At 58.6% G+C, this 56848-nt stretch carries 53 protein-coding genes and 2 pseudogenes (1 of these 55 cut by a window edge); 25 read left to right on the forward strand and 30 right to left on the reverse strand.

Features of this window, described 5'->3' with window-relative positions; translation table 11 throughout:
- Window positions 1-138 precede the first annotated feature (138 nt).
- Window positions 139-1359 carry an aspartate aminotransferase family protein gene (locus EJA72_RS20015; RefSeq protein WP_157713103.1) on the reverse strand — a complete coding sequence of 407 codons (1221 nt, stop codon included), beginning with the start codon at window positions 1357-1359 and terminating at the stop codon, window positions 139-141.
- Between the two features lie 288 nt (window positions 1360-1647).
- On the opposite strand from EJA72_RS20015, the gene EJA72_RS20020 reads away from it, so the two are divergent.
- On the forward strand, window positions 1648-6366 hold the full coding sequence (locus EJA72_RS20020; RefSeq protein WP_157713104.1) for a dermonecrotic toxin domain-containing protein: 4719 nt from the start codon (window positions 1648-1650) through the stop codon (window positions 6364-6366).
- 8 nt (window positions 6367-6374) lie between these two features.
- On the opposite strand, the gene argR is transcribed toward EJA72_RS20020, so the two are convergent.
- The 7 genes from argR to acs all read right to left on the reverse strand — a co-directional run bounded on the left by argR (window position 6375) and on the right by acs (window position 14412).
- Entirely contained in the window at window positions 6375-7355 is a 981-nt protein-coding gene (gene argR / locus EJA72_RS20025; RefSeq protein ID WP_157713105.1) for a transcriptional regulator ArgR, read from the reverse strand.
- A gap of 247 nt (window positions 7356-7602) precedes the next feature.
- A complete protein-coding gene (locus EJA72_RS20030; RefSeq protein ID WP_157713106.1) occupies window positions 7603-8367 on the reverse strand; it encodes an ABC transporter ATP-binding protein in 765 nt (254 codons plus the stop codon).
- 27 nt (window positions 8368-8394) lie between these two features.
- Window positions 8395-9507 carry a M14 family metallopeptidase gene (locus tag EJA72_RS20035; protein WP_157713107.1) on the reverse strand — a complete coding sequence of 371 codons (1113 nt, stop codon included), beginning with the start codon at window positions 9505-9507 and terminating at the stop codon, window positions 8395-8397.
- A 1-nt stretch (window position 9508) separates the two neighbouring features.
- A complete protein-coding gene (locus EJA72_RS20040) occupies window positions 9509-10207 on the reverse strand; it encodes an ABC transporter permease (RefSeq protein WP_157713108.1) in 699 nt (232 codons plus the stop codon).
- Window positions 10204-10893 (reverse strand): ABC transporter permease, encoded by a 690-nt coding sequence (locus EJA72_RS20045; RefSeq protein ID WP_007951063.1) that lies wholly within the window; start codon window positions 10891-10893, stop codon window positions 10204-10206. Before EJA72_RS20045 ends, EJA72_RS20040 begins: the two co-directional genes overlap by 4 nt.
- A gap of 90 nt (window positions 10894-10983) precedes the next feature.
- Window positions 10984-11757, reverse strand: a complete 774-nt coding sequence (locus tag EJA72_RS20050; protein ID WP_090187130.1) for an ABC transporter substrate-binding protein — start codon at window positions 11755-11757, stop codon at window positions 10984-10986.
- Window positions 11758-12456: 699 nt separating this feature from the next.
- Entirely contained in the window at window positions 12457-14412 is a 1956-nt protein-coding gene (gene acs / locus EJA72_RS20055) for an acetate--CoA ligase (RefSeq protein WP_157713109.1), read from the reverse strand.
- A 157-nt stretch (window positions 14413-14569) separates the two neighbouring features.
- Here acs and EJA72_RS29340 point away from each other — a divergent pair.
- From EJA72_RS29340 to EJA72_RS20080, 6 genes and pseudogenes are all read left to right on the forward strand, one after another.
- Window positions 14570-14647: pseudogene (locus EJA72_RS29340) on the forward strand (YqgE/AlgH family protein); the annotation flags it as partial.
- A gap of 249 nt (window positions 14648-14896) precedes the next feature.
- Complete coding sequence (locus tag EJA72_RS20060; RefSeq protein ID WP_157713110.1) at window positions 14897-15160, forward strand: DUF2790 domain-containing protein; 264 nt, start codon at window positions 14897-14899, stop codon at window positions 15158-15160.
- A 187-nt stretch (window positions 15161-15347) separates the two neighbouring features.
- Window positions 15348-15662, forward strand: a complete 315-nt coding sequence (locus EJA72_RS20065; protein ID WP_157713111.1) for a hypothetical protein — start codon at window positions 15348-15350, stop codon at window positions 15660-15662.
- 517 nt (window positions 15663-16179) lie between these two features.
- The gene (locus EJA72_RS20070; RefSeq protein ID WP_157713112.1) at window positions 16180-17430 is read left to right on the forward strand and encodes a ribonucleotide-diphosphate reductase subunit beta; all 1251 of its coding nucleotides are present in this window, start codon (window positions 16180-16182) and stop codon (window positions 17428-17430) included.
- A gap of 417 nt (window positions 17431-17847) precedes the next feature.
- Window positions 17848-18423 (forward strand): Bro-N domain-containing protein, encoded by a 576-nt coding sequence (locus EJA72_RS20075; protein ID WP_157713113.1) that lies wholly within the window; start codon window positions 17848-17850, stop codon window positions 18421-18423.
- Window positions 18424-18490: 67 nt separating this feature from the next.
- Window positions 18491-19204, forward strand: coding sequence for an HNH endonuclease signature motif containing protein (locus EJA72_RS20080; protein ID WP_157713114.1), 714 nt, complete (start codon window positions 18491-18493; stop codon window positions 19202-19204).
- Window positions 19205-19447: 243 nt separating this feature from the next.
- Here EJA72_RS20080 and EJA72_RS20085 read toward each other — a convergent pair whose 3' ends face one another.
- Both EJA72_RS20085 and EJA72_RS20090 read right to left on the reverse strand, forming a co-directional pair.
- Window positions 19448-19864 carry a helix-turn-helix transcriptional regulator gene (locus EJA72_RS20085; RefSeq protein WP_256679727.1) on the reverse strand — a complete coding sequence of 139 codons (417 nt, stop codon included), beginning with the start codon at window positions 19862-19864 and terminating at the stop codon, window positions 19448-19450.
- Window positions 19861-21177: a type II toxin-antitoxin system HipA family toxin gene (locus EJA72_RS20090; protein ID WP_157713116.1), complete on the reverse strand. Its 1317-nt coding sequence runs from the start codon at window positions 21175-21177 to the stop codon at window positions 19861-19863. Before EJA72_RS20090 ends, EJA72_RS20085 begins: the two co-directional genes overlap by 4 nt.
- Before the next feature lie 258 nt (window positions 21178-21435).
- On the opposite strand from EJA72_RS20090, the gene EJA72_RS20095 reads away from it, so the two are divergent.
- The gene (locus EJA72_RS20095; RefSeq protein WP_157713117.1) at window positions 21436-22425 is read left to right on the forward strand and encodes a hypothetical protein; all 990 of its coding nucleotides are present in this window, start codon (window positions 21436-21438) and stop codon (window positions 22423-22425) included.
- Window positions 22426-22431: 6 nt separating this feature from the next.
- Here the strand turns inward: EJA72_RS20095 and EJA72_RS20100 are convergent, their stop codons facing one another.
- Window positions 22432-23247, reverse strand: coding sequence for a sulfite exporter TauE/SafE family protein (locus EJA72_RS20100; RefSeq protein ID WP_157713118.1), 816 nt, complete (start codon window positions 23245-23247; stop codon window positions 22432-22434).
- 112 nt (window positions 23248-23359) lie between these two features.
- Here EJA72_RS20100 and EJA72_RS20105 point away from each other — a divergent pair, with 112 nt between their 5' ends.
- A complete protein-coding gene (locus EJA72_RS20105; RefSeq protein ID WP_157713119.1) occupies window positions 23360-24136 on the forward strand; it encodes a helix-turn-helix domain-containing protein in 777 nt (258 codons plus the stop codon).
- Between the two features lie 84 nt (window positions 24137-24220).
- On the forward strand, window positions 24221-24538 hold the full coding sequence (locus EJA72_RS20110; protein ID WP_157713120.1) for an XRE family transcriptional regulator: 318 nt from the start codon (window positions 24221-24223) through the stop codon (window positions 24536-24538).
- Between the two features lie 67 nt (window positions 24539-24605).
- On the opposite strand, the gene EJA72_RS20115 is transcribed toward EJA72_RS20110, so the two are convergent.
- The gene (locus EJA72_RS20115; protein ID WP_256679728.1) at window positions 24606-26084 is read right to left on the reverse strand and encodes an amidase family protein; all 1479 of its coding nucleotides are present in this window, start codon (window positions 26082-26084) and stop codon (window positions 24606-24608) included.
- 132 nt (window positions 26085-26216) lie between these two features.
- Window positions 26217-27269, reverse strand: coding sequence for an MBL fold metallo-hydrolase (locus EJA72_RS20120; protein WP_157713121.1), 1053 nt, complete (start codon window positions 27267-27269; stop codon window positions 26217-26219).
- A gap of 217 nt (window positions 27270-27486) precedes the next feature.
- On the opposite strand from EJA72_RS20120, the gene EJA72_RS20125 reads away from it, so the two are divergent.
- Both EJA72_RS20125 and EJA72_RS20130 read left to right on the forward strand, forming a co-directional pair.
- Window positions 27487-28098 carry a TetR/AcrR family transcriptional regulator gene (locus tag EJA72_RS20125; RefSeq protein WP_157713122.1) on the forward strand — a complete coding sequence of 204 codons (612 nt, stop codon included), beginning with the start codon at window positions 27487-27489 and terminating at the stop codon, window positions 28096-28098.
- A gap of 125 nt (window positions 28099-28223) precedes the next feature.
- On the forward strand, window positions 28224-28763 hold the full coding sequence (locus EJA72_RS20130) for a DUF1003 domain-containing protein (protein WP_157713123.1): 540 nt from the start codon (window positions 28224-28226) through the stop codon (window positions 28761-28763).
- Here the strand turns inward: EJA72_RS20130 and EJA72_RS20135 are convergent, their stop codons facing one another.
- Both EJA72_RS20135 and EJA72_RS20140 read right to left on the reverse strand, forming a co-directional pair.
- Window positions 28764-29075: a hypothetical protein gene (locus EJA72_RS20135; protein ID WP_157713124.1), complete on the reverse strand. Its 312-nt coding sequence runs from the start codon at window positions 29073-29075 to the stop codon at window positions 28764-28766. It abuts the gene before it with no gap.
- Between the two features lie 337 nt (window positions 29076-29412).
- Complete coding sequence (locus EJA72_RS20140; RefSeq protein WP_157713125.1) at window positions 29413-29739, reverse strand: DUF2025 family protein; 327 nt, start codon at window positions 29737-29739, stop codon at window positions 29413-29415.
- 212 nt (window positions 29740-29951) lie between these two features.
- Between EJA72_RS20140 and EJA72_RS20145 the strand changes: the two genes are divergently transcribed.
- Window positions 29952-31079 (forward strand): glycerophosphodiester phosphodiesterase, encoded by a 1128-nt coding sequence (locus tag EJA72_RS20145; protein ID WP_157713126.1) that lies wholly within the window; start codon window positions 29952-29954, stop codon window positions 31077-31079.
- Between the two features lie 133 nt (window positions 31080-31212).
- Window positions 31213-31518, forward strand: coding sequence for a PepSY domain-containing protein (locus EJA72_RS20150; RefSeq protein WP_157713127.1), 306 nt, complete (start codon window positions 31213-31215; stop codon window positions 31516-31518).
- 57 nt (window positions 31519-31575) lie between these two features.
- On the opposite strand, the gene EJA72_RS20155 is transcribed toward EJA72_RS20150, so the two are convergent.
- Together EJA72_RS20155 and EJA72_RS20160 are read right to left on the reverse strand one after the other, a co-directional pair.
- Window positions 31576-32013, reverse strand: coding sequence for a hypothetical protein (locus EJA72_RS20155; protein ID WP_157713128.1), 438 nt, complete (start codon window positions 32011-32013; stop codon window positions 31576-31578).
- Window positions 32014-32127: 114 nt separating this feature from the next.
- A complete protein-coding gene (locus EJA72_RS20160) occupies window positions 32128-33750 on the reverse strand; it encodes a methyl-accepting chemotaxis protein (RefSeq protein WP_157713129.1) in 1623 nt (540 codons plus the stop codon).
- Between the two features lie 424 nt (window positions 33751-34174).
- Between EJA72_RS20160 and EJA72_RS20165 the strand changes: the two genes are divergently transcribed.
- From EJA72_RS20165 to EJA72_RS20180, 4 genes are all read left to right on the forward strand, one after another.
- Entirely contained in the window at window positions 34175-35197 is a 1023-nt protein-coding gene (locus EJA72_RS20165) for a transporter (RefSeq protein WP_157713130.1), read from the forward strand.
- A gap of 270 nt (window positions 35198-35467) precedes the next feature.
- Window positions 35468-37084, forward strand: a complete 1617-nt coding sequence (locus EJA72_RS20170; protein WP_157713131.1) for an inorganic phosphate transporter — start codon at window positions 35468-35470, stop codon at window positions 37082-37084.
- 259 nt (window positions 37085-37343) lie between these two features.
- Entirely contained in the window at window positions 37344-38210 is an 867-nt protein-coding gene (locus EJA72_RS20175) for a hypothetical protein (RefSeq protein ID WP_178129479.1), read from the forward strand.
- Window positions 38207-38929, forward strand: a complete 723-nt coding sequence (locus tag EJA72_RS20180) for a TylF/MycF/NovP-related O-methyltransferase (protein WP_046031989.1) — start codon at window positions 38207-38209, stop codon at window positions 38927-38929. The genes EJA72_RS20175 and EJA72_RS20180 overlap by 4 nt, the downstream gene beginning before the upstream one ends.
- Window positions 38930-39029: 100 nt before the next feature.
- On the opposite strand, the gene EJA72_RS20185 is transcribed toward EJA72_RS20180, so the two are convergent.
- Window positions 39030-39467, reverse strand: coding sequence for a multidrug/biocide efflux PACE transporter (locus EJA72_RS20185; protein WP_157713132.1), 438 nt, complete (start codon window positions 39465-39467; stop codon window positions 39030-39032).
- A 90-nt stretch (window positions 39468-39557) separates the two neighbouring features.
- Here EJA72_RS20185 and EJA72_RS20190 point away from each other — a divergent pair, with 90 nt between their 5' ends.
- Window positions 39558-40412 (forward strand): LysR family transcriptional regulator, encoded by an 855-nt coding sequence (locus tag EJA72_RS20190; protein WP_157713133.1) that lies wholly within the window; start codon window positions 39558-39560, stop codon window positions 40410-40412.
- Window positions 40413-40543: 131 nt separating this feature from the next.
- Here EJA72_RS20190 and EJA72_RS20195 read toward each other — a convergent pair whose 3' ends face one another.
- The 3 genes from EJA72_RS20195 to EJA72_RS20205 all read right to left on the reverse strand — a co-directional run bounded on the left by EJA72_RS20195 (window position 40544) and on the right by EJA72_RS20205 (window position 42690).
- Window positions 40544-41794: an RNA polymerase sigma factor gene (locus EJA72_RS20195; protein WP_157713134.1), complete on the reverse strand. Its 1251-nt coding sequence runs from the start codon at window positions 41792-41794 to the stop codon at window positions 40544-40546.
- 57 nt (window positions 41795-41851) lie between these two features.
- Window positions 41852-42196, reverse strand: a complete 345-nt coding sequence (locus EJA72_RS20200) for a YciI family protein (protein ID WP_157713135.1) — start codon at window positions 42194-42196, stop codon at window positions 41852-41854.
- 68 nt (window positions 42197-42264) lie between these two features.
- Window positions 42265-42690, reverse strand: coding sequence for a nuclear transport factor 2 family protein (locus EJA72_RS20205; RefSeq protein ID WP_157713136.1), 426 nt, complete (start codon window positions 42688-42690; stop codon window positions 42265-42267).
- Window positions 42691-42831: 141 nt separating this feature from the next.
- Here EJA72_RS20205 and EJA72_RS20210 point away from each other — a divergent pair, with 141 nt between their 5' ends.
- Window positions 42832-43317 carry a GNAT family N-acetyltransferase gene (locus EJA72_RS20210; RefSeq protein WP_178129482.1) on the forward strand — a complete coding sequence of 162 codons (486 nt, stop codon included), beginning with the start codon at window positions 42832-42834 and terminating at the stop codon, window positions 43315-43317.
- Between the two features lie 155 nt (window positions 43318-43472).
- On the opposite strand, the gene EJA72_RS20215 is transcribed toward EJA72_RS20210, so the two are convergent.
- From EJA72_RS20215 to EJA72_RS20225, 3 genes are all read right to left on the reverse strand, one after another.
- Entirely contained in the window at window positions 43473-43961 is a 489-nt protein-coding gene (locus EJA72_RS20215) for a GNAT family N-acetyltransferase (protein ID WP_157713137.1), read from the reverse strand.
- A gap of 44 nt (window positions 43962-44005) precedes the next feature.
- A complete protein-coding gene (locus tag EJA72_RS20220; RefSeq protein WP_157713138.1) occupies window positions 44006-44482 on the reverse strand; it encodes a GyrI-like domain-containing protein in 477 nt (158 codons plus the stop codon).
- 67 nt (window positions 44483-44549) lie between these two features.
- Window positions 44550-45212 (reverse strand): LysE family translocator, encoded by a 663-nt coding sequence (locus EJA72_RS20225; RefSeq protein WP_157713139.1) that lies wholly within the window; start codon window positions 45210-45212, stop codon window positions 44550-44552.
- A 139-nt stretch (window positions 45213-45351) separates the two neighbouring features.
- Between EJA72_RS20225 and alaC the strand changes: the two genes are divergently transcribed.
- Entirely contained in the window at window positions 45352-46563 is a 1212-nt protein-coding gene (gene alaC, locus EJA72_RS20230) for an alanine transaminase (protein WP_157713140.1), read from the forward strand.
- A 241-nt stretch (window positions 46564-46804) separates the two neighbouring features.
- Here the strand turns inward: alaC and EJA72_RS20235 are convergent, their stop codons facing one another.
- Window positions 46805-48157 carry a GntP family permease gene (locus tag EJA72_RS20235; protein WP_157713141.1) on the reverse strand — a complete coding sequence of 451 codons (1353 nt, stop codon included), beginning with the start codon at window positions 48155-48157 and terminating at the stop codon, window positions 46805-46807.
- Between the two features lie 82 nt (window positions 48158-48239).
- A complete protein-coding gene (locus EJA72_RS20240; RefSeq protein ID WP_157713142.1) occupies window positions 48240-48773 on the reverse strand; it encodes a gluconokinase in 534 nt (177 codons plus the stop codon).
- A gap of 215 nt (window positions 48774-48988) precedes the next feature.
- Between EJA72_RS20240 and EJA72_RS20245 the strand changes: the two genes are divergently transcribed.
- Window positions 48989-50020: a LacI family DNA-binding transcriptional regulator gene (locus tag EJA72_RS20245; protein WP_157713143.1), complete on the forward strand. Its 1032-nt coding sequence runs from the start codon at window positions 48989-48991 to the stop codon at window positions 50018-50020.
- 155 nt (window positions 50021-50175) lie between these two features.
- Here the strand turns inward: EJA72_RS20245 and EJA72_RS20250 are convergent, their stop codons facing one another.
- Entirely contained in the window at window positions 50176-50424 is a 249-nt protein-coding gene (locus EJA72_RS20250; RefSeq protein WP_157713144.1) for a DUF6124 family protein, read from the reverse strand.
- A gap of 501 nt (window positions 50425-50925) precedes the next feature.
- Here EJA72_RS20250 and EJA72_RS20255 point away from each other — a divergent pair.
- From EJA72_RS20255 to EJA72_RS20265, 3 genes are all read left to right on the forward strand, one after another.
- Complete coding sequence (locus tag EJA72_RS20255) at window positions 50926-51558, forward strand: glutathione S-transferase family protein (RefSeq protein ID WP_157713145.1); 633 nt, start codon at window positions 50926-50928, stop codon at window positions 51556-51558.
- Between the two features lie 132 nt (window positions 51559-51690).
- Window positions 51691-53115 carry an MFS transporter gene (locus tag EJA72_RS20260; protein WP_157713146.1) on the forward strand — a complete coding sequence of 475 codons (1425 nt, stop codon included), beginning with the start codon at window positions 51691-51693 and terminating at the stop codon, window positions 53113-53115.
- Between the two features lie 154 nt (window positions 53116-53269).
- Window positions 53270-53818 (forward strand): hypothetical protein, encoded by a 549-nt coding sequence (locus EJA72_RS20265; protein ID WP_157713147.1) that lies wholly within the window; start codon window positions 53270-53272, stop codon window positions 53816-53818.
- Window positions 53819-53957: 139 nt separating this feature from the next.
- On the opposite strand, the gene EJA72_RS29785 is transcribed toward EJA72_RS20265, so the two are convergent.
- The 3 genes and pseudogenes from EJA72_RS29785 to EJA72_RS20275 form a co-directional block, all read right to left on the reverse strand.
- A complete protein-coding gene (locus EJA72_RS29785) occupies window positions 53958-54497 on the reverse strand; it encodes a methyl-accepting chemotaxis protein (protein ID WP_372240724.1) in 540 nt (179 codons plus the stop codon).
- Between the two features lie 3 nt (window positions 54498-54500).
- Window positions 54501-55277 (reverse strand): annotated as a pseudogene (locus tag EJA72_RS29790) (PAS domain-containing protein); the annotation flags it as partial.
- Window positions 55278-55942: 665 nt separating this feature from the next.
- Window positions 55943-56848, reverse strand: partial view of an ABC transporter substrate-binding protein gene (locus EJA72_RS20275; protein WP_157713149.1) — the 3' portion only. Its footprint extends 108 nt past the window's final position; only the last 906 of its 1014 coding nucleotides appear in the window; its start codon lies off the right edge, out of view — the gene reads right to left on this strand; its stop codon occupies window positions 55943-55945.

The raw sequence follows: 56848 nt of genomic DNA on the forward strand, positions 1-56848 counted from the left end.
CGAGCTTGCTCGCGATGGTGGGTCAGTCACATTGGTGTCGACTGACACTCCATCGCGAGCAAGCTCGCTCCTACAGAAAAGCGGGTACGGCGTAAAAAATTGGTTCGACGCCTGAAGGGTCAGGCGTCGAAGGGTCTATCAGGCTTGCGTCAGTTTCGCTGCAGCGCGTTCGAAACGGTCCAGGCCGGCATCGATGTCGGCGTCTTCCACCACCAGGCTTGGCGCGAAACGCACCACGTCCGGGCCGGCTTGCAGGACCATCAGGCCTTCACGCTCGGCGGCGTTGAAGACGTCCTTGGCCTTGCCTTTCCAGGCATCGCTCAGTACGCAACCGATCAACAGGCCCATGCCACGCACTTGGGTGAACAGGCCGTACTTCTCGCCGATCTGCTCCAGGCGAGCCTTGAACTTGTCGTGTTTTGCATTGACGCCGGCCAGCACTTCAGGGGTGTTGATCACGTCGATCACGGCTTCGGCAACAGCACACGCCAGCGGGTTGCCGCCATAGGTGGTGCCGTGGGTGCCCACGACCAGGTGCTTGGCCAGCGCTTCGGTGGTCAGCATCGCGGCGATCGGGAAACCACCGCCCAGGCTCTTCGCGCTGGTCAGGATGTCCGGGATCACGCCGTAATGCTGGTAGGCAAACAGATGGCCGGTACGGCCCATGCCGGTCTGCACTTCGTCGAAAATCAGCAGCGCGTTGTGCGCGTTGCACAGGTCACGGGCGCCTTGCAGGTATTCGAGTTCGGCCGGGATCACACCGCTTTCGCCCTGGATCGGTTCTAGGATGACTGCACAGGTCTTGTCGGAAATGGCCGCTTTCAGCGCCGACAGATCGTTGTACGGCACGTGGGTGATGCCGGTGATTTTCGGACCGAAGCCGTCGGAATATTTCGGCTGGCCACCGACGTTCACGGTGAACAGGGTACGTCCGTGGAAGCTGTTGACGGTCGCGATGATTTCGTACTTCTCGGTGCCGGCACGGTCGAAACCGACGCGACGGGCCAGCTTGAGGGCGGCCTCGTTGGCTTCGGCGCCGGAGTTGCAGAAGAATGCACGCTCGGCAAACGTCGCATTGATCAGCTTATGCGCCAGGCGCAGTGCCGGCTCATTGGTAAACACGTTGGACACGTGCCACAGCTTGTTCGCTTGTTCGGTCAAGGCACCGACCAGCGCCGGGTGCGCATGGCCCAATACGTTGACGGCGATCCCGCCGGCGAAGTCGATCAGCTCGCGACCAGACTGGTCCCAGACGCGGGAACCGGCGCCACGCACAGGGATGAATGCGGCAGGCGCATAGTTGGGAACCATTACCTGGTCGAAATCGGCGCGTTCTACCGCAGCGTGCTCAACGGACATCGGAGTCTCCTGAAGAGGAACACCCGCCTGAAACTGGCGAGCGATGGGGGGATTGTAAGGACAGTTTTCAGCCCGGCCTTGCCGCCAAGCGACAACTTCTTATAGCGCAAACCCCGGTTTCAGCCGGGTTTACGGCAATGCGACATATACCGTCGCAAAGGCGCAGTTTAAACCGCTGGCACAGGTTATAGGCAGGCTTGTCGAGCAGTGCGGTAAATATGTACCGCACAGGGTGCTTCATTGTTTGTTTTCCTTTGGCCTCCCTCCAATCGCTAAAGGACTAGCGCAATGATTCAGCACGACCCCGAGCTTACGACCCAGCCAGACGCGCATTTCCAGCATGCGTTTCACAATTTGCCCGCCTGGGTAACAACTGCATCCCCCGCGACACGCCTCGCACTGAAGAGCGCCCGGCTCGACTTCCCCGACTGGCACGCTCAGGCAACCCGTGAGCAACATCAATCACTGAAAGCGGCCACCACGGAATACCTGACCCAACGCAACCAGCTGGAGTCGCGGCTGAACAAACTGCAAAACGTTCGGGACTTTGCCGAACCGCTGCTGAGTGACGCATTGAAAACCCGGTACGGCCTGGAACTGGACGTCAAAACCACTTTCCTGCGCCTGTATATCCCGCAGACCATCCCGTGGTTTCCGGTCAAGACCGGTGCCGCTCGTACCTGGACGGTCTCGCTGCTCGACGCCGCCCTGCACAACTTTCAGTCTTCAGAGACTGAAACCAGTGCCTACGAAACCGACTCGACGTTCATCACCGAACCTTCCCCCGCCGGGCATTTCGATACGTTGCCGGCGATTAAACGCCAACTCTCCATTCAAAACTTCACCCGTTTGTGCAGGGAACTGGATATCGGCGGTCGATACGAAGCGCACCTCAAGGAAAACCTGGGGTTTACCGATGCGGTCGCTGCGGCTGTGTTGAAATCGAATGTCATCAAAACGCACAAGGCAGCACTTCGTTCCGCCCTGCAACTGGCCCAGACCCGGAAGGACCTGCCGGCTGATGCCTGCCGTTCGATTCTCGACCTGATGGAAGGCCGCGAAAACGTGGGGCTGGATGATTGGCTACTGCACTGCCACGACCTGAAAATAATGTCTTCATCGCTGACGGGCATCGTGATTTTCGCACCGAAACTCGGGCTCATGCCCCAACGCTCGCGGATCATCGCTTACATCCCGGACGATCCGGAACATCCGCTCAAGCAATACCCCGACACCCTGTCGTTCATGACAGAACTGACCCGCAAACTGCGCGCTCCGGCTTATCAGGCGTTCTTCAGCCGGTTTGTCGATCATCAGGAAAGAGGGCACTTTTTCGCGGACCTCAACAGCCGTCTACGCGCCGTGACCTGGCATGAACACACGCGCGGTGATCCGTTGCCAAGCTGGCGTGATACCCCCGTCGAAAAACCTAACCTGCAGTTCTCGATAAGCCAGATCAGAAACAATCTGTGGGCCCACCTCTACCAACAGCAACTGAACAAGATACTCAATGACGCACGCACCCAGGCCGTCTCTACCGCCAGTGCCGACCGGGCGGCACGATGGGCGGCGTGGGACGCCTTTAGCAATGTCGCCGAAAAGGTCCTGGAAGTTGCGTCGTTCGTTGCCCTGCCCTTTGTGCCTTTTCTGGGCGAGTTGATGCTGACCTACATGGCGTACCAGGTGCTCGACGATACCTTCGAAGGCGTCATCGACTGGGCCGAAGGCTTGAAGACCGAAGCGTTCGGCCACTTGATGACAATCGTCGAGACGGTCGTTGAAGTGGGGACCTTCGCGATGGGTGGTGCGCTCGCTGCCGGTGCCTTCAGCCGTCTGCTCTCGCGCGAAGCGGTTGCGCTGATCGATCCGCTCAAACCCATCGCGACGCCAGAAGGGAAAACCCGTTACTGGAAGCCGGATCTTGCGCCTTATGAACAGACGCTGCGCCTGCCCGACGGGGTAAAACCTGATCCATCAGGTCTCTATCACCATCAGGAAAAAACGCTTCTGCCCCTGGAGGGGAAACTCTACGCCGTAAAACTGGACAGCGAGTCCGGACGGTTCCTGATTCAGCATCCGGATCGGGCCGATGCTTATCAGCCCCCTTTGCGGCACAACCAGCATGGCGCCTGGCAAACATCTCTGGACCAACCGTTGACGTGGAACCGGGAAACCGTGATGCGCCGCCTCGGTCACAGCGTCGAGTCGTTCACCAGCGCCGAGCGCGAGCAAATCCTGCAGATCAGCGGTTTTCACGAGAACGTGCTGCGCGAAACCCACGTCGAGAATCACCGCCCACCTTCGCTGCTGACCGACACCATCAAACGCTTCCAGATCGACCGCGACATTCAGGCCTTGATCGAGCAACACCGCAGCGACCATCCTGATTACGATCAGGCCATGAACCAGCGCAAATCGCTCTTCCAGTCTCGCTACCAAGCACTGGAAAAACCCGCAGGCCGGCAGGTTCAACTGCTGCTCGACGACGTACGGGGTTTACCAACCGACGCAGCACAAGAACTGGTGAGCAATGCATCGAGCACCGAGCTGATGCAACTGAACAACGGTCGAGTGCCACAGCGTCTCAAGGACGTCGCACTGAAAGCGTTGGAAGCGGTGCGCGTTGCCAGAGCGTACGAGGGTTTCTATCTCGAGGGCATGGACTCCACCGATACCCATCGCCTGGCGCTGCACAGCCTCGAATCGTTGCCCGGCTGGCCCCCCGCTGATATACGGATCGAAGTCAGGGAGTATTCCCATGACGGAATCTTGCGCGACAGCATTGGCGAGCCCGATGCGACAAACCTCAAAATATTGGTGCAAGCAGAGGACTTCACTTATCAGGTCCACGGGAACAATGAGCGGCCCGGTGATTTTTATCAGGCCATTCTGGACTCATTACCTGAGGCACAACGCAACGCCATGGGGTTTTCGGCCGAAGACGGCCCAGCACTCAAAGTGCGCATCGCCGAGCAGGCAACAAGCAAACCGCAACTGCGCACGCTGTTCGCGAAAAACCCGATTCGAAAACCGTTCTACGACCCCACGACCATGCGTTTGCCCGGGGGCACAGAGGGTTATGCCCGCAGCGGCAATCCAACGCCCACGCTCGATGAACGGGTTCGCGCGGTTTATCCCAGCCTGACCCAGGAAGAACTGCAACCATTGGTCACGGGTTTACAGAGCCATCCTGATGGCGCTCGCGTCGAGCTTTCTCGCCTGTACAACGAACTGGAGCGACTGCATCGCGACCTGGACAACTGGATAAGCAACGCCCCGAGCATTCACCCCGAAACCCGTCTCCCGCTGAGCGATCTGGAGTTCCAGGGCCAGCAGCACAATCGACGGTTGCTGGCGCAAGAAATCCAGCGTAGCTGGCGCAGGCAATCACCCCGGGACCTGGATTCAGCGGACGGTGGTAATCGATACACGCTGAGGTTCGCGGAACCGATTCTGGGCGATCTGCCAGTCCTGACGGCCGACTTCAGCCACGTCTCGCTGCTTGCCCTTGAAGGTAGCCATGCCGAGCAAGGTCTTCACGGCTTTCTGCAAGGTTTCGAGGGGCTTCGTCGACTTGATTTACGCCGGTTCTCGTTGAGCACCCTGCCCGATGCGATTCCTCAGATGGCCAATCTAGATGCGTTGCTGCTCAACGACTGCGCAATCACGTTCGACGCCGCCAACTGGTCAAGGCTGTCTTCATTGAAAAAACTGGTGATGCTGGACCTGTTCCGCAATCCGTTCGACACGGTTCCCGGTATTCAGTCCATGCCAGAACTGGTGCACCTGGACCTGAGCGAAACAGGCCTGACAAGGATTCCCGACAGCGCCCTGCGCCACCCCAAGCTCGACACGCTTATGCTGACGAACAACCAGATTACCGAGCTGCCTCCCGGGATACTCGACAGCGTCGCCTACGAAAAGCGCGGCGTGCACCTCTCAAACAATCCGCTCGCCGACAGCGCCCGAGAACTGATCAAGCTTCATTACCTCGAAAACTCATACGACCTGGGCGTTCTTGCCCCCGAGACAGATATCGAACGCGTCAGGGCGCTTTACCCGAACCTGGAGGTTGAGCAAGCCAGTGAGTTCGTCTACGAATTGCCCGGCACACTGGCGGATGGCCGAGTGGAGCTGAGCAATCTGGAAGCAGAACTGGCCCAGTTAAGTAACGATCTGGCGGCATGGACAGCGGATGTGCCAGCGCTCCACCCGCGCACGGGCGAACCGTTCAATGAGCGCCAACTGTTTGTCGAGCACGCCAACCGCGACGAATTCAAGCAAGCGCTGGAACGATGCTGGCGGCATGACACCGAACTGGACGATTTCAATGAGTTGCTTGAGCCAACGTTTGAACTGGTCATCAGCCCCCGAATAACCGGGGAGTTACCGACGCTAAGTGCAGACTTCAGCCATGTCTCGTCGCTGGAGCTGCAAAGTGTCGAGGGTGTGACTCGTATCGGACGCTTCCTAGAATCATTCCCCAACCTCAGAAGCCTGAGGCTGCGAGAGTGCAACCTTGGCGACATTCCCGAAGCGGTGTTCAAGATGGGACGACTGCGATCACTGTCACTGCCCGACTGCCGCATCAGTTTGTCCACTGAATCCGCAAGCGCATTAGCGGGAATGGAGCAGCTCGACTACCTGGATCTGAGCCTCAACCCCTTGGGGCTGACGCCCGACCTCAGCCAAATGCCGGGGCTCGCCACCGTTCTGCTGCCTGAGACCGGCATCACCGAAATCCCTCGCGGCCTGCTCCAACTGCAGGAACTGGATTGGGCCGATCTCAGTGAAAATGCCATCACTGAGGTCCCGAGCGACATCATGGAATTGTCCATGGACGTGGCCGAGAACATCAGCCTTCGCGGCAATCCGTTTTCCGAGGAAAGTGTGTTGCGACTGATCGACTATTACGAGAGCACGGGCACCGATTTCGGTGTGGAAGAAGTGATCAATCGAGGTGAGATGCACATTTCGTCCACGGACGGGTCCGAAGTCGACGAATAAGGCCGCGGTCAGCCCCGTTCCGACGGCACCGACGACAACTCGAACGGACTGCTGCTACGCCGCTGGTTGCGATCTTCCCGCGGCGTGGCACCGAAGAAGTTGCGGTAGGCGCTGGAGAAATGCGGCCCTGAAGAGAAGCCACACGACAGGCCGATCTGAATGATCGACTTGCTGGTTTGCATCAACATTTGCCGGGCCTTGTTCAGGCGCAATTCCAGGTAGTACTGGCTCGGCACGCGGTTGAGGTATTGCTTGAAGATGCGTTCCAGCTGCCGGCGGGAAACGCACACATGCTGGGCGATTTCGTCGGTGGTCAGCGGTTCTTCGATGTTGGCTTCCATCAGCAACACCGCCTGGGTGAGCTTCGGATGGCTGGAGCCGAGACGATTCTGCAACGGGATGCGCTGGCGTTCGCCGCCTTCGCGGATTCGCTCGACCACCAGTTCTTCGGACACGGCGCCGGCCAGTTCCGCACCGTGATCACGGGCCAGCACGGCCAGCAGCAGATCGAGTACGGACATGCCGCCGCATGCGGTCAGGCGATCGCGATCCCAGTCGAACAGATGGCTGGTGGCGATGACTTTCGGGAAACGTTCGGCGAAATCGTCCTGCCAGCGCCAGTGAACTGCGGCGCGATAACCATCGAGCAAACCGAGCTGTGCCAACGGGTAGACACCGGCGGATAAACCACCGATCACGCAACCGGCCCGCACCAGTTGTTTCAACGAACTGCTAAGCGCCGGCGCGAGGGTGGTCGGCGGCTCATCGGCGAGCAGGAACAGTTTCTGGAAGTTTTCGAGCTTGCCGGTCCACGGCTCTCCCGGCAATTGCCAGGCACCTTCGGCCGGCGGCTCGGCCTGCAGGAACGACAGTTCGTAGACCACGTCCGGATGCACACGCTGGGCAACACGCAAGGCCTCCTCAGCCAGCGCAAGCGTCAGTGCTTTAGTGCTGGGCCAAATCAGGAAACCAATTCGATGGGCAGTCATGGGCGGGCAATCCGAAGCGAAGAACAGTGATGAAGGCATGGGCCAATGCTAGCCCGTAAATGAACGCACATCTAAAAACCAACAAAGATCAAATGTGGGAGCTGGCTTGCCGGCGATGTCGGTTTATCTGTACCAGAGATGTAATCTGACACACCGCCATCGCCGGCAGGCCAGCTCCCACAAGGGATCGGGGGTGGCCTCTAAATCGCGAAGCATGCACTATCCCGGTGCACAACGGCAGTCCTGATTACTTCAGGCTGCCCGAGAGGAATTGCTGCAGGCGTTCGGACTGTGGATTGACCAGCACTTCACGCGGGTTGCCGCTTTCTTCGACGACACCTTTGTGAAGGAACACCAGCTGGTTCGACACTTCACGGGCGAAGCCCATTTCGTGGGTCACCACCACCATGGTCCGGCCTTCGAGGGCCAGGGCCTGCATCACTTTCAGCACGTCGCCGACCAGTTCCGGGTCGAGGGCCGAGGTCGGTTCGTCGAACAGCATCACCTCGGGTTCCATCGCCAGTGCACGGGCAATCGCCACGCGCTGCTGCTCGCCACCGGACATGTGGCCCGGGTAAGCGTCCTTGCGATGTGCCACGCCTACCTTGTTCAGGTAGTGCTCGGCCTTGTCGCGGGCTTCGGCCTTGGACATGCCGAGCACGTGGACCGGTGCTTCCATGATGTTTTCCAGCGCAGTCATGTGTGACCACAGGTTGAAATGCTGGAACACCATCGACAGGCGCGAACGCATGCGTTGCAGCTGCTTCGGGTCGGCCGCTTTCATCGCGCCGTCCTTGTTTGCCACCAGTTTCAGCTCTTCGTTGTTGAGCAGAATCCGGCCAGCGTGCGGCTGCTCCAGCAGGTTGATGCAGCGCAGGAAGGTACTTTTGCCGGAGCCACTGGAGCCGATGATGCTGATCACATCGCCAGCCGCCGCTTTCAGGGACACGCCCTTGAGCACTTCGTGACTGCCATAGCGTTTATGCAGGTCTTGGACTTCAAGTTTGTACATGCGGTCGGTTCTCACAAAAACAGTCAGTCAGTCGTTGAGCAAGCGCCCGTGACGCAGCGCTTCGCGCCCCGCCACCTTGGCCAGCCAGAAACCGGGTTGGGCATAACGCAGCCGTTCAATGGCAAACAGCACCCCGGACGTACCAGCACACACCGTGCTGACCCGATCCGATAACGGATCGATCACTTCGAAAATCTCGTCGCCGGCGTCAATCCATTCGCCCGGCTTACGCAGGAAACTGATCACGCCCGGATGCGGCGCGAACAACAATTCGGTGCCTTCGAACGGCATGCCTTCGCAAGGGTCTTGCGCAGGTTTCGGCCATTCGCCGCTAATCAAGCCTTGCTCGGCGAGGAACGCCAGAATGCCTTCGGCGTAAGCCTCGGCGTCCGCGCGGCCGGTATCGGCCTGGCCCCCTAATTCAATGGTAGTCGCCAGACAGGCCAGTGGAATCTGCGCATCCGGGAACTGACGCGACAGACGCAGCCACGGCAGCGAGCAGGCTTCGTCGAAGGAACTGCCACCGGAATCTTCCGCCAGCAAACCCACCTTCACATTCAGGTGCGCGGCCAGGGAACGCCATTGCGGCCAGTGTTGCGGCAACGCATACATGTGCAGCGCGGCTTCGGCGTCGCAGTGCAGATCCAGCACCACATCGGCGGTGCAGGCATGGCTGAGCAACACGCGTTGCATGCCTTGCAACTGACTGCTCGCCTCGGGCAATGCCGCGAGGTGATCGCTCATGGCCTGACGGATCAAGCGGATATTGGCGTGCGGATCATCGCCCAGATGCCCATCCAGCGCAGCGGCCACGGGCGCGCTCAGCTCGACGAAATCGCGGTTGAAATTCTTGCCGCTGCCCGCTTCGAAACGCCCTTGATGACTGCCTTGCAGCAATTGACCGAGGCCCAGTGGATTGGCCACCGGCACCAGCTCGATCACGCCGTTGAGCAAGCCTTGAGCCTCGAGTTCGGCCAGGCGCTTTTTCAGCTCCCAGGCCGTGCGCATGCCTGGCAATTCGTCGGCGTGCAGGCTGGCCTGGATGTAGGCCTTGCGCTCGCCGCTACCAAAGCGGAACACCGAAATCTGGCGTTCGCTACCGAGGTGGCTCCACGGCAATGGATGATCGATGCGTTCCATATCAGTGCTTCCGCGGGGCCAGATAGCCCAGCCAGCGGCGCTCGGCCAGTTTGAACAGCTTCACCAGGATGAAGGTCAGGCACAGGTAGAACACGCCGGCGGTGATGTAGGCTTCGAACGGCAAGTAGAACTGGGCGTTGACCGTGCGCGCGGCACCGGTGATGTCGATCAGGGTCACGATGGACGCCAGGCTGGTGGTCTGCAGCATCATGATCACTTCGTTGCTGTACTGCGGCAGCGCCCGGCGCAGGGCCGATGGCAGCAGAATCCGCTTGTACATCTTGAAGCGCGACATGCCCATCGCCTTGGCCGCTTCGATCTCACCGTTCGGCGTAGCGCGCAGGCTGCCGGCGATGATTTCAGCAGTGTAGGCGCTGGTGTTGATCGCGAACGCCAGGCACGCACAGAACGTCGCGCTGGACAGCCATGGCCACAGGAAGCTTTCACGCACGGCTTCGAATTGCGCCAGACCGTAGTAGATCAAAAACAGCTGCACCAGCATCGGTGTGCCGCGGATCACGTAGGTGTAGAGCCAGGCCGTCATGTTGACGACCGCGTTCTTGGAGACGCGCATCAGCCCCAGCGGCAACGCACACAACAGGCCGAAGAACAGCGACAGCGCGAGCAACTTGAGGGTGGTCACCAGGCCGCCGAGGTACAGCGGCAGGGCCTCCCAAATGACGTTGTAGTCGAAGATCATAGATCAGCCGCCCTTACGCCTACCGAGTAGCGCTTCTCAAGGTGACGCAATGCCAGCAACGAGACGCTGGTGATCACCAGGTACATCGCCGCCACTGCGAGGAAGAAGGTGAAAGGCTCGCGGGTGGCATCTGCCGCCTGCTTGGCCTTGAACATCATGTCTTGCAGACCGACCACCGAAATCAGCGCGGTGGCCTTGGTCAGTACCAGCCAGTTGTTGGTAAAGCCCGGAATCGCCAAGCGAATCATCTGTGGCACCAACACCCGGAAGAACACCTGAAAACTGCTCATGCCGTACGCCATGCCGGCTTCTGCCTGACCTTTCGGGATCGCCATGAAGGCGCCACGGAACGTCTCCGACAGGTACGCACCGAAGATGAAGCCCAGGGTGCCGATACCGGCGGCCAACGGGTTCAGGTCGATGTAATCGTCATAGCCCAGCATCGGTGCGACGCGGTTGAGCAGGTCCTGACCGCCGTAGAAAATCAGCAGGATCAGCACCAGGTCGGGAATACCGCGGATCACCGTGGAATACAGATCGCCCAGCCACGCCAGCCAGCGCACCGGCGAAAGACGCAGCGCAACGCCGATCAGACCCAGAACGATGGCCAGGGCCATGGACGACAAGGCGAGCTGAAGCGTCAACCATGCGCCATCGAGGATGACAGCCCCGTAGCCTTTCAACATGATTCAGGTCCTCGAAAGTTGGGATGAAAAAATGGCGCAAACCTCAGAGATCCTGTTGCTTGCGCCATTCGGGCTTGTCGCCGGGACGTGTTACTTGCCGTAGATATCGAAGGCGAAGTACTTGTCCTGGATTTGCTTGTACTTGCCGTTCTCGCGAATGGCAGCGATCGCGGTGTTGATCTTGTCTTTCAGCGCGTCGCCCTTGCGAACCGCGATGCCTACGCCGTCGCCGAAGTATTTGACGTCGGTGAAGGCCGGACCAACGAACGCGAAGCCTTTGCCGGCGTCGGTTTTCAGGAAACCGTCATCCAGCAGCGTAGCGTCTGCCACGGTGCCGTCGAGGCGACCGGCAGCCACGTCGAGGTAAATTTCGTTCTGCGAACCGTACGGCTTGATCTCGGCACCCAGCGGGGCCAGGACTTCGCGGGCGAAACGCTCGTGGATCGAACCACGTTGCACGCCGATGTTCTTGCCCTTCAGCTCAGCCAGGCTGTCGCTGACCGGAGTGCCGGCCTTCATGACCAGGCGCGCCGGGGTGTTGTAGTACTTGTTGGTGAAGTCCACGGACTTCTTGCGGTCTTCAGTGATCGACATGGACGACAGGATCGCGTCGATCTTGCGCACTTTGAGTGCAGGGATCAGACCGTCGAACTCTTGCTCGACCCAGACGCACTTGACCTGCATCTGCTCGCACAGGGCGTTGCCGATGTCGTAGTCGAAACCAACGATGCTGCCGTCCGGTGCTTTGGAAGCGAACGGAGGGTAAGCCGCTTCGATACCGATTTTCAGAGGTTTTTCATCGGCGAAGGTTGGCAGGGACAGCACGGACAGTGCCAGGGCGCCAAGCAGCACGAGTTTCTTCATCTTGGGACTCCATCGGTAAAGGGCTAAAACGGCAGAGTGAGCGACGGCCCAATATGCGAGTGAGTGGAACCTGAAAGCGTTGCCGCGCTGCAGGAATCGCGCTTTTTTTTAAACGCGAGCAACAACGAGCGAGTGATCGGCATTCTAACGACAGGCCCGAAGCCGATATTTCTTCAATGCGACAACAAATTACAGAAGCACCGAGAAAGCCGCTTGGGCGCGTTGACAGCTCTGCAAATTCATGCAAGAGCAAAAGACAGTGAACCGATATACATAGCAAATTGCGGGCCTATTATTGGCAAAGCCTTCTAATCCGGCAAGTGCAGCGTGGGTTCTTATTTTTGGCGGGACGTATGGGTGCGCTGATGCGGGGCTTTGCGTTTCCCATCGCCCCGTATCGGCGCGGGCGGTTACACATTCAGTTACTTGAAGGGTGGCGGGTAACAGTGGGAAATGGGCTGCGGGGGAAGCCGATAATTATTGGCTGGGGTTTATGGGGTGTTCGATAGATCGCCATCGCGAGCAGGCTCACTCCTACAGGGGATCTGCGTCTGGCACGCAATCTTCATCCACTGGAGATCCACTGTGGGAGTGAGCCTGCTCGCGATGAGGCCCTATCAGGCAACACAAAACCATCAGCCAATAAAAAACCCCACCAGGCTCAACACCTGGCAGGGGTTTAATAACGCCAAACGCTACTTACGCAACATTCATCGTCTTGTGCGTATCAATCAAATGCTGCACCACACCCGGGTCCGCCAAGGTCGAAATATCGCCCAATCCATCGTACTCAGCCGTCGCAATCTTGCGCAGAATCCGGCGCATGATCTTGCCCGAACGCGTCTTCGGCAGCCCCGGCGCCCACTGAATTACATCTGGCGAAGCAATCGGGCCGATCTCTTTACGCACCCAGTTTTTCAGTTCCAGACGCAGCTGCTCGCTCGGCTCTTCGCCACCAATCAACGTGACATAGACATAAATGCCCTGCCCCTTGATGTCGTGCGGCACGCCGACTACGGCAGCCTCGGCGACTTTCGGGTGCGCAACCATCGCGCTTTCGATTTCGGCGGTGCCCATGCGGTGGCCGGAGACGTTCAGCACATCATCCACGCGACCGGTGATCCAGTAATAACCGTCCTCGTCACGACGCGCACCGTCACCGGTGAAGTACATGCCACGGAAGGTCTTGAAGTAAGTGTCGACGAAACGATCATGGTCGCCATACAACGTGCGCGCCTGGCCTGGCCACGAATCGAGAATCACCAGGTTGCCCTCGGTAACGCCTTCGAGAATGTTGCCCAGGTTGTCCACCAGTGCCGGCACCACGCCGAAGAATGGACGCGCCGCCGAACCCGGCTTCAGGCCATGCGCACCCGGCAACGGGCTCATCATGTTGCCGCCGGTTTCGGTCTGCCACCAGGTATCGACGATCGGGCAACGGGATTGACCGACGTTCTTGTAATACCAGTCCCACGCTTCCGGGTTGATCGGCTCACCCACCGAACCCAGCAGGCGCAGGCTGCTGCCATCAGCGCCTTCAACGGCTGCAGTGCCCGCCGCCATCATGGCGCGGATCGCGGTCGGCGCGGTGTAGAGGATGTTGACCTTGTGCTTGTCGACGATCTTCGCCACCCGGGTGATGTCCGGGTAGTTCGGCACGCCTTCGAACAGCACGGTGGTCGCGCCGTTGGCCAGCGGGCCGTAGACGATGTACGTGTGACCAGTGACCCAGCCGACGTCGGCGGTGCACCAGTAGATTTCGCCCGGGCGGTAGTCGAACACGCGCTCATGGGTCATGGCGGCGTACAGCAAGTAACCGCCGGTGGTGTGTTGTACGCCCTTCGGTTTGCCGGTCGAACCGGAGGTGTAAAGGATGAACAGCGCTTCTTCGGCGCCCATCTCTTTCGGTGCACACACGGTGCCGGCCACTTTCATCAGGTCTTCAAACCAGATGTCGCGATGCTGGTTCCACTTGATGTCGCCACCGGTGCGCTTGCACACGATGACTTTCTGGATGCTGCTGGTTTCCGGGTTGGTCAGCGCATCGTCGACGTTGGACTTGAGCGGGATTTTCTTGCCGGCACGAATACCTTCGTCTGCGGTGATCACCACTTTGGAGCGGCAGTCAATGATGCGACCGGCCAGGGCTTCCGGCGAGAAACCACCGAACACCACCGAGTGAATCGCGCCGATCCGGGTGCAGGCCAGCATGGCGACCACGGCTTCGGGAATCATCGGCATATAGATAGTCACCACGTCGCCACGGTGCACATCCTGGCCGCGCAAGGCGTTGGCAAACTTGCAGACTTGTTCGTGCAGCTCGCGGTAGGTGATGTTGCGACTTTCGGCAGGGTCATCCCCTTCCCAAATGATCGCGACTTGATCGCCGCGCTCGGCCAGATGACGGTCGAGGCAGTTGTAGGAAACGTTCAGGGTGCCGTCGGCAAACCATTTGATGTCGACATGGTGATCGTCGAAAGAAGTCTGTTTCACCGTGGTGAAAGGCTTGATCCAGTCGAGGCGCTTGGCTTGCTCGCGCCAGAAGCCGTCAGGGTTGACGACCGACTGCTGGTACATGGCTTTGTAGGTTGCCTCGTCGGTCAGCGTGTTGGCTGCTACCTCGGGACGAACGGGATACAGAGAAGCCGCACTCATCTTTCTTACCTCGGTGAAATAGTTGTTTTTGTATGACTCCGTTGTAGCCGGGCCGGGGCTATAGAACCATTCGACGATGGTAGTAACAAGCCCCTACAAAACATCGTGATAAGCCCACCCGGACACACGCGCCCCTGTAGGAGCGAGCCTGCTCGCGATGGTCGTCAACGATAACGCGCCCCTCCTGACACCCCGTGGCGCTCTCAGGTTTATCGCCAGCAAACTGGCTCCTACAAGGTCAGCATCTGCCCACCAACACGTTATTCGGTGATTGTTACGAAAACTGTCAAAGGTGTTTATCAAAAGCCCACCTATATGAATCCCGACCCCACGCCTAAAATCCACCTCGCCAACAAGGCAAACCCTGATTAACCAAGTTACAGCCCCCACGAAGGCAGTTAATCAAACACCCGGTAATGAAGTTCCACACGCAACCCCAAAAAGGTTGCGTGACCCCACTCGACCTCTAAAAGGTAAAACTGAAATGAAAGCTTTATTAGTTCTAGTCCTCAGCAGCCTGTGCGCAACAGCGATGGCAGACGAGGCCCAGACTGATGTCGCACAGCAACAACCCGCCGTTGAGGAATACACTTACTCCACTCACCTGGACATCGCCAAAGTTGTTTCCATGAGCGAAATCCCGAATGTGTGTGAAGTGGTACCGGCGAAAATGGAATACGACGACTCGAAAGGTCAACGCCACATTCTGAGTTACCTTGTCATGGGTAACGGCTGCTCCAACGGCTAATCCCCCGCACTCCCCCTTAACGGTTCGACCCACCCGCCTCGTTGATCAGGCAGATGAAGCGCCGGACCGTATATATCGATTTAATTGATTCTTTTAAGCATTTATTTGCGCTTTTTAATCGAATTGATCGGCGTAACATGAAATCCATACCAAGGCACACAACGCCAACGAACCTGGAGCAAACACCATGAAAACCAAACTGATCCTCGCCCTGACCCTGTCTGTGCTGGCCGCCAACACCTTCGCCGCCGACGGTTACGACCGCACCGGCTCGGCCGCTTTCACCACCGAAGCCGCTGTCGCTGCTGACGGTTACGACCACACCGGTTCGGCCTCCTTCGCCGCCGATGGTGCCGATCACGTCGGTGCAGGCAAACTGGCTTCCGATGGTTTTGATCACACTGGCGCTGCCAAAGTCGCGGCTGACGGCTCCGATCACACCGGTGCCGCCAAAGTGGCTGCCGATGGTGCCGACCACGTAGGTGCCGCTCGCCTGAGCTAATCCTCGAGCGTGACTTACAGCCCGGCTTCGGTCGGGCTTAGTTGTGTCTGGGGCCACCGAAAACCGACTCAAAACACAACATGTAGTGAAAAAACCGATTTTCTGGCTATTTTTTGAACAAAAAAGTAGTACGTCAAAATTTATAAAAAAAAATCTGCACCCGCGATCTCCAGTCAAAGCCCTATAAACCCTCGCTCCGACCGAAAAACCCTCCTTCTCGACCGCTCCGTGCGCGGATTCGCCCCACCACGGCCGCAAAAATTTCCCTATAATGCCGACTTAAACGGGCCTGCAATATTCCCTTACAGGGGATGACAGCCAGTCCGAAGCCCAGGCCGACGTCGTCAACGACTGCAGCGCCATCAGCGGCTCTCGGAACCCCGTAAAAAATTCTGTTTATTTGCCTGCGTGTACCGCTGCAAAAAACGCTATCCAACGCGGCCAGACCGGTCGTGTGAAAAACCAACCGATCAGTTTTCACACGGGCATCTGGCCCTCACGCAGGAGACGACACGTCATGCTGAGCTGGGACGAATTCGACAAAGAAGACAGCGCCGAAGCTGTGGTTAAAGGCGCCAACGCCGGCCACGCGACAGAAGCCAACATGGACCGCCTCGACACCGCTGGCGGTGTTGCCGCTCAAGAAGCTCGCGCTGTAACCGCGTCCGACTCCGCCGCCATCGCTCGCGCCAAGGCTGCCCTGGACAACCTCGACGTCGCCGAAGGCCTCGCCGAACTCGAAGGCGCCTCCGCCCGTGTCGCCGTTGACGAAAAGCGCATGATCAACTGCCGCGCCGACCTCAACCAACTCGTACCGTTCAAGTACGACTGGGCCTGGCAGAAGTATCTGGACGGTTGCGCCAACCACTGGATGCCGCAAGAAGTCAACATGACCGCCGACATCGCCCTCTGGAAAGACCCGGAAGGCCTGACCGACGACGAGCGCCGCATCGTGATGCGCAACCTCGGCTTCTTCTCCACCGCCGACTCCCTGGTTGCCAACAACCTGGTCCTGGCCGTGTACCGCCTGATCACCAACCCGGAATGCCGCCAGTACATCCTGCGCCAGGCGTTCGAAGAGGCGATCCACACCCACGCCTACCAGTACTGCATCGAATCGTTGGCCATGGATGAAGGCGAGATCTTCAACATGTACCACGAGATCCCATCGGTCGCGAAAAAAGCCACCTGGGGCCTGAAGTACACCCGCTCGATCTCCGATCCGAAGTTCGAAACCGGCACCGTCGAAACCGACAAAGAACTGCTGCGCAACCTGATCGCCTACTACTGCGTTCTGGAAGGCATCTTCTTCTACTGCGGCTTCACCCAAATCCTCTCCATGGGCCGCCGCAACAAAATGACCGGCGTCGCCGAGCAGTTCCAATACATCCTGCGCGACGAATCCATGCACCTGAACTTCGGCATCGACGTGATCAACCAGATCAAAATCGAAAACCCGCACCTGTGGGATGCCGAGATGAAGGAAGAGGCTTCGCAGATGATCCTGCAAGGCACTCAGCTTGAGATCGAATATGCGCGTGACACCATGCCTCGCGGCGTGTTGGGCATGAATGCGGCGATGATGGAGGATTACCTGAAGTTCATCGCTAACCGTCGCTTGTCGCAGATTGGTTTGAAGGAAGAGTATCCGGGGACTACGAATCCGTTCCCTTGGATGAGCGAGATTATGGACTTGAAGAAAGAGAAGAATTTCTTTGAGACTCGGGTTATTGAGTATCAGACTGGTGGGGCGCTTAGCTGGGATTAATTTCCGAGCTCGCCACGATTTGATGATTGCAATCTGAATCGTCGAATCGAAAAAGCAAAAGCCCCGATCTGATCGGGGCTTTTTTGTTGAGGAATGAATAACCCTTTTCAATCCCTACGTCGCTACGCCAAAACTCCTACAGATCTTCCAGCCACTTCCGCATTGATGCCCACTCAAAGCACCTCTAAGCTCAATTGCAGGTGCCTAAGAAACGCCCAACGTAGAAGCCACTCCGTCACACAGTAATCGCGCATGTCTCGAAGACATACGTACGATTTTCTGTTTGAAGAGAACGCTTGTTGGGATTTCTTTAAGTCCTCTACGTCGGGTTTTGGCCCTCTCAAACTTCACACGTAGAGGTAATGGATATGCCGACACAAAGACCACTCCGCTCATCCTCCTTCTCGGAGATCGGTCATGCCTGATCCGATCATTCCAACACGCTTCGCACGCCACAACCTTCACCTTCATGCCCTCCTTTTGGAAAACCAACCATGGTTCTGCGCCCGCGATCTCGGTCGCCTAATGGGCTTCCATCTAAGTGATCGCGTGGTGAGCAAACTGGACGAGGATCAGCGACATACGTTGCTGATTGAGTACTACGGACAATCTGAGCAACGACTAATGCTCAGCGAATCCGGTGCTTATGCGTTGTTGGTGTATCACTACGCGCCCGGGAACCGGTTATTGCGTGAGTGGTTGACCCACCAAGTGGTCCCGGCCTTACGCGATGCGGGGCAATGGAAGAATGCAGATCGGCCGATGTTAAGTTTGTTGGACTGGCCAGATATGTCGCTGAGCCTGTTGCATTGGCAGGATGAAGGCTGGATTCGGCTACGAGACATGCCCTTTCTGTTACTCGGTCGTACACGTCGGAGCGTGCCTGCGGTTAAGCCTTGGTGGCGAAAGGTTTTGGAGGCGTTTAAGTCTTCAAAGCATTCTGTTGGTAGGTTTTGTAGGACCGACCGAAAGAAGCGTCGGCATTTTCTGTAGGAATTTTCGTAGACAGTCGTAATGGCCACTCAGTATCGTCCGAGGGTTTTCAGCCCTCGGCGATTGTATGGACACGGAAAAGAGCAACAGCGACTGGAGTGACGCGGAGATTCAGGCTGCGGTCGACGCCTATCTCAGCATGCTGTCACGCGAGAAAAGCGGTCAGAAGGTCAATAAAGCACACGAGAATCGGGTCCTGCGCGAAGGTGCTTTAGCGGGTCGCACCAAAGGCTCGGTTGAGTTTCGGATGCAGAACATCTCTACCGTGTTGGTCGAACTCGAACGAGACCGCATTGAGGGCTACAAACCCGCCAAGAATGTCGGCGCGAATGTTGCGCGCAGCATTCGTGAAGCGCTGAACGCAACGAGTACTTTAACGCCGGAAGACTTTGCCCCGACCGCCGATGAGGCAATGCTAGAACAACGTGCAGCCAAACTTGAGAAGCAACCGTTCAAAGGCAAGCCGAAGGGGATTTTGAAACCACAACAAGTGTCGAGCTCGGGCAACGCTTTTGTACGCGATCCTGAGGTAAGAGCCTGGGTGCGAAAAGAGGCCAAGGGTATCTGCGAGGGTTGCGGAAAACCGGCGCCGTTTGAGAAGGACGGCAGGCCGTTTCTTGAGGTTCATCACGTTAAGCATTTGGCGCAGGAAGGTTCGGATCGCCCGAGCAATGCGGTGGCGCTGTGTCCGAATTGTCATCGACGTTGCCACTATTCGAGTGATCGGGATGAGTTCACTGCTTCGCTGTTTCAGAAGGTGAAGCGGTTGAAGATTGAGTGATTAGGCTTCTAAAACCTACGCTCACGAAGCCGTTGAGCCCTAAGGATTGCGCTGCAATCCCGACGAAAGAGAAACCGCGTAGAGTCATTCAGGATCCGTCCTACAGCCACGATTAACCACGTTCGTTAACGTCGCGCAGCCCATTTTCCGGGGCTGCCGATGGATGAACGAAAGGATGATCAGTGGCTGGCAACAAGGACATTCCGCGGATTAAGAATTCACCCTCCGGTGATGGGCATCACATCACCTATCGCCATCCTTGGTCTTCGTTGTGGCTCGCAACGTAGCCACTCTATTAAGCTGTCCTGCGGACTTGCGTTTAGGATTGGCGCCGCGAACGGGCGCTTTGGAAACCGGCTTTTGCTGCCCAAGCGGCGGCGTGTAAAGGGTTGTGGCAGCCATGGTCAGTCCCAGGCGCAACCCGAATTTTCTCAAGATGGCGTCGATGGTGCTGATGGTCGGATTACCCTTGTCCTTTTCGATCTGGTACAGGGCCTTGGTCGACATGTTGCACATGGCAGCAAAGGTTTCCTGATCCAGACCGGTCACCTCAAGCCGTAGCCGGCGAATAGAGGTCCCGAGGGTTTCGGTCCCTATCCCGTGCTGCATCACGATGTCGTCAATGAGTTCCCTGCGCCCCTCGTTGGTGTTCTCTTTCATTGCAGCCCCCATTCAACCAGGCGCTTATCCAGATTGTTCATTGGAATAGACTGGGCGCGCCTCACTTCCTCTGGAAGATCGACCAGCAGATCCGGCAAAGCTCTAAACGTCTCAGTTGCTTCGAGCAGACGCTCGAAGAGCACGTCAGGGCCCACCACGTCCTGGAAGTATCCGCAGATCGCTCTCCAGTCAGGACTTCCCATATGCTCGGGCACCCACTTGGTGACTCGAGTAACGCCTTCCGGATCGAGCACCATCGGTGCAAGGTCGTATATTGGCGCCAGCTCGAATTTGTCCCGATACCTGAAAATGGCCATGTTGCGCCCATGGTTATCCGAATTCCCCAGGATACGGTTCAGCAGGTCACGGCGTAGGTACTCAAATACCAGTTCCTCAAGCTCTCCCTCCTGCCCATTCTTACGCCACAGGTGGATCAGGCGGCTGAGCACATCCTCATGATTCATCCTCGAACCAGGCTCGGTGTTCCCACACACTGAATAAATTGACTCGACCGGAATCCTCTCCACCACGCCGTTGGCGACTCGCCTATCAAAGCGCGGCATCCACAGACTTGGCTTATCAGCTTCCTCCAGCACCAGTTCATCTGTGGATATCGTGTTCAAACCGAGCTGGGATATCGCTTTGTAGTAGTGGTACTCGGCCCGCAGGATGTTTTTGTCGCGCTCAGTGGCTTGGTTGCGAGCAAACTTCACCAACCAATGGCGACGCGCAAGCTCGTCAGAAAGCATCGCATCGGCATAAAGCGCTCCATCCCCATCCTCTACCATAAGCAGCTTTGGTGCTTCCCCCTGAGCACCCGTAGCACCGCCTAGCGCAGCGCCAGATTCATAGGCGTATTCGAGGAAGTTATTTGTTCTGTCTACGACTTCTTTGCGCGCAAAGGCCTCCCTGCGAGTCTGATCGATATGCTCGAAAGACTCCTTCACGCGCAAGTGCCCAATGGGGGAAGGCGTGCAGCGACTCAGGAGGAAAAAGCTCATGTCCATGCCATCAGGCTTTTCCCCACCGAATCGTTTCTGCAACGATTTACGAGCAGCGCCGGCTGGAATGATGTCGTAGACAAATGGGGGATAGCCGTTGCTATCGACAGGGTTCCAGCTCAGCGGTAGGTTCACGCTGATGGCGGGCTCGAACGGCGTCTCTAGTTTATCGATGAAATCGACCAGGTAATGCTGGTCGTAAGATGCACTGCATCGCGACTCATCAACCTTCTGAACGTTCGACACAGAAAGCGTCATTGCATCGTGCCAATGGCCTTCAATGAAAGTCTGGATCGTGAATTTTCCTGACATGGCGCGCCATATAATCGGAACTATGATGCCGACTACTGTGACTCAACCCTTCACTTTCAGCAATATAATTCTGACTACCCAGGGAACCCACCTAAAAACCGGTATTTTAATGCCGATCATATCGATCTGGGTGGCTCCGTTGGTTTTGAGAGTCGCAATCCGGCTCGGCGGATTTTGCACCAAGTCGAAAACAGTCAGTGCAACCCGCTCCACCTCCCGCTATTAATACCCTTCCCCACTCAAGGACCCGAGCCCACCATGAAATTCGACCTCGCCTACTGCCTCAGCCTCGACGACAAGCTGTCGATCTATGACGTGCGCGATCTGAATTTCGACGAAACCATGGAGTTTGATTCCGCCAAGGAACACTTCCAATGCCCCAACGACGCATGCAGGGCGACATTCGATGCGGCAAACGTACTGACGACGTTCAATGCCAAAAACGTGAATTACGTCCGCACCCCGCACTTCAAGAACACGCCCAGCACCCGGCATGTCGCGGATTGTCCTTACGTCAGTCTCAAGGCACCGGCGTCCGGTGTGGATGCTGACAGCGCGGAAACGGATGACAGTCGTGAGGAGCATTTCCCGTCGGAATTGTTGCTGACTCGGCGTCAGTATGTGCGTAAGCCGTCGAACCCGGCGGTGGCGGCGGATGCAACGCGGGATGATCCGAAACCGCTTACACAGCACAACGATACCGATCACCCAAGCCACGAATCAGCGCCGGATAAGACCAGCGTCTTCGCCCACCCGGTGGAGTGTTTTGTCTCGAATTTCGAGGACAAGGAGTTACTCAAGCGCGTGCCGCTGAAGATTGGCGAGCACACGGCGCCTTATGGGTCGTTCTTCAAGAAGATCGAATACCTGACGGACAACAAGGGGCTGATTTACTGGGGCAGGATCAAGGAGATCAAGGATTACACGCAGAGTTTTCGTATCGATTTCGAGCAGAAGGTGTGGTTCAAGCAAGCGGATGAGGCGAAGAAGAAGCCTTATTCGGTCAACGTTTACCTGAGTAAGAAGCTGATCGAGAACTACCGCAAGCGCAAAGCGTTTCTGGAGGAGATCAAGCATGCCATCGACAGTGAAGCGGAGTTGTATTGTTTCTTTTATGGCGTGACGCCGGAGTTGAAGCAGGTGCCGAGCAAGAAAAACCCCGAGCAGACGTTCGGGGTGTTCAGTGCGAATATCGAGAACCTGGATCACTTTATTATTCGTGAGGCACCGGGGTTGGAGGCGAAGTGACGGCGTTCAATTCAGGCACATGCTGAGCATCACCAGGACCAGTAAAGCGATGTACACCCGCGCATGTGTCCGGTCTGGAATCCGCCCGATCCAAGGCGTAGCCAATCGAATCCCCACCAATGATCCCATCGTCAAAACTGCAAACGCCAGCAAGTCCACATAGCCGACAAACCACACGCCCAGATCAGACTCGGTAAACCCCGCCATCGCCATGTAAGTCAGCGTCCCGGCCAGCGCCACGGGCAGGCTTAGTGGATTAGCCATGGACGTTGCCTGGGACATGCTCAACCCGCATCGACGCAATAACGGCACGGTCATGACGCTGCCGCCCACACCGAGAAACGTGGCGATGGCGCCGATTCCTACACCGCCGCCGGACGCTTCCGCCCTTCCCAATCGTCGTGGGATTGCGTTACCAGCGCGAGTAAGAAATCCGCGTCGGAACAAGCAATCCACAAGGGTTACGCCCAGGTAGGCAATGAATGCATAGCGAATCACCTCACCGCTCACCCACATCGCTGCCACTGCACCTACCACTGCGCCAATCCCGATAAACCCACCCAACGGCCACAGGTAATGTCGAATCAGATTACCTGCGCGGTGATGTTTTCCAGTGGCGACCAGCGCGTTGACGATCATCACGCAGGTCGAGGTGGAGACGGCAATGTGCATCGCCGATTGGCCGATGGGGTCGTCGGCACCGTGGCTCGCCATGAGCATTCGGTACAACAACGGCACGACGACGAAGCCGCCGCCGAAGCCGAACAGCACGGCGGTAACGCCGGTCACGCAGCCGAAGAGTGTCAGCAGGAGATAGAACATTGCGCGTCGTCCGTTGGTTGGGAGTGGTCGACGATAGAGCGATGCGGCTTGGCCTACTTCAGCAAGTCAGCCAATAATGTTTGTGTTTACGCCAATTGCTGGAAGCCGCTCGATGCGCAATGTTTCGATTAATGTGCTGGATGACACGCCACGTTCGGTGGTGGCGATCGGTACGGATTATTCCTACGGGCATGTGTTGCCTCGTCATACGCACCGGCGGGCGCAGTTGTTGTATGGCGCTACCGGCGTGATGCAGGTCAGTACGCATGACGGCAACTGGGTGGTGCCGCCTCAGCGGGCGGTGTGGATTCCGGCGGGGGTGGCGCATGAGGTGTTGATGCTGGGGGTGAGCACGCGGAGTTTGTACATCGAACCGCTGGCGGTTGATCTGGGAAGTCGTTGTCAGGTGATCAGTATTTCGCCGTTGATGCGGCATTTGCTGATGGAGGCAGTGGAGATCCCGCTGGCGTACGACGAGGCCGGTCGTGATGGGGCGTTGATCGACTTGCTGTTGCATGAATTGGCACGCAGTGCTCACTTGCCGTTGCACATTCCATTGCCGGTGGACGCGCGACTGCTTGGGCTGTGCAAGGGCTTTTTGCAGCGGCCGGATGCGCATCAGTCGCCGCAGCAATGGGCCGATCAGTTGCACATCAGTTTGCGCACGTTCAATCGCTTGTTTCGCCAGCAGACTGACCTGAGTTTCAGCCAATGGCGGCAGCGGGCCTGTGTGGTGCTGGCACTTGCACGGCTGGCGGTGGGCGAGCCGGTGACGCGCATTGCCCTGGATTTCGGTTATGACAGCCCGGCGGCGTTCTCGACGATGTTTCGCCGTGTGTTGGGTCATGCGCCGTCCGTCTGGTTGGAGGGAGCGAAAGCGCAAAAATAAAAAAATCAATTTGATCCAGGCTCAAAACAACTGTACAAAAACACAGTACATTTTGAATCAGCACTCTCGAGCCCGGAGAACACCATGGCCTCTTATGCGATGAAAATCACCCTGGAACGTATCGCCCTCTTCCAATTCACCCCCGCCCATTGCGCCCAGGCCCGGGCGATGTTGGGTTGGAGCGTTGATGAGCTTTCCCGGGAGTCTGGCGTTTCGGTCGACGCGATTGAGCGGTTTGAGGCCAAGCGTGAGGTGTCGGATTTGACCCGATTGACGTTGGCGTATCGGTTTGAATCTGAGGGGTTGGTGTTTTTCCCGGGGTTTGCGCCGGGACGGGGGATGAATATGAGGGGGCCGGCAGCTGAGTCGGTGGGGCGGGGTGATTTTGCGAGGGTTGAGTGATGTGGCAGATCGCAACTCCAACACGTGTCAGCGTTTGAGTTGCGACCTGATTTACGTTGGTTAGTGACTAGGGCTTGAACCCTGGGGTCGGCCTTGCGTTGGACGCCTGTTCATAACCATACGCCAACGCCAGAAGTGCGGCATCGCTCCAGCGGGTTCCGAAGAACAGCACTGACGTGGGCACTCCGTCATCGTCCACTCCAGAAGGCATCATGATGCCGGGATATCCCGCCAGCGGTATGACGTTCAAACCAGGGGAACCCACATCCAGGACCATGGCATCCAGTTGATGTTCAATCAGCAGGTTGTCGATGATGGCCGCGTTTTCACTTTGAATTTTTTGCCACGACTCGTTGTAAGTGGCCTCGTCAAAATCGATGTTGCTGGCTGCGCTCAAGGTAGCTTGCCCATAGCCTTCAGCGCCGGATGAGCGATTGTTGTATTGCAGAAGATCATCCAGCGTCTGGATGGCAAGACCGGATCGCGTCGCAAGGTATTGGGGAAGATGCCGCTTGATCCCCATCGAGAAGGCCCTGTCCACGGCCTCTGGGGTTTGCGATTCAGGGTCATTGAAATCCACCGGAATCAATTGGGCCCCAGCGGCCTGCATGACTTCCAGCGCCTGGGAAAATTGAGGGTCGCTTTGTCCCGCTTCGCTGGTTGTATCGAACTTGACTGGAAAACCGATTCGCCGCCCCACCAGCGAATTTGGAAGCAACATTGCTGTGTAGTCCACACCACTGAGGGCCAAAGGTTTTTTGATCGATTCAGCATCGTCGCTGCCCGTCATCGCATTCAATAGCAGTGCTGCCTCGCGGACCGTCCTCGTCATCGGTCCGGGGGTATCGACTTTATGACTGATAGGAACGATGCCACTGCGACTCAGCAGGCCCACAGTAGGCTTGAGGCCCACCACGCCGTTGATGGACGCCGGCGCGACAATCGAGCCAGCGGTTTCCGTTCCAACGGCCAACGGTGCAAACCCTGCGGCAACCGCTGCGCCGGAACCTGAGCTGGAACCTAAGGGTGTGACGCTCAATACGTGCGGATTTTTGGTTTGCCCACCCCGGCCGCTCCAACCATCCGGAATGCCCGTTCCACGAAAACCGGCCCATTCACTGAGGTTGGTTTTCCCCAGGATGATCGCTCCGGCGGCCCGGAGCTGCTGCACAATAAAAGCATCCTTTGAGGCCGGTTGCCCGACCATGGCCAATGATCCGGCGCTGGTCTGCATCTGATCGTAGGTATTGATATTGTCTTTGAGCAATACCGGAATGCCATGCAGCGGACCCCGGACATGTCCACGCCGTCGCTCTTTGTCCAGTGATTCAGCGATGGCCATGGCATCGGGGTTGAGTTCGATGATCGCGTTGAGTGCCGGTCCTTGTTTATCCAGCGCCTGGATCCGGTTCAGCAGGTACTGCACGAACGCCGCAGCACTCAATTGATTGCACGCCATGCGCAGTGTGAGTTCATCGACACTTAAATATTCCAGCCCCGATTCGGGAGCCGGCATTGGCGCATAGCCCTTTAAACTGTCATCCATGTGATCCATATCCCTGTGATAACTGAAAGCGAGTGAATGAGCTCACTCGCTTTCCAGCCTACAGACGCTGCTGGAAATATCCGTCATCTACCGGCGCTGGATCACGTATGAATATTCGTCTCTATCTGTAGTTCAGCCGACGCTCTGCTGGTAAACCTGCTGCTCGACTTCATACCACCACGCACTCCCCCGCTGTGGGTGCATCACGTTAAACGCCTCACCCATCTGCGGCGTAGTGATCGACACATTCCGTTCCCAGGCCAACGCGAGGATTCGGTCAAACGGTTCATACCAGGCATGCATCGACAGGTCGAACGTGCCGTTGTGGATCGGCAGTAACCAGCGGCCTTTCAGGTCGATATGCGCTTGCAGGGTTTGCTCGGGTTGCATGTGCACGTGTGGCCACTCGACGTTATAGGCGCCGGTTTCCATGAGGGTCAGGTCGAACGGACCATACTGTTCGCCGATGCGTTTAAAGCCATCGAAATAACCGCTGTCGCCGCTGAAGAAAATCCGCGTGTCGCCGTCGATCATCACCCACGAGGCCCACAGTGTGCTGTTGCCGTCGAACAGGCCGCGACCGGAAAAGTGTTGCGACGGTGTAGCGATGAATCGAATGCCATCGACTTCGGTGCCCTGCCACCAGTCCATTTGGCGCACTTTGCTGGCGTCGATACCCCATTTGATCAGGGTGTCGCCGACGCCCAGTGGCGTCAGGAAGTAGTTGGTTTTGTCCGCCAGTTTGAGCACGGCCTGATAATCGAGGTGGTCGTAGTGATCATGGGACAGGATCACCGCTTCGATCGGCGGCAAGTCTTCGAGGCAGATCGGTGGCTGGTGGAAGCGCTTCGGGCCGGCCCATTGCACGGGCGAGGCGCGCTCGGCGAAGACCGGGTCGGTGATCCAGAATTTGTCCCGCAGCTTGAGCAATACCGTGGAGTGGCCGAGGCGGTAGATGCTGTGATTGGGAGCGGCAATCAGCGCGGCCTGCGTCAGGGTTTGCACAGGGACGGGCGCAGTCGGGCGGGTGCTGCGCGGTTTGTGGAAGATCATGTTCCACATGATGCGCACCATTTTGCGAAACCCTTCGCGCTGTACCGGCGCATGGTTTTTGAAGTGACCTTCGACCTGGCGCGAAGATTCAGGTTCGCAGACGGTGTCCGCTGGGGAAGTTGTAGTGGCCATGACTGAGTGACTCCAGAAAAACCGCAAGGTTGCGGCTGTTCACGGTGGGACGATAAATGGCCAAAGCACGCACGCATCAGCCGGGACTTTCGAATAATCACTGCACAGGATTAACAAAACATTACACTGCACAGTGTAGTTTCTAGGTTGCATCAAACCTGATCACAAGTAAACTGCCGAGTGTAATTCTTCATTTTCTTCCTGCCGAAGCGTATTTATGACAGCTCCACAGCGCCTGACCGACCGTAAACGCGCAGCCATCATCCAGGCGGCGATTACCGAATTCCGTGCCAACGGTTTCGACATCACCAGCATGGACAAGATCGCCGCCACCGCTGGCGTGTCTAAGCGCACGGTGTACAACCACTTCCCCAGCAAGGAAGAGTTGTTTGCCGAAATCCTCAATCAATTATGGGCTCGGGTAACCGGCGGACAGGAAACGGCCTACCGTCCTGACCAGCCCTTGCGCGAGCAGATGCGGGTGATGCTGGCGACGAAAATGAAGATGCTGGGGGATGACAATTTTCTTGATCTGGCACGGGTGGCTATCGCGGCTACCATTCATTCTCCCGAACGCGCACAGAACATGGTCGCCCAAATGGGTAAACGCGAAGAAGACCTGACCGTATGGATTCGTAACGCCCAAGCTGATGGTCGCTTGAAGCCGGTCGATCCCGGCTTTGCCGCGCAGCAGCTTCAGGGAATGCTCAAGTCCTTTGCGTTCTGGCCGCAGATTTCCATGGGGCTCCCCAGCCTGCCGCCCGAGCAGCAGTCCATCGTCGTGGAGTCGGCACTGGACATGTTTCTGGCGTGCTACCAACTGCCATAAATGACAATGTCCGCTGCGTTACCGATCTCACTTCAGTGCTGATTCAGGCGGCGCAATGTGTTTCAGAATGAAACTGCAGCGGGGGTTATAGTGAGCTTCAGTCCTCGCGCCATGCAGAGAGCATCATGACCACCACGACCACCGACACCAAAGCCACCGCCCCTGTCGATCACCTGCGTTTCCATCGCCCTCACGCTCATCTGGCGCCCACATTCGGCAACGACAAGTTTGCCCTGCGCGCCGAAGCCTTTGCGCGGTTCTTTGGTACGCCGACTTTCCTCGGCGCGCAGACGCTGATCGTGGTGTTGTGGGTGTGCCTCAATCTGTTTGGCGTGGCGCACTTCGACTTGTATCCGTTCATCCTGCTCAACTTGGCATTCAGCCTACAGTCGGCTTACGCCGCACCACTGATTCTGCTGGCCCAGACCCGCCAGGCGGCGCGGGACAAAGCTCAGTCCGATGCTGACGCGCAACATCGCGAAGCATTGGCCGTGGCCAACTCCGAACGCCAGGCTCAAGCGGCGCAGAACACTGCGCAGTTGCTGGAACTGCTGGAGCAAAACACCCGGCTCACCGAAATGACCAAAACCTTGACCGAGCGCATCGAGAACCTGACCTCGGAGATGCACCAGCACTTCGTGGGCAAGGATCAGCCGAATGCCTGATCAGCGGACCAAGACCTTGTCGGCGGGGACCTGAAGCAGCGTGACTGCACGCTGCTGCCAGCGCTTTTTATAGCTGGGTGTCGATGTTTCGTTGTTGCCGTCGAGCACGATCTGGATGACGCCCTTCTGGCAAATCGTGAACACCCGTTGAACGCCGACCGCCCGGCCACCGTCCTCGGTGATGGCCTGCGCCAATTCCGCTTGTGCGTCGCTGCCCAGAAATTTTCCGGAGCAAGTGAAAGGCTGTGCCATGACTGGCCATGCCCCTGCGCACAAACACACTATCAGCAGCTTTCCCGCTATTTTTTTCATGGGTATCCCTTTCCATATTTTTGAAGTTCAGTCGAATGACTGGATTCAAATTAGAGGGTGGTGAGGAGATCAACAATCAGAAAAGTCGACACAGGCCCTAGGTTAAAAGCACCGGGTCTTGAAGACTGTTTCGGGGGCAAGGATAACGTCAGGTTGAGCGGGTGACGGGCTCAAACAGTCGATGATGCGGTGTTCTTTAGGCCGCCTTCGTCGGAACGCCGCCCGGAGCAAGCCCGCTCCCACAGTGTTTGTAGGTGTACACAAAACATATATCCGACACAAAATCCTGTGGGAGCGGGCTTGCCGACGAAGAGGCCAGCACATACACCGCAAAAATTCAGCCCTGTACGAGACTGCGTACCGCCACGATCTCCGGCACTTCCCGCCGATTCATGTACACCCGCAACGGCTCGGTGATGTTGATCCGGTCATCAATGTGCTGATCCAGCAGCAGCTGGATCAATTCACGCTTGAGGGTCATCGCCTGCTCCGGTCCCGGGGCCCAGACAAACTCGCTGGCAGTCATGATGCCGTCATCGGCCACGTCCATACCAAAGGAATCTTCACTGAAACGAACGATGTAATGGCCGGTCTTGCGATTGAGACCGACAAAGCCTTTGAGCTGGTCGGCGGCCTGACAGATAAGCGGGGAAGTGATGCGCATATAAACCTCACAGAAGGTCGCGGAGGACCGGTGATCGATGGTTTACACGCAGGGCTTATCGAACGGGACTCCCTCTGCCGGGGAATCTTCTGACGCCAAGAGTACTTGGAAAAATCCCCTTTAAACACGTTTATGTCGGTCTCGCGATAGCGCCTCCCGCGCTCAGTTGTTAAAAGAGACCTCTACTGAACAACTGCGAAAGGATCTCGACCATGCCTGCTACTTTCACCAAGAGTGCCCTGTTGCTGAGTCTGATGATCGGCCTCGGCCAGGCTCAAGCCGCCAGCGAGCCAAGCCCCTCCGCGCTGGCGGCCACGATGGGCATTCCGCATCCGGCGGTTATCGCTCACCGTGGCGCCTCGTTCGATGCCCCGGAATCCACCGCAGCGGCTTATAAACTGGCCCGCGACCTGGGTGCCGATTACCTGGAAATGGACCTGCAACGCAGCAAGGACGGCGTGCTGTTTGCCTTGCACGACAACAAGCTGCAACGCACCACCGATGTGGCCACGCGGTTTCCGGAGCGCAAGGACAGCCCGGCCAACGCTTTCACGATGGCCGAACTGAAAACCCTGGATGCCGGCAGCTGGTTCAACACGGCTTACCCGGATCGGGCGCGCCCGTCCTACGTCGGTCTGAAGATTCTCACCCTCGACGAAATCATCGACATTGCCCAAGGCAACCCGCTGCACAAGCCGGGCCTGTACATCGAAACCAAAGAACCGAAGCAATTCCCCGGCATCGAGCGTGACCTCAAGGAGAAACTGCAGGACCGTGGCTGGCTGAGCCCGGCCGGTTCGAAACTGGCGAAAAGCGATCTGGCCGTCGGCCAGGGCAAAGGCAAAGTGGTGCTGCAAACCTTCGAGAAGAGCAGCCTGGAATTGCTGCAAAAGGAAATGCCGCAAGTGCCCAAGGTCTTGCTGTTGTGGGTCGGTGAAGGCAGCATCGAGCCGGAATCCAAGGTGACGTTCGCCGACTCGGGCGACAAGGACAAAGCCACTTACTACGCCAGGCAACAGCCGAAGAGCAAAGCGGAATTCCAGCAATGGGTCGCGTACGCCAAGGCCCAGGGCGCGATCGGCACCGGCCCTTCTGCCGCGTTGACCAACGGTGGCGACCAGAGTTATTCGGACCTGGTGAAACCGTGGATGAACCAGTTCACTCATGATCAGGGCCTGCTGGTGCATGTCTACACCGTCGACGATGCGGTGGATTATCAGAAGGTGATGGATGCGGGGGTTGATGGGATTTTTACCAACCGGGCCAGTGAATTGTTGAAGTTTTATAAGCGGCCGGCGGCGGGGACTGTGGCGCAGTTGCTGCAGAATAATGGTTACTGATTCGGGACCGTGGTGCGGCCTTCGCGGGCAAGCCTCGCTCCTACAAACAACACCGTGCCGGGAATTAAGGGTGAATTAAGTTGCTCCAGCTAATCTGATACCACTTAAACGGATTACCCAAGGAACGAACCTCATGAACACCCTGACAGCCCTGTTCACCGCCGCTGCCATGACCCTCACCGCAGGCCTGGCCCAGGCCGCTGATGTGCCGGCCGATCAGATTCCTCAGCTGGTCAAGGACGGCAAGATCAAGCCGCTGGAAGAGCTGAACCAGATCGTGATGAAGCTGCACCCGGGTGCGACGATTACCGACAGCGATCTCGACAAACACTCCAACCTCTACGAGTACGAAGTCGAACTGAAAGACGCCAAAGGCGTTGAATGGGACGTGGATCTGAACGCCGCCACCGGCGAAGTCCTGAAGAACAAACAAGACTGATCCGCAAAGTAAAAAGCCGCACGATTTTCCAATCGTGCGGCTTTTTTGCGTTCGTCATCAGGCCGAGGTGCTGACCACCGAGCCCGAGGTGCTGCTGCCCTCTTCCTGAAGCGCCGCCAACAACGCCGCCGTCGCGGTTTGCAACAAACCGGACGTCGCCGCCATCTGCGCCTGGGCTGCGGCCACATCGGCGACCTTGGCGTCGGCACTTTCCTGCTTGGCCTCGGCGGCTTTCACTTGCTGCTGCTGTTCCTGCAACTGCTTTTGCAACTCGGCAACTTGCTTGCGCAGCGCGGTCACCGTGTCCGATTCTTCACTGCTGCTGGAACTGCTGCCGCCCGCTGCGGGCGCACCACCACCGGCAGACGTCTTGGTGCTGTCAGTGGTGGCCTCTGTCGTTGCAGTGGCTGACGTATCGTCAGTGGCGGCGGCGGTGGTTTTGCCGGCCGTGACAGAGAGGGGTTGAGCGATCGAAACCGAAGTGACGCTGACCATGACGGGTAATCCATTAAGGTGATGGGAATACGCTCATCATCGACATTGCGGCGTCCGACTTGAGATCGACTGTGTACCGACTCGGTAAGCAACCCGGTACACAGTCATTTCCGTTTACGCGCTCAGGCGTGCCGTCACTTCATTGAGCTGCCCCGACAACCCGTTCAGGTTCTGGCTCGCCGCTTCGGTGCGTTGCACGTTGTCGAGGTTGGTACTGGCGATGCTGGTGATTTCGGTGAGGTTGCGCGAGATATCTTCGGCCACTGAAGTCTGTTCTTCAGCGGCGGTGGCGATCTGGCGGTTCATGTCGCGAATCGCTTCCACGGCATGAGTGATGCGCTCCAGCATCGCACCCGCCTCGGTCACTTGCTGCACGCTTTCTTCACTGCGCGACTGACCACTTTCAATCGCCTGCGCCGCGTCCACCGCGCCGGTTTGCACGGTCAGGATGATCTGGTTGATCTCGATGATCGACGCCGCCGTGCGCTGGGCCAGGCTGCGGACTTCATCGGCCACCACCGCGAAACCGCGCCCGGCTTCACCGGCACGGGCCGCTTCGATAGCCGCGTTGAGCGCCAGCAGGTTGGTCTGTTCGGCGATGCCGCGGATCACTTCCAGCACCTTGCCGATACGCCCGCTGTCGGTTTCCAGCTGCCGAATGACCGTCGCCGTGTTGGCGATTTCGCCGCGCATTTGAGTGATGGTGTGAATCGTCCCCTGCATGACTTTTTCGCCCTGCTGGGCGGACTGGTCGGCATCGTCGGCCGCACGTGCCGCATCGGCCGCATGCCGCGCGACTTCCTGTGCGGTGGCGGACATTTCGTTCATGGCCGTGGCCACTTGATCGGTGCGGTTGAACTGTTCGTTGGTGCCGCAGGCCATGAGGCTGGCGATCGAATTCAGTTCACCGCTGGCGCTGTTCAGATCCTTGGCGCTGCGCTGCAAATGGGTGAAGGTGTCGGCGAGGAAATCGCGCAAGGTGTTGGCCGCAACCGCCAACTTGCCCAGCTCGTCCTGACGGGTGCTGGCGACGCGTTCGGCAAATTTGCCCTGGCTCAGTTGCGCCACGTATTCGATCAGTTTGCGAATCGGCTCGACCAGGTGGCGGTTGACCAGCCATAGGCTCAACAGACCAATCAACAGGCCCGAGGCGAGCATCACGATGATCCCCAGCAACACGGTGCGGTCAGCACTGGCGCTGATCAACGCCGACTGCTCGGTGCCCTGCTTGCGCAACTCGCTGACCAGTTCACTCATCTGATCGCTGGCTGCACGGTCCACGCCTTTGACCGCATTGTCGCCGGCCATTGGATCGCCCCCGGCCGCCACATAGGCATCACGGCCCTTCTGGTAAGCACTGCCCAATTGACGATGCTCGTCACGCAGGCGTTCGATGCGGGTTTTCAGTTGCGGCTCGATACCTTTCTGCACGGCCAGTTCGCCGAGGATGCCTTGTACGTCGCGCTGACGGTCTTCGAACTGTTTCCAGTATTTGTCGAGGTCGGCCGGTTGCTTGCCGCGCAGCAGGACGTTTTTCCATTCCTGGACCTGCACCTTGAATTGCAGGTTGGCTTCGTCGATCAGTTGCGAGGTGTGCAACGGGCCTTCGATCAGGTTGGCGTAGCTCTGGACGCCGCTGGACAGGAAATGAAAGCAGGCCAGGGCGATCAGCAACATCGCCAACAGGCTGCCGCTCAACAAGGCGAGGATTTGTGCTCTCAGGGATTTTTGCAGCATCGAGTGATACTCATGACAGGGATGAGGCACGCCGCAAGAAGGCGTGAAAAGTGTCCGGACATCCCTGTCTGCGACCTTGGTTTTTGGCCTTGGCCGTGCGTAGCTAACGTCTGCGTAATCGGCGTGCCAGAGCGGTTCTTGAATAAATTCCGACCACCGGCGTGGCCACTATTTGGCCGCCATTCAACTGTCACAAAACCGTCAAATTTCCTTGCGATGATGCGGCTCAAGTGAACCTGTGAAACATGCCGTAACACACCCTGCCCCTGTGGAAGCGAGCCTGCTCGCGAAGGCGATCTGTCAGCTGCATTGATGTCGACGGACACGGCCTCTTCGCGAGCAGGCTCGCTCCCACAAGGGCGCAGCCGAACGCAGGCTTCGCCAGCTGCTACCCAGAGCGATTGCGCCCCCCATGCGAGCACTAATGAATCACAGCATCGATCAAAGCCATCGCGACCCGGACCTGTTCGGTCTGCTGTACGGTTTCAGTTTTCGTCCCGGTGAGCGCGGTCGGGAGATCGATTCGGCCAAGGCGTTGCAGTGCCTGCAGCAACCGGACGACAGCGACGAATTCCTCTGGCTGCACCTGAACCTCGCTCACGCGGCGTGCGAACGCTGGATGAAAAGCAATCTGGAATTGCCGGATGAGTTTTTCGAAGCCTTGCACGAAGGTTCGCGTTCAACGCGCATCGAGCATGTGGACTCCGCGTTGCTGGCGGTGGTCAACGACGTGGTGTTCAACCTCAGCAGCATGGTTTCCTCCGATGTGTCGACGCTGTGGGTGTGCGCCCGCAGCCGGCTGATCATCAGCGCCCGTCTGCAACCGCTGCACTCGGTGGACAAGTTGCGTTCGTCGGTGAAGGCCGGCGAGTGCTTTCGCTCGCCGCTGGAATTGCTGGTGCATTTGCTGCGTGACCAGGGCGAAGTGCTGACGCAGATCGTGCGCAAGACCAGCCTCAGCGTGGATCAGATCGAAGATCAATTGCTGTCTTCGCGCCTGTCGACCAACCGTGCGGAGCTGGGTGCCAATCGCCGGGTGCTGGTGCGCCTGCAACGGCTATTGGCATTGGAGCCGGGCTCGCTGCTGCGCCTGCTCAATCGCCCGCCCCAGTGGTTGCAGAAGGAGGACGTGAAGGAGCTGCGCAAATCCACCGAGGAGTTTGCGCTGATCATCAACGACCTCACCGCGCTGGGTGAGCGGATCAAGCTGTTGCAGGAAGAGATCGCCGCCAACCTCAACGAACAAAGCAACCGCACGCTGTTCACCCTGACCGTGGTGACGGTGCTGGCATTGCCGATCAACATTATTGCCGGTTTCTTTGGCATGAACGTGGGCGGGGTGCCGCTGGCGGGGGATCCGGAGGGGTTCTGGATTCTGGTGGCCCTGGTCGCGACGTTTACCGTGATTGCCGGGCGCTGGGCGTTTCGCAAGCGACAGGATTATTGAAACATCCAAACCTGATGCGACCCCCTTGTGGCGAGGGAGCTTGCTCCCGCTCGGCTGCGCAGCAGTCGTAAACCTGCCAACACGATGTGAATGACCGAATGATGGGGCGGCTGCGCCACCCAGCGGGAGCAAGCTCCCTCGCCACAGGGTTTGTGGGGGAATTCTGATTAATGGGCAGGCAAATCACCCAAACCCTGACCCAACGCAGTCTCCCTGTAACATTTGGCAACGATCATGACCGACACACCTCCCTCTTCAGGATTGTCCGTCATGGCTACTCCTTCCTACTCCGCCGAAGCGCAGGCTCCCGCCCGCAGCGGCAAACCCCAGTTCGATAAAAAGCCCGGCCTCTTCACCCTGGTGATTTTTTTCGGCGTGCTGGCCATCGGATTGTTGTTCACCGCGTACAGCCTGATGCACGACATGCACGAACTCGGCGCGGTGGTGACCACCTGGACGCCGTTTCTGCTGCTGGGCGTGGCGTTGCTGATTGCGCTGGGCTTCGAGTTCGTCAACGGTTTCCATGACACCGCCAACGCGGTAGCCACGGTGATTTACACCAACTCGATGCCGCCGAATTTCGCGGTGGCCTGGTCGGGTTTCTTCAACTTCCTCGGTGTGCTGCTGTCGAGCGGCGCAGTGGCGTTCGGCATCATTGCCCTGCTGCCGGTGGAGCTGATTCTGCAAGTCGGCTCCTCCGCCGGTTTCGCCATGATCTTCGCCCTGTTGATCGCCGCGATCCTGTGGAACCTCGGCACCTGGTGGCTGGGCTTGCCGGCGTCTTCGTCGCACACGTTGATCGGTTCGATCATCGGCGTCGGCGTGGCCAATGCCCTGATGCATGGCCGTGATGGCACCAGCGGCGTGGACTGGGCGCAGGCGACCAAGATCGGTTATGCGTTGCTGCTGTCGCCACTGGTCGGTTTCGGTTTTGCCGCGCTGTTGCTGCTGGCCCTGCGGGCCTTCGTCAAGAATCGTGCGCTGTATAAAGCACCGGAAGGCAACACGCCGCCACCGTGGTGGATTCGCGGCATGCTGATCGTGACCTGCACTGGCGTCTCGTTTGCCCACGGTTCCAACGACGGTCAGAAAGGCATGGGCCTGATCATGTTGATTCTGGTCGGTACGCTGCCAATGGCTTACGCACTGAACCGCACCATGCCGGCCGATCAGGCGCTGCAGTTCGCCGCTGTCGCCGAAGTCACCCAGCAAGCGCTGGTGAAAGCGGCCCCTCAGCCTGCCCCGGCGGATCCGCGCCCGGTGCTGTCCGATTACGTGCGCAGCAAGGAAGCCACGCCGCAACTGGTCCCGGCCCTGGCCGCGCTCACCGGCAGCATTGGCGCGCAGGTCAAGGGTTACGGTTCGTTGTCCAAAGTGCCAGCCGAGGCCGTGGGCAACGTGCGTAACGACATGTACCTGACCAGCGAAACCATTCGCCTGATGGACAAGAACAAGGTCGGCAACTTCGACGCCGACACCAGCGGCAAGCTGCAACTGTTCAAGGCACAGATCGACAACTCGACACGGTTCATTCCGCTGTGGGTGAAAATTGCGGTCGCGATTGCGCTGGGCCTGGGCACCATGGTCGGCTGGAAGCGCATCGTGGTCACGGTCGGCGAGAAGATCGGCAAGACGCACCTGACCTACGCCCAGGGCGCCTCGGCGGAAACCGTGGCGATGCTGACCATCGGCGCGGCGGACATGTTCGGCTTGCCGGTATCGACCACCCACGTGCTGTCTTCGGGCGTGGCCGGGACCATGGTCGCCAACGGCGGCGGGCTGCAGATGAAGACCATCCGTAACCTGCTGATGGCGTGGGTACTGACCTTGCCGGCGGCGATCTTGTTGTCGGGCAGCCTGTATTGGTTGTTTACCCAGATTTTCTAGTTTCAACGCAACCCCTGTAGGAGCGAGCTTGCTCGCGATGGTCGCTAACGGTGCCGCGTGTTCACTGATTGAACGCGGCGCTCTTGAGTCCATCGCGAGCAAGCTCGCTCCTACAGGGGATTTTTTTGTCTGGGGGAAAGCATTTCGTCGCAAATTCAGGGGATTACGCTTTTATTGATCGACCACCCGCCCGATCGCACTTCAGTTTGTTAACGTGTTGCCGATTCTTAAGAGACTCGATGCATTCAGGAGAGGAACCGTGAATCTGTTTATCAATCAGCTTCAGCAGAAAGCTGACTTCAAAGAAGCCATCTACGCCGGCGACATTTTCCTGAACACTCAGCTGCGCGCCGCCAAAGAACTGTGCGCGTTCGCCCAGGAAAGCATCACCGTCGCCTTCGACGGCGAGACCAATCACCAGGCGCTGCACACGCTGATGCCGGTGGAAGAATTCGTGGTACTGGTGACACGCCTCAAGGGCCAGTTCACCAACAGCCAGCGCGCCAAGGATCTGATCCTGTCGTTCATCGACGAAATCGGTGCCGACCCGCGCGAGTATATTTTCGACGTGCCGCGCATTCGCGTGGTGCCGGACTACGACTACCTGCATGCCGGCGTCAGCTACGCGTACAAGCCGCACCGCGACACCTGGTACGGCAGCGTCGATTGCCAGATCAACACCTGGATGCCGGTGCACACCATCAGCCCCGACCAGACCATGATGATCAACGGCGGCTACTTTGACGTGCCGGTGAAGAACACCTCCAGCGAATGGAGCCTCAACGACTGGATCAGCAACCAGCGGCACAAAGCCAAGGACAACCTCAAAGAGGAAGTTCGCGTGCACCCGGTTCCGCTGGAAGAGATCAATACCGCGTCGGAAGTGCGCATCGCCGGCAACACCGGTGAGATGCTGATCTTCTCCGGTTCGCACCTGCACGGCACCGTCGCCAACCACACCGGACAAACCCGTTTCAGCGTGGACTTCCGCCTGATGCACCTCGACGACCTCAAGCACAAGCGCGGCGCCATCAACGTCGACAGCGCGTGCCCGGACGTCGGCGCAGGCTTCAAAGACTATTTCCACGCCCACGACTTTTCTAATTTCCAAGGAATCGAAGCATGACCAAGCGTCGCATCACGCCTGCAGAGGCCCAGTACAACGAAACCCGTGCCAACGTCCTGAAACGGGTCGATGCCGAGTATGTAGCCGACGCCCCCTTCGTCTTCGCCAACCGCATCGGCGTGACCGCTGCCCTGTCGCGCATGGAGCTGTTCAAGAAAGTCGCCGAAGTACCGGGCGCGATCATCGAGTGCGGCGTGTACAAGGGCAACTCGCTGATGCTGTACATGCACTTGTCGATGATCCTGGAACCGTACGCGATCAACCGTTCGATCGTCGGCTTTGACACCTTCGAAGGTTTCCAGAGCATCGACAAGAAAGAAGACCCGGCCGACGTCAACGAGACCATGTTCTCCGACACCGACCAGTCGCTGATCCAGGACATGATCGACGCCAACGACCTGCTGCGCCCGGTCAACCGCATTCCGCGTTGCGAGCTGGTCAAAGGCGACATCGTCAAGACCGTACCGGAGTGGGTCAAGACCCGTCCGGACCTGGTCGTGGCCATGTTGATTCTCGACACTGACCTGTACGAGTCGACCAAAGTCGCGCTGGAAACCTTCCTGCCGTACATGCCTAAAGGCGCCATCGTGGTGCTGGACGAAGTGGCCTACCGCAACTTCCCGGGCGAAACCAAAGCCCTGCGTGAAGTGCTGGACCTGAACAAGATCGAGCTCAAGCGCCTGCCGTTCGACAGCTGCGTAGGCTACTTCCACGTCTAACGCAACCCCCCCTTGTAGGAGCGAGCTTGCTCGCGATGGAGTGTCAGTCAACGTGGTTGTCGACTGACATACCATCGCGAGCAAGCTCGCTCCTACAGGTTTAACCTTCGCAAGTCTCGCGCATCACCAGCCGCTCACGCACCACGTCGTACACCCAGTGGTAAACGTAGGTGTAGGGCAGGAAAAACAGCAACACACCGATATCCAGCAAAAACGCCTGCCACAGGCTGATGTTCAGCCACCACGCAATCAGCGGCACACCGACCGCGACCAACCCGCCCTCAAACAGCAGCGCATGGATCACCCGGACCCAGGCGTTACGCGCAATCCCGAAACGCTTGAGCACGCGATCGAACAGGCCGTTGAACAGCACGTTCCAGGCCAGCGCCAGCGCAGCGATCACCACCGTGACCACGCCCATGTCGAGCATCGGCTTGTCCATGATCCACGCCAGCAGCGGCGTACAGATCAGGATGGCCAGCAGTTCAAAACCGATGGCCTGGAAAATACGTTCAGTGATGGATTTGTCGACGTTCATGATCAGGCTCCCCTGAGTGACTGTGGTTGCCATGATCCGCCCTCGAACCGATACTTCATAACCAATAATCATCGATCAAGGCGATAGTTCATGGCCTCTCAGGAAGTGTTGCAAGCGTTCGTGCAGGCGGCGACTCAAGGCTCGTTTTCCGCCGCGGCACGCAAACTGGGGCGCAGTCAGTCAACCATCAGCGCGGCGGTGGCCAGCCTTGAGATCGATCTGAACCTGATCCTCTTCGACCGCAGCAGCCGCAAGCCCAGCCTCACCCCCGCCGGGCGCGTGATGCTGCAACGGGCCGAAGACATCCTGGCCGCCACCAGCCGCCTGGAGATGACCGCCAGCCAGTTGTCGCAAGGGGTTGAGCCGAAACTGACCGTGGCGATTTCCGATACCTATCAGTCGGACCGCTTCGAAGCGGCGCTCAGCGCGTTCGAGCAGCGTTATCCCGACCTGGAGCTGGAATGCCTGATCGCCGAATGCGACGACTTGATTGCCCTGGTGCAAAGCGGCCGGGCGCACGTGGCGTTCGCCGAGATGCAGGACAGCTATCCCCCGGACCTGGTCAGCTCGACGGTGGAAGAGAAAACCGAAATCGCCTTGTTCGTGTCCCTTGAGCACCCGTTGGCGACGGTGAGCGGGATCGATCAAGACGTGTTGCAGCAGCATCGGGAGCTGCGCCTGGCGACGATCGTCAATCCGTACGAAAGCCGGGCGAAGGGCCGCGTCTGGTCGGCGCCAAGTTACTTGATGCTGCTGGAAATGGCCCAGGGCGGATTCGGCTGGGCGCCCCTCCCGCGCTGGCTGGTGGGACGGTTTGATACTGGCAAGCTGGTGGAGCTGCAGGTGCGTGGCTGGCCCAAACCGGTGTTTGTCGATGCGCTGTGGTCACGGCCGCATCCGCCGGGGCCGGCGGGGAGCTGGTTGTTGAGCAAGATGTTGGAATGAGTCCTGTAGCAGCTGCCGAAGGCTGCGTTCGGCTGCGCAGCAGTCGTTCATCAGTATCCGCTTTTTAACTGACATACCGAGGCGCCTGTTTTTACGACTGCTGCGCAGCCGAACGCAGCCTTCGGCAGCTGCTACAGAGGTTGTTCAGGCATCAGCGCTCTGATCCGGGCCTCAATAAACCGTCTCTCCGGCACCTGCTGCGTCAACTCGAGCGCCCGCTCGTACGCCGCCCTCGCCTCTTCCACCCGCCCCAACTGCCGACAGAATTCCGCCCGCGCCGAATGCGCCAGGTAGTAATCCAGCAACTCCCCCCGCGCCAGAATCCCTTCGACCAACGTCAGCGCCGCCAACGGACCATCCCGTTTCGAGATCGCCGCCGCACGGTTCAACTCGATCACCGGCGAAGGCACTGCCGCCAACAGCACTTCATACAACCCCACGATCTGCGCCCAGTCCGTGTCCTGCGCCGTTGGTGCTTCGGCATGCACCGCCGCAATCGCCGCTTGCAGGCAGTAAGGCCCGAATTGCCCCGTCGCCAGCGCCCGCTCTATCAACGCGCAGCCTTCGGCAATCAACCCGGCATCCCACAACGAACGGTCCTGCTCATCCAGCACGATCAGTTCACCACTGGCCGAGGCTCGCGCCGGGCGCCGCGATTCATGCAGCAGCATCAGCGCCAGCAACCCCATCACCTCCGCTTCGGGCAACAACTCCATGAGCAATCGGCCGAGTCGAATCGCCTCGCGCGTCAGCTCTTCGCGGGTGAGTTCAGCGCCGACAGACGCCGAATAGCCTTCGTTGAACACCAGGTAAATCACCCGCAGCACGCTGTCGAGACGTTCAGGCAACTCGGCCAGGGTCGGCACTTGATAAGGGATTTTGGCGTCACGAATCTTGGCTTTCGCCCGCACGATACGCTGGGCAATGGTCGCCGGCGCCGAGAGAAACGCCCGGGCAATTTCTTCCGTGGTCAGGTCGCAGACTTCGCGCAGCGTCAACGGAACCTGGGCGTCCGCCGCGAGTGCCGGGTGACAACAGGTGAAGATCAGGCGCAGGCGATCATCTTCCACATCCTCGTCACTCCATTCGGTCTGCTCGAGCAACTCCAGTTGCGCGATCAGCAGCGGCTGCGACGCCCGAAAGCGCGCACGCCGGCGCAGCACGTCAATCGCCTTGAAACGCCCGGTGGACACCAGCCAGGTGCGCGGGTTGTCCGGCACACCGTCGCGCTGCCAGCGCTCGACCGCGACGAAAAACGCCTCGTGCAAAGCCTCTTCGGCGAGATCGAAATCGCCGAGCAGACGGATCAGCGTCGCCAGAATTCGCCGCGAGTCTTCGCGGTAAACCTGCTCGACCCGAGCCGTAACCGACACATCAGGCATCAGTCGGGCATGCCGTCAAAGGGCTGTGGGTTCATGGGATCTCCTGTGCTTTTTGACTCACGGATTCAACTGGCGAACAGGGCGCACCTCGACGCAGCCGACCCGCGCCGCCGGAATGTTGCCCGCGACCTGGATCGCCTCATTCAGGTCCTTGGCATCGATCAGGTAGAAGCCGGCCAACTGCTCCTTGGTTTCGGCGAACGGGCCGTCGGTGATCGACAACTTGCCGTTGCGCATACGCACAGTGGTGGCGGTCTGCACCGATTCCAGCGCCTCGGCCGCAATCATGCGCCCGCTGCCCTGGATCGACTCGGAATACGCCAGGCACTCGGCATCATGCGGGCTGTCGGGCTGGCTGTGCAGCTCCTGTTCGTTGCTGTAGACCAGGCATAAATACTTCATGGGGTTCTCCCGGATCGAACTAATCAACTATGGCTGCTGATGCACGTTGGGGTGGCAGTTCCCGACGATCAGGGTTCGAGGTTGAACAGCGCGGCGCCGCTGGCCATGTCGAACGGGGCCGACCAGTGTTCATGGACGATGCGCCATTGCCCGGCCTCGCGGCGATAGCACGCAGTGCCGCGCATCCAGCAGGCCTGGGTTTCGCCCTTGTCGTTGGTGCCACCGCAATGGGCCAGCCAGTGGGCGAAGGCGATGTGCTCGTCCGCCACGATATTCATGTGGTCGAAGTCGAATTTGTGCGGGCCCGGGCACATTTCCATGCAGGCCAGCCAATGGTCGCGGTAGGCGGCCTTACCCCGGAATTGCAGGGCCTTGACGGCGTCGAAAGAGACGATGTCATCGCCGTAGAACGTCATGATTTTATCGACGTCCTTAGCGATCACCGCCTGGCGATAACGGTCGATCAAGGCCTGGATTTCGGTGGTTGCGGTCATGATGGCTCTCCGTGTTTTTTTGTTGTGAGACACCCTTAGTCGTGTGGCGAATCGCCAAATCGACAGTCGAAATAAAAATAGTCCACGAGCACAAACTCGTTAGACTCCGCGGCTCCTATGTGATGGAAAAAGGACACTCCAGTGACAACCCGACTCGTGCCTTACGAAAGCCTGAAAGCGCTGCAGCGCCAGCAGGTCGAGGCCATCGAAGTACATCCGGAACAGATCAGGTTTTCCGGCGACATTCACGGTGCATTGCACACCTTGCTGTCCAAACCCGGCCCTGGCGTCAAAGGCTTTGCCCTGCTGGCCGACGACATCCCGGTCGCTTTCCTGCTGCTCAAACGCCCGCCAGTTTTACCCGCCTGGGCCGATGAACACAGCGCCACCCTGCATGCACTGCAAGTGGATCAGCGGGCTCAGGGCAAAGGGTACGGCAAGGCTTGTCTGCAAGCCCTGCCCGACGTGGCACGTCAGGCCTGGCCAGAAATTCGAGGGTTGGAGTTGTCGGTGGATGCGGACAATGCGGCCGCCATCGCGCTTTATGCGAAATTCGGCTGGGTCGACAGTGGTGAGGCTTACAAGGGCCGGATTGGGTATGAGCGGCGGATGGGACTTATTTTCTGAGGTTTTCACCTCTCCCTGTAGGAGCGAGCCGGCTCCGGGCGGCGTTCCGACGATGGCGGCCTGTCAGTCAACATAGATGTTGAATATTAAGCCGTCATCGTCGGAACGCCGCCCGGAGCAGGCTCGCTCCCACAGGTTATTGGTCAGCTTTAGGTTCAGAGGTTGAGGACCATCTCATGCCACGCCATCCCGCCATGGTCGGACGCCGAGGGCTTGATGTAGGCGAAGCCAAATCCGGCGTAGAGCGGAATATGCCTTTCTTTGCACATCAAATGGAGGGTGGTTTTGCCCAGCCCACGCATCCGCTCGATGAACTCGCCCATCAACCGCTTGGCCAAGCCCAGCCCCTGGAAATCCGGGTGCACCACCACCGACATGATCACCACGTGCGGCCCGGCCGGGTCGTGGCCGATCAACTCCTTGAACGCCTCGTCCGACATTTCAACCTCAAACGCCGCACCGGAGTTGATGAAGCCGGCGACCACACCGTCGACTTCCGCCACGATAAAGCCTTCGGGCCAGGTGGCGATGCGGGTGGCAATTTTTTCCCGGGTGGCGGCTTCGTCGCCTTCATAGGCGACGGTTTCGATGGCGTAGCAACGGTCCAGGTCAGCAGGTGTGACGTTGCGGATGACGGTGTTCATGGCAGCTCGGAATCAACGATGGAAAGGCTGGCGATCATAAGTGATTACGCCTTGAGCGGCAGCCAGATTTCCAGCACGCCGGTGCGTTTGAAGTCGGCGCTGTAGCGTTCGAACTCAGGAGCGTCTGCGGCTTGATAGCCCGACTGCGGCAGCCAGGTTTTCCAGATGTAGTGAAAGGTCTGGGGCAAAGTGTCCAGCGGTCCCTTGTGCTCGAACACGGCGTAATGCTGAGGTTGAACTTCGACCCAGCGGTATTGATCAGGCAGGTCGTCGAGCTTGCTGATCTGGACACCCGCGATGTATTCGAAACCGCCCTTCCCGTCCGGATTGCAGCAGATGCCGTAAGTCACTTCGTCGACTTGCCCGGGAACATTCCCGATGTAGGGTTCGAATTTTTTCCAGACGGCGGGAATGTCTCCCCGGGTTTGCGGGGTAAATCGTTCACCAAATCCCGCAATCAACAGGAAGTGCCCGTGTTCGAAGCGTGGTCCAGTCGGTTCGACGCCTGTTTGCTCATCCATGACTCGACTCCTGGTTCAAAAAAGTGGGTTCGGCTGGGAGTATAGAAGCCAAACCCGATTCGCCCACTTACAGGGCGTGCAACTGCTCGACGGCACCCGCGCCGACAAACTCGTTGTAACCGGATAGGATCACGTACACCGCGAAATAGCAGAAGATCGCCGCCGATGCCATGTAGGAGTACCGCAACAGTTTGTCGCCCAGCAACCGGCCGCCATGACTCGCGGCGAAGCACAATCCCGCACTCCAGAGCAGTCCCGCGAAGAAGAACCCGCTCAGGAACAATGCCGAACTGACGGGGCCCGCCGCGCCGGAACGAGCGATCAAGGTGCCGCCCACTGCGGCGAACCAGAGGATCGCGCTGGGTGACGACATCGCGAGGAAAATGCCGCGAAAAAACTCTTTGCGATGGGAGTTGTGGCCGACTTCGGCGGTCTGCGCCAACACCGCTTCATGGTGAATCGCCGAGTAGATCATCTTCGCCGCGAAATAAATCAGCAGCGCCGAACCGCCGATCCACAACACCCAGCGCACGGTTTCGTATTGCAGCAAAACGGTCATGCCCGCCAGGGCCAGCACCGCGTAGATCAGGTCGCCGACACAGGTCCCCAACCCCAGCGCAAACCCCTGGAAATAGCCGCGTTGCATGGCCAGCGTGATCATCGCGATATTGGCCACGCCGATATCCAGGCACAACGAAAGGCTCAGCAAAAAGCCGCTGCTAAATTCCATCAACCGATTTCCTTCGGAAAAAATTGTTTACACACTGGCTGGACAGTGTGCCACGACAGCCCTTACATTCCGCAACAGGTCACCGCAGTGACCAGCGTCGCTCGGACGGTTCCGGGCGCTTACGTTATCCGAGGCAACAATGGCCGAACAAGGTTCGCCGCGCCGTTTTTCGCGCATAGATCGACTCCCCCCTTACGTTTTCAACATCACCGCCGAGCTGAAGATGGCCGCCCGTCGTCGTGGCGAAGACATCATCGACTTGAGCATGGGCAACCCCGACGGCCCCACGCCGCCGCACATTGTCGAAAAGCTCGTCACCGTCGCCCAGCGCGAAGACACCCATGGCTACTCGACGTCCAAGGGCATCCCGCGCCTGCGCCGGGCGATTTCCAACTGGTACAAGGATCGCTACGAGGTCGACATCGACCCCGAAACCGAAGCCATCGTCACCATCGGTTCCAAGGAAGGCCTGGCGCACTTGATGCTGGCCACCCTCGACCAGGGCGACACGGTACTGGTGCCGAACCCGAGCTACCCGATTCACATCTACGGTGCCGTGATTGCCGGCGCCCAGGTGCGGTCGGTGCCGCTGGTTCCGGGCGTGGACTTCTTCGCCGAACTGGAACGGGCCATTCGCGGCTCGATCCCGAAACCGAAAATGATGATCCTCGGCTTCCCGTCCAACCCGACCGCGCAGTGCGTGGAGCTGGACTTCTTCGAGCGGGTGATCGCCCTCGCCAAACAGTACGACGTACTGGTGGTGCACGACCTGGCCTACGCCGACATCGTCTACGACGGCTGGAAAGCCCCGTCGATCATGCAGGTGCCCGGCGCCAAGGACATCGCGGTGGAGTTTTTCACCCTGTCCAAGAGCTACAACATGGCCGGCTGGCGCGTCGGTTTCATGGTCGGTAACGCCGAACTGGTCAACGCCCTGGCGCGGATCAAGAGTTACCACGACTACGGCACGTTCACCCCGCTGCAAGTCGCCGCCATTGCAGCGCTGGAAGGCGATCAGCAATGCGTGCTCGACATCGCCGAGCAATACCGCCAGCGACGCAACGTGCTGGTCAAAGGCCTGCATGAATTGGGCTGGATGGTCGAAAACCCGAAAGCGTCGATGTACGTCTGGGCCAAGATTCCCGAGGCGTATGCGCATCTGGGTTCGCTGGAATTCGCCAAGAAGCTGCTGGCCGAAGCGAAAGTCTGCGTCTCGCCGGGTGTCGGGTTCGGGGAATATGGGGATGATCATGTGCGCTTCGCACTGATCGAAAACCAGGACCGGATTCGTCAGGCCGTACGCGGGATTCGCGGGATGTTCCGGGCGGATGGGTTGGTCAGTAAATCCTGACACCTGACACAAAAACCTGTGGGAATCACACTACTGTGGCGAGGGAGCTTGCTCCCGCTCGGCTGCGAAGCAGTCGTAAAACCGGAAAACGCGTTCTTCCTGATGTATCGCGGTGTCTGGTATGGGGCCGCTTCGCAGCCCAGCGGGAGCAAGCTCCCTCGCCACAAGAAGTGCACGTCACAATATTCTTTTCAACAAAAAAACCGCATCACTGCGGTTTTTTTGTATTTGCCGAATGTGCTTAGACAAACATCGACAACAGCAGGATAAAGCCCAGCGCCACCACGGACAGGATGGTTTCCATCGCTGTCCAGGTCTTGAAGGTTTCCGCCACGGTCATGTTGAAGTACTGCTTCACCAGCCAGAAACCGGCGTCGTTGACGTGCGACAAGATCAACGAACCGGCACCGGTGGCCAGCACCAACAGCTCACGGTTCACACCCGGAATCATCCCCACCACCGGCACCACAATGCCCGCGCCGGTAATGGTCGCCACGGTCGCCGAACCGGTTGCCACGCGAATCACCGCCGCCACCAGCCAGGCCAGCAGGATCGGCGAGATCTGTGCGTTGACCGCCATGTGGCCGATCACGTCACCCACGCCGCTGGTCACCAGCATCTGCTTGAAGCCACCACCGGCACCGATGATCAGAATGATCGCGGCGGTCGGCGCAAGGCTCGCGTCGAGCAATTTCAGGATGCGTTTGGAGTCGATACCCTGGCGATGGCCGAAGGTGTAGAGCGACAACAACAACGCCAGCAACAACGCGGAGATCGGGTGACCGACCAGGTCCATGAAGGTGCGGAAGAAGTTGCCATCCGGCAGCGCCACGTCGGCGAAGGTCTTGAGCAACATCAGGAACACCGGCAACAGCACGGTGACCAGGGTGATGCCGAAGCTTGGCAGGTCGGCGGATTCCGGCTCGCGGGCCAGTTGATCCACCAGTTCCTGGTTCGGATGACCCGGGATGTATTTGGCGATGAACGTGCCGTAGATCGGGCCGGCAATGATGGCCGTCGGCAGCGCAACGATCAGGCCGTACAGAATGGTTTTACCGATGTCGGCACCGAACACGCCGATGGCCAGCAGCGGGCCCGGGTGCGGTGGCACCAGGCCGTGTACCGCGGACAGACCGGCCAGCAGCGGGATACCGATCTTGATGATCGACACGCCGGTACGCCGCGCAACGATGAACACCAGCGGGATCAGCAGTACAAAACCGATTTCGAAGAACAGCGGGATGCCGACCAGGAAGGCCGCGAACATCATCGCCCACTGCACCTTTTCCTTGCCGAACGCCCGGATCAGGGTCTGGGCAATCTGATCCGCCCCGCCCGACTCGGCCATCATTTTGCCGAGCATGGTGCCCAGCGCCAGGATGATGCCGACGAAGCCGAGCACGCCACCGAAGCCGTCCTGGAACGCCTTGATGATGGTGCCGATCGGCATGCCGGACGTCAGCCCGAGAAAGGCGGCGGCAATGATCAGGGCAATGAACGGGTGAAGCTTGAACTTGGTGATCAGGACAATAAGCCCGATGACCGTGACCACTGCATCAAGCAGCAGGAACGTCTCGTGGGACATGCCAAACATTAGGGGTGTCTCCTGGTTGTTGTTGTTATTAAAGCGGGTAATTCGCAGGCCGACAGGACAGCGCTATCTTTTTCGGCGGCACTCATACGGCTTGTTTCAGGCCGTTGGCCAGCCACCAGATGTGCGCCTGCTTCGCCAATTGGTCGACGCTATGGGTGGACGCGTCCAGAGCCAGGGTCAGGGGCTCGCCAACAGGTGATTCAAGGGTCGCGAACTGGCTGTCGATCAAGGTCGACGGCATGAAGTGGCCCGGCCGATGGGAAACACGGTCGGCGGCGACTTCAGGCGTGAGTTCAAGAAACACAAAGCCCAGGCCCGGCAAGGCACTGCGCAGGACTTCGCGGTAACTGTGTTTGAGCGCCGAGCAGGTCAGCACCGGACGCTGGCCCGTGGCGTCGACGCGACGCAGTTCAACGCACAGGCTGTCGAGCCAGCCGGCGCGGTCCTCGTCGTTCAGGGGAATACCCGCGCTCATCTTTTCGATATTGGCGGCAGGGTGGAAAGTATCGCCTTCAATGGCAGTGGCGCTGCTGAGCTCGCACAGGGCATCGCAGACGCTTGTCTTGCCGCAACCGGCAACGCCCATGATGACCAGGGCGGTGATGGGATGATTCATGTAACACCTCAGCGCGCAGACAGCGCTACCTTTGCCAGTTATGACACTAGACGAAAAGTAGAAGTTGCCGACGCCTTCTTGTCATTTTTGTGGGTTGCAGCATGTTCGTTCCCAACGCCGAAAAGCGAGGTTCAGGCAAAACTCGCTTACGCATTTGCAGCTGCTTCGGGACAGCGCTACCTTAGTGCCTTGAATTTTGTTTGGCAAGCCGCCCGATGACCACCCCTAAAAACGATAAAAATACGCGAACCACTGGCCGTCCCACCCTGAATGAAGTTGCCCGATTGGCCGGCGTCAGCCCGATTACCGCTTCCCGCGCCTTGCGTGGGGTCAGCACGGTGGCTACCGAACTGGTGGAAAAAGTCCAGAAAGCCGCCCTCGACCTTAACTACGTGGTCAACCCCGCCGCCCGCGCCTTGGCCTCGGCCCAGAGCCATTCGGTGGTGGTGCTGGTGCCGTCGCTGTCCAACCTGTTGTTCATCGACACGCTGGAAGCCATTCATCAGGTGTTGCGCCCCAAAGGCTTCGAAGTGCTGATCGGCAACTTCCACTATTCGCGCGATGAAGAAGAAAACCTGCTGCGCAATTACATGGCCTATCAGCCGCGCGGCTTGCTGCTGACCGGGTTTGATCGCACGGAAAGTTCGCGGCGGATGATCGAGGCGAGCAACATTCCGTGCGTGTACATGATGGAACTGGACAGCGCGGCGGGCGTGAATTGCGTGGGTTTTTCACAACTTGCCGCCGGCGAAACCGCGGCCGAGCATTTGTTGTCCCGCGGCCGCAAGCGCCTGGCGTATATCGGCGCGCAACTGGATCAACGCACCTTGCTGCGCGGCGAAGGGTTTCGTAAAGCCCTGCAAAAAGCCGGCTTGTATGACCCGGACCTGGAAGTGCTGACGCCGCGCGCGTCCTCCGTCGGCCTGGGTGGCGAATTGTTCCTGCAACTGATGGCCAGTCATCCCGATGTCGACGCGATCTTTTTTGGTAACGACGACCTGGCGCAGGGCGCGCTGCTGGAAGCGATGCGTTGCGGAATCAAGATCCCCGAGCAAGTGGCGATCCTCGGCTTCAACGACCTGCCCGCCTCGGCGCACATGGTGCCGCGCCTGAGCAGCATCAGCACCCCGCGCGAGGCCATTGGCCGTCGCTCGGCCGAACTGATGCTGACCTTGCTGGCCGGCAACACCGTGGCAAAACCGGTGCAGGACATGGGGTTTGAGTTGAAGGTGCGTGAGAGTACCTGAGTACGCCCGGCTGAACGGGCTCCTGTGGCGAGGGAGCTTGCTCCCGCTCGGGTGCGCAGCAACCGCAACACGGCCACTACGGCTTACCTGAAAAAACGCGGTTGGGAGCGCTTCGCACTCCAGCGGGAGCAAGCTCCCTCGCCACAGGTTCGGTGCTATTGCTGCGGATCAAGGTTATCCAGCACCCGATTCACCGCCAACTCGGCCAGCATGATGATCTGTGCAATCGCCAGTGCCGTGTTGCGATGCGGGCCTTCCAGAAAAGTCGCAAAATCATTGGTCATCACACTCGCCGAGGCCAGTGATTCGCAGGCGTGGGCCAGCAGGGTTTCGTTATTGATGTCCGGTGCAATCGAGAACATTGGGCTGGGTTTGCGCGGGGGGTTCGGCGTGGGTTTGAACATGATGACGCTCCTGGAGTCATGGAGCTGCCACGATTCGCTGCTAGACGAATGTAAGGTGACAGCTGTACGCGGGCTAGCAGACCGGGACTCTAGAACCGGTAGACCCGAAGGTCTTCCCACGCACAGCCGCCATAACGTGAACGGATCACGAACGGTGGACGCCATGCATCTAAAGTATCCGGGCTGCTAGACCCGATCGCTGAATGGGCAGCGACACGGAACCATAGAGCCCGGGCACCAGACGCACAAGCCGGCGGATTCTGGCGTAGTTGTAGGCAATGGCGCAAGAAACTGTAGCCTTTGGAAACCCCCTGAAACCGCTTTCCTAAGGACCCTTCCTACACCCCTGCACGCTGCTCGTTCTCACGCCGCCAGGCAGCGCATCGCCCATGCCGCCGCTTTTCAACTAATCTTGAAAGTGCTCCCTATCCCGCTTATTGCCTGGCACGGTCGACGTCCTGTTAAAGTCGCGAAACGTCGAATCGCTAACGGAGTAGCTCCATGGAACACGCACTGAAAATCCTCGGTAAAGCCTCGTCCATCAACGTCCGAAAAGTCCTGTGGACTTGCGAAGAACTGGGTGTTTCCTACGAGCGTGAAGATTGGGGCAGCGGTTACGCGTCGACCCACACGCCGGAGTTTCTACGGCTCAACCCCAATGCGCTAGTGCCGGTGATCATCGACGAGGCCGGCGTGTTGTGGGAGTCCAACACCATCTGCCGTTACCTCGCCGGCAAACAGCAAAACACCGAACTGCTCCCGCACGAACCGGCGGCACGCGCCCGGGTGGAACAGTGGATGGATTGGCAAGCCACCGAACTCAATCCGTCCTGGAGTTATGCCTTCACCTCGTTGGTGCGCAAGGACCCGGAATTCCAGGATGCGCACCGGCTCGCCGTTGGCGTAAGGGGCTGGAATCAGAAAATGGCCATCCTCGAACATCAACTCTCAGTCACCAAAGCCTATGTCGCCGGGCCGCACTTCACGCTGGCCGACATTGTCATCGGGCTGTCGGTGAATCGCTGGCTGATGACGCCCATCGAGCGCCCCGACTATCCGGCTATCGATGAGTATTTCCAACGGTTGGCCCAACGCCCGGGATTCATGAAACATGGCTGCAATGGCCTGCCTTGAGCGACCAGTCGTTAAAACCTGGAGATTCATGGCAATAATCCGGCGAATTCAGGCGTACACACGCAGAAATTCACAAGCATTCATTTCCGATAGCAGGCTAAGCTCTTCCATCAATAAAAATTGGATCAGCTTATGTCTGCCAGCAATCCCTCAGTCGCCATACCGGACGGCATCGACCCCGTCCGGGCCGCGCAAATCTCCGCACGCATTGACCGACTTCCCGCCGTCTCGACCCTGTGGCGTTTGGTGGCGCTGCTGTCGATCGGCGGCTTTTTCGAGCTCTATGACCTGTTCCAGACGGCCTACATCAGCCCGGGCCTGATCCGCGACGGAATCTTCGCCACCGGCAGCCAAGGCGTGTTCGGTTTCTCTGATCAGGCAGCCTTTGCCTCGGCGACGTTTCTTGGGCTGTTCCTCGGTGCCAGCCTGCTCAGCCCGATGGCCGACCGTTTCGGCCGACGCGCCATCTTCACCTTCGCGCTGGTCTGGTACACGCTCGCGACCGTCGCCATGGGTGTCCAGAGCTCGGCGCTGGGCATTATCTGCATGCGCTTTCTGGTGGGCATCGGGTTGGGCATCGAATTGGTGACCATCGACGCCTACCTCTCGGAACTGGTGCCCAAGCGCATGCGCAGTTCGGCGTTTGCCTTCGCGTTTTTCGTGCAGTTTTTGTCCGTGCCGGCGGTGGCGCTAATGTCGTGGTGGCTGGTGCCGCAAGCGCCGTTCGGCGTGTCCGGCTGGCGTTGGGTGGTGTTGGCCAGTGCGGTGTTTGCGCTGTTCATCTGGTGGTTGCGCAAGCGCCTGCCGGAATCGCCGCGCTGGCTGGCCCAGCATGGGCGCTTTGACGAAGCCGGCAAGATTCTTGACGACATTGAAGCGCGCTGCGTGAAGGACCAGGGCAAACCACTGGACGAGCCAGAACTGGCGGCGGTGGATATTCAGGGCACCGGGCGTTTCGCCGATATCTGGCAACCGCCGTACCGTCGTCGAGCCTTGATGCTGATCGTGTTTCACGTGTTCCAGGCCATCGGCTTCTTCGGTTTCGGCAACTGGTTGCCGGCGCTGTTGTCCGGCCAGGGTGTGAGCGTGACGCACAGCCTGATGTACGCGTTCATCATCACCCTCGCCTACCCGCTTGGGCCGCTGTTGTTTGTGAAGTTCGCCAATCGCTTCGAGAACAAGTGGCAGATCGTTGGTTCGGCACTGGGCGCCATGACGTTCGGTACGCTGTTCGCGTTGCAGACCAGCGCCTTTGGCCTGATCTTCTGCGGCGTGATGATCACCTTCTGCAACGCCTGGCTGAGCTTCAGTTATCACTCGTACCAAAGTGAATTGTTCCCCACCAACATCCGCGCCCGGGCGGTGGGGTTCTGTTACTCATTCAGTCGGTTGTCGACGGTGTTCAGCAGCTTGCTGATCGGGATTTTTCTCGAGCACTTCGGCACGCCGGGTGTATTGGCGTTTATCGTCAGCAGCATGTTGATCGTGATGGTGACCATCGGCTGGTTCGGCCCGCGCACCCGCAACCTGGCGCTGGAAAACATTGCTCATCGCTGAAGAAGCGGCAGCCCGCAACTGCCGCCTAACGGCAATAGTTCACCGCACACTCCATTGAACTGACGTCGAGCCCCCTGAAAACAGGGGGTTTGGGCGACGGCACGCTAATTGCTCCCGCTGCTGTACCCCCAAACAATGACAAGGTCTACTCATCATGCTGGTCAGTGCAAAACAGACATTAGTGACGCCGACGCCCAAACGCCCCGGTGACGAGCCGACCGCGGACGCCGCCAGTGGCCTCCAGTCCACGCTGGTGCAGCACCTGCAAAACACGTTGCAGATGCAAACCTTCAAAAACAATGCAGGTGTTGAGGCGAGCACCGCCAACCACACCACGCAACAGGTCAGCGCCGCCAGCAAAATAAGCGACAACGTGGATGAAGCGTTCGCCAAAACCCGCGTGACGCTGCAAGCGACCGATACCTCGACTACGTCAAAGTCCACCGATAGCTCGGCCATGGCGGATTTCAAGGACTACATGAGCAAGTCGCCGGAGCAGCGCTTGCACGACAGCATCCTGCAAGAGATGGGGCTGACCGAAGACGAAGTGAAAGCGATGCCGCCAGAGAAGCAACTGGCCATCGGCAAAGAGATTGCCCAGCGCATGGAAGACAAGTTGAAGCTGGCCAAGACCGAGAAAGAAGACAGCAGCAGCGATAAAAGCGGCAGCCAGGTTGTGGATAAATTCCTGGCTTCGCTGTGACGACGCCACTGTAGGAGCGAGCTTGCTCGCGATGGGCTAGAGATCGCCGCGGGGTATCAGGTGCCCCGCGTCATCGTTTACGACCATCGTCGGAACGCCGCCCGGAGCTAGCTCGCTCCTACAGGTTATGCGTTGGGTGTCAGTTCAACTGCAACGTCGAGTTGAACTGACTGATCGCGTCCACCACATGCCGCGAGCCCATCTGGATTTCGAGGATCACCTCGCCCGCCTCGTTCGCCAACTCGACGCCAAGACCGGTTCGGCTCAAGCTCGACTGCATGCTCGACACCGCACTCAACGACAAATCATGGTTCTTGCGCACCACCTCGACGATCTCCAGCGTCGCCTGGCTCGTGCGTGCCGCGAGGCTACGAACCTCATCCGCCACCACCGCAAACCCGCGCCCGTGTTCCCCCGCCCTGGCCGCTTCGATGGCCGCGTTCAGCGCCAGCAAGTTGGTCTGGTCGGCAATGCCGCGGATGGTCTGAACAATGGTGCCGATGATGTCGGACTGTTTGCTGACCGCATCGATACTCACTGCCGCTTCGTTCAGGTTCTTGGAAATGTCCTGGATGATCTGCACGGTTTGTTGCACCACCTGTGACCCTTTCTGCGCACAGGCGTCGTTCTGCACCGAGGTGCTGTGGGCCGATTCCGCGGCGGTTTGCAGCGTGGTCACTTGATTCGTAATGTCGCTGGCAAACTTGACCACTTTGTAGAGACGGCCCTTGGCATCGAACAGCGGGTTGTAAGAGGCCTCCAGAAAAATGGTATGGCCGTATTTGTCTTTGCGTTCGAAACGGTGCGAGTGGTATTCGCCGCGATTGAGCGATGCCCAAAACGCCTTGTAGTGTTGTGATTCGGCTTCAGTGCGGTGGCAAAACATGCTGTGGTGATGACCAACCACTTCGTTGAGCGAGTAATGCGTAGTCTTCAGGAAGTTCTCATTGGCGCGAATCACATTGCCTTCGGGGGTGAATTCAATCACGGCCATGGAACGACCGATCGCCGCGAGCATGCTTTCGTTTTCATGTTCTTTGTTGACCCTGTCGGTAATGTCCGAGGCCACTTTGATCACGCTTTTGACTTGGCGATCCGGGCCGAACACCGGCATGTAACTGGCTTCGAGCCAGACCTCCTTACCACGCTTGTTCAATCGCTGAAAGGTACCGCTGACCGGTTCGCCACGGGCCAGGTCACGCCACAACTTCGCATACTCGTCACTGCGATAAAATGCTTCTTCGCAAAAGATACGGTGATGTTTGCCGAGCACTTCATCGGCGCTGTAACCCATGGTGCTGCAAAAGTTTTCGTTGGCATCGAGCACGACGCCTTCGGGGGTGAACTCGATCATCGCCATCGAACGGCTGACAGCGGCCAACTTGGCGTTGGCTTCGGTCAGCGCGCAACTGAAGCGCTCGATTTCCTGCAGGTCAGCCTTGTGATGTAGGTTAAACATGGTCGTATCACCCTAAGCGCGGTCTTTTGATTGATGAAAGTTCGGTCTTTCAACGTATCCACCACTACGTTCCATGGAACAGGCACACGCATGCCTCCATTTGAGGCCTTGTCAGGTGATAAATGATGTTCAATCGGAGAGTCCATTAAGCGACGCTCTTATCAAGACATCCTTCTCTTGATAGCCCTGGATCGGGCCAGCCCTAACGTTGTTATAAGTAATTCCATCTACCAGATATCTCCCTTTCCCTAGCGCGGTGCCTTGGGTTGCGCACTCTCGCAATGTCGCCCACACAGGTTGGCCGACACAGTTAGTTACGAGTGAGCATAGACAGCCGTTTTGGCTAAGCAAGGCCATTAGTCGGCCAGTATTGAGGACAAAATCGGTTCAGCGGGCGGGTTTAGCGGTCGCTTGGGGGGATGTTGATTGCGACTGATTTGGATGGGGCAGTTTCAGGCGAGGATTGGATTGCGCACGACCGTTCAAGCGATGTTGACCGCGGCGTTGGGTGTTCGCCTTGAGACCATCGCGAGCAGGCTCGCTCCCACAGGGGATATTTGTCACACCATAGATCCCTGTGGATCCCACAGGGACTTGCGTCGCGCCAGAGATCCACTGTGGGAGCGAGCCTGCTCGCGATGGCGATTAACCAGGCGCTGTAGAACTTACAGACTCTCACTCACTTTTCTGGCCACCTCCCCCGGCACCCACCCCTTCCACACCTGCGGCTGATCCCGCAAAAATGCTTGCGCCACCTCACGCGGTTTCTCGCGCTTTTCGCTCATCTGCGCCAGTGTCTGGTTCAACAGATCAATCGGGAAATCCACTTTCTCGAAGAACGCCACCAGGTCCGGGTACTGCGTCTTGAACGGTGCTGACACGCCGATGGCCAAGCTGGCCGGCATCGAGCGCGTGCCTTTAGGGTGGGGATTGTTGGCATCGGCCAGGGTCTTCCACGCCTCGGCGTCGAAGGGCGGTTCTTCCAGCTTCACCAGTTTGAAACGACCCAACAGCGGTGTCGGCGACCAGTAGTAAAACAGCACCGGTTTGCCGCGCCGGATCGATGAAGCCACTTCCGCGTCCAGCGCCGCGCCGGAGCCGGTGCGGAAGTTGACGAAGCTCGCGGTCAGGTCATAAGCCTTGAGTTTCTGGCTGTTGACGATTTCGGAGGTCCAGCCGGTCGGGCTGTTGAGGAAGCGCCCGCGGCTCGGGTCCTCGGGGTCGCGAAACACGTCCTTGTAGCGGGCCAGGTCGGCGACGGATTTCAGCTCCGGGGCCAGCGGTTTGATCCCACGTTCCGGGTCGCCCTTGATCACGTATTCCGGCACCCACCAGCCTTCGGTGGCGCCCTTGACCGTGTCGCCCAGGCCAAACACTTTGCCCTCCGATGCGGCCTTGACCCAGGCCGGACTGCGACCGGCCCACTCTTCGCCGATCACTTGAATGTCGTTCTTGGCCAACGCCGCTTCGAGGCTGACGGTGCTGCCCGGCAGCGTATCGGTCGGGTAGCCGTAACCCTTCTCGACGATCAGCCGCAGGATTTCGGTGATCAGGCTGCCGCTTTCCCAGGT

This window comes from Pseudomonas sp. PB120, from assembly GCF_009761815.1.
GTDB lineage: Bacteria > Pseudomonadota > Gammaproteobacteria > Pseudomonadales > Pseudomonadaceae > Aquipseudomonas.

Bases quoted from the DNA above. Each gene is read 5' to 3' on its own strand.
- EJA72_RS20015 (WP_157713103.1), bottom strand. From the start codon at position 1,359: ATGTCCGTTGAGCACGCTGCGGTAGAACGCGCCGATTTCGACCAGGTA.
- EJA72_RS20020 (WP_157713104.1), top strand. From the start codon at position 1,648: ATGATTCAGCACGACCCCGAGCTTACGACCCAGCCAGACGCGCATTTC.
- argR (WP_157713105.1), bottom strand. From the start codon at position 7,355: ATGACTGCCCATCGAATTGGTTTCCTGATTTGGCCCAGCACTAAAGCA.
- EJA72_RS20030 (WP_157713106.1), bottom strand. From the start codon at position 8,367: ATGTACAAACTTGAAGTCCAAGACCTGCATAAACGCTATGGCAGTCAC.
- EJA72_RS20035 (WP_157713107.1), bottom strand. From the start codon at position 9,507: ATGGAACGCATCGATCATCCATTGCCGTGGAGCCACCTCGGTAGCGAA.
- EJA72_RS20040 (WP_157713108.1), bottom strand. From the start codon at position 10,207: ATGATCTTCGACTACAACGTCATTTGGGAGGCCCTGCCGCTGTACCTC.
- EJA72_RS20045 (WP_007951063.1), bottom strand. From the start codon at position 10,893: ATGTTGAAAGGCTACGGGGCTGTCATCCTCGATGGCGCATGGTTGACG.
- EJA72_RS20050 (WP_090187130.1), bottom strand. From the start codon at position 11,757: ATGAAGAAACTCGTGCTGCTTGGCGCCCTGGCACTGTCCGTGCTGTCC.
- acs (WP_157713109.1), bottom strand. From the start codon at position 14,412: ATGAGTGCGGCTTCTCTGTATCCCGTTCGTCCCGAGGTAGCAGCCAAC.
- EJA72_RS20060 (WP_157713110.1), top strand. From the start codon at position 14,897: ATGAAAGCTTTATTAGTTCTAGTCCTCAGCAGCCTGTGCGCAACAGCG.
- EJA72_RS20065 (WP_157713111.1), top strand. From the start codon at position 15,348: ATGAAAACCAAACTGATCCTCGCCCTGACCCTGTCTGTGCTGGCCGCC.
- EJA72_RS20070 (WP_157713112.1), top strand. From the start codon at position 16,180: ATGCTGAGCTGGGACGAATTCGACAAAGAAGACAGCGCCGAAGCTGTG.
- EJA72_RS20075 (WP_157713113.1), top strand. From the start codon at position 17,848: ATGCCTGATCCGATCATTCCAACACGCTTCGCACGCCACAACCTTCAC.
- EJA72_RS20080 (WP_157713114.1), top strand. From the start codon at position 18,491: ATGGACACGGAAAAGAGCAACAGCGACTGGAGTGACGCGGAGATTCAG.
- EJA72_RS20085 (WP_256679727.1), bottom strand. From the start codon at position 19,864: ATGAAAGAGAACACCAACGAGGGGCGCAGGGAACTCATTGACGACATC.
- EJA72_RS20090 (WP_157713116.1), bottom strand. From the start codon at position 21,177: ATGTCAGGAAAATTCACGATCCAGACTTTCATTGAAGGCCATTGGCAC.
- EJA72_RS20095 (WP_157713117.1), top strand. From the start codon at position 21,436: ATGAAATTCGACCTCGCCTACTGCCTCAGCCTCGACGACAAGCTGTCG.
- EJA72_RS20100 (WP_157713118.1), bottom strand. From the start codon at position 23,247: ATGTTCTATCTCCTGCTGACACTCTTCGGCTGCGTGACCGGCGTTACC.
- EJA72_RS20105 (WP_157713119.1), top strand. From the start codon at position 23,360: ATGCGCAATGTTTCGATTAATGTGCTGGATGACACGCCACGTTCGGTG.
- EJA72_RS20110 (WP_157713120.1), top strand. From the start codon at position 24,221: ATGGCCTCTTATGCGATGAAAATCACCCTGGAACGTATCGCCCTCTTC.
- EJA72_RS20115 (WP_256679728.1), bottom strand. From the start codon at position 26,084: ATGGATGACAGTTTAAAGGGCTATGCGCCAATGCCGGCTCCCGAATCG.
- EJA72_RS20120 (WP_157713121.1), bottom strand. From the start codon at position 27,269: ATGGCCACTACAACTTCCCCAGCGGACACCGTCTGCGAACCTGAATCT.
- EJA72_RS20125 (WP_157713122.1), top strand. From the start codon at position 27,487: ATGACAGCTCCACAGCGCCTGACCGACCGTAAACGCGCAGCCATCATC.
- EJA72_RS20130 (WP_157713123.1), top strand. From the start codon at position 28,224: ATGACCACCACGACCACCGACACCAAAGCCACCGCCCCTGTCGATCAC.
- EJA72_RS20135 (WP_157713124.1), bottom strand. From the start codon at position 29,075: ATGAAAAAAATAGCGGGAAAGCTGCTGATAGTGTGTTTGTGCGCAGGG.
- EJA72_RS20140 (WP_157713125.1), bottom strand. From the start codon at position 29,739: ATGCGCATCACTTCCCCGCTTATCTGTCAGGCCGCCGACCAGCTCAAA.
- EJA72_RS20145 (WP_157713126.1), top strand. From the start codon at position 29,952: ATGCCTGCTACTTTCACCAAGAGTGCCCTGTTGCTGAGTCTGATGATC.
- EJA72_RS20150 (WP_157713127.1), top strand. From the start codon at position 31,213: ATGAACACCCTGACAGCCCTGTTCACCGCCGCTGCCATGACCCTCACC.
- EJA72_RS20155 (WP_157713128.1), bottom strand. From the start codon at position 32,013: ATGGTCAGCGTCACTTCGGTTTCGATCGCTCAACCCCTCTCTGTCACG.
- EJA72_RS20160 (WP_157713129.1), bottom strand. From the start codon at position 33,750: ATGCTGCAAAAATCCCTGAGAGCACAAATCCTCGCCTTGTTGAGCGGC.
- EJA72_RS20165 (WP_157713130.1), top strand. From the start codon at position 34,175: ATGAATCACAGCATCGATCAAAGCCATCGCGACCCGGACCTGTTCGGT.
- EJA72_RS20170 (WP_157713131.1), top strand. From the start codon at position 35,468: ATGGCTACTCCTTCCTACTCCGCCGAAGCGCAGGCTCCCGCCCGCAGC.
- EJA72_RS20180 (WP_046031989.1), top strand. From the start codon at position 38,207: ATGACCAAGCGTCGCATCACGCCTGCAGAGGCCCAGTACAACGAAACC.
- EJA72_RS20185 (WP_157713132.1), bottom strand. From the start codon at position 39,467: ATGAACGTCGACAAATCCATCACTGAACGTATTTTCCAGGCCATCGGT.
- EJA72_RS20190 (WP_157713133.1), top strand. From the start codon at position 39,558: ATGGCCTCTCAGGAAGTGTTGCAAGCGTTCGTGCAGGCGGCGACTCAA.
- EJA72_RS20195 (WP_157713134.1), bottom strand. From the start codon at position 41,794: ATGCCTGATGTGTCGGTTACGGCTCGGGTCGAGCAGGTTTACCGCGAA.
- EJA72_RS20200 (WP_157713135.1), bottom strand. From the start codon at position 42,196: ATGAAGTATTTATGCCTGGTCTACAGCAACGAACAGGAGCTGCACAGC.
- EJA72_RS20205 (WP_157713136.1), bottom strand. From the start codon at position 42,690: ATGACCGCAACCACCGAAATCCAGGCCTTGATCGACCGTTATCGCCAG.
- EJA72_RS20215 (WP_157713137.1), bottom strand. From the start codon at position 43,961: ATGAACACCGTCATCCGCAACGTCACACCTGCTGACCTGGACCGTTGC.
- EJA72_RS20220 (WP_157713138.1), bottom strand. From the start codon at position 44,482: ATGGATGAGCAAACAGGCGTCGAACCGACTGGACCACGCTTCGAACAC.
- EJA72_RS20225 (WP_157713139.1), bottom strand. From the start codon at position 45,212: ATGGAATTTAGCAGCGGCTTTTTGCTGAGCCTTTCGTTGTGCCTGGAT.
- alaC (WP_157713140.1), top strand. From the start codon at position 45,352: ATGGCCGAACAAGGTTCGCCGCGCCGTTTTTCGCGCATAGATCGACTC.
- EJA72_RS20235 (WP_157713141.1), bottom strand. From the start codon at position 48,157: ATGTTTGGCATGTCCCACGAGACGTTCCTGCTGCTTGATGCAGTGGTC.
- EJA72_RS20240 (WP_157713142.1), bottom strand. From the start codon at position 48,773: ATGAATCATCCCATCACCGCCCTGGTCATCATGGGCGTTGCCGGTTGC.
- EJA72_RS20245 (WP_157713143.1), top strand. From the start codon at position 48,989: ATGACCACCCCTAAAAACGATAAAAATACGCGAACCACTGGCCGTCCC.
- EJA72_RS20250 (WP_157713144.1), bottom strand. From the start codon at position 50,424: ATGTTCAAACCCACGCCGAACCCCCCGCGCAAACCCAGCCCAATGTTC.
- EJA72_RS20255 (WP_157713145.1), top strand. From the start codon at position 50,926: ATGGAACACGCACTGAAAATCCTCGGTAAAGCCTCGTCCATCAACGTC.
- EJA72_RS20260 (WP_157713146.1), top strand. From the start codon at position 51,691: ATGTCTGCCAGCAATCCCTCAGTCGCCATACCGGACGGCATCGACCCC.
- EJA72_RS20265 (WP_157713147.1), top strand. From the start codon at position 53,270: ATGCTGGTCAGTGCAAAACAGACATTAGTGACGCCGACGCCCAAACGC.